Here is a 55807-nt window from a genome sequence, read left to right as displayed (position 1 = left end):
TTGTAGTGAATGGCGTTGTTCAACAAATTTTCCATGACACGGCGCAGCTTGGTCTCATCCGCTTCGATGTGCAGTTCATTGGAGATTCGCAGCTTCCATTGAAACGTGAGGCCTGCCTCTTTGATTCTTGGCAAATAGTCCTCAATGATTCCTCGCAAGAAGCTTTTGACATGAATGCGGTTGATACTGAGTCGAACTTCGGAGCTTTGCGTGGTGAAGTCCTGCAGCTCGTCCAGCAGCTTTTCTAAGTCCGTCGTTTTTAGCTCGATCTTGCCCATCTGTTTCTGTATTTTGGTCATATCTGTCACGCGACCAGAGCCGATATATGAGGCATACCCTTTGATCGTGGTGAGAGGTGTACGGAAGTCGTGGGCGATCGAAGCAATCATTTCAGCCTGTCTTTCTTCCGATAAGCGAAGCTCATCCACCATTTCCCCGAAATATCGAAAGAGTTGTCCAAATTCGTCATGCGATCGATACGTAAATGTGACCAGCCGCTTCCCTTCCTGGATTTCTTGGGTGACGCGCGATAGTTCGTTAACTGGCCGTAGTATCCAGCGAACGAACAAAGCGAGCAGTACCAATCCTACCAGACTAATGCTTCCGTAAATAAACCAAAGCATCATGGAAACCCCTGTCGTAGCCATCATGTCGTAATCATCCGTGTAGAAATAAACAACGATCTCACCTGTACGCGGTGGCTCCTGCTGAAAATGGTACTCAGCGACCACTTTGAGGTCATTTTGCTTAGCAGAATCGCCACGGCTTGATGAGGAGGGGGAAGGCATTTTTAAATTATAAGCGCTTGATGTTTTGCTGTAGATAGTGTTTCCGTTGGCATCCTTCACGAGCATGCGGTACATCACGTCGTCTGGCAACTGCTTTTCAAGCTCCATGCGTTCGATTGGGTCCTTGAAATTACTGACGAGAAGCAGTTGATTGAGCATGACCTTCTCAGCGGCTTCCTTCTCAGCCTGGTACTGATTATGCCGGTCATTTTTTAGTTGAGCGACAATAATGTCTTGAAAAACAAATTTAAACAACAAAATGTTGAGTGTGAGCAAGGCAATGAAGGAGAGAAAAATTTTATTGCGCAAGCTCATTTAAAGCTTCTCCCCGATAAATACGTAGCCTGTCCCCCATTGTGTTTTAATGAATTGACGTTCTGTTTCCAGCTTCTCACGGAGGTTTTTAATATGGACCGTCACTGTATTGAGCGAGCCATAACCATATCCCCAAACACGGTCATAAATTTGCTCTCTTGTAAAGACGATGCCCGCATTTTCTGCGAGGAAGGTGAGTAGTTGGAATTCCTTGGTAGAGAGCTCGATCTTTTGGTTACATACATATACGGAATACGTTTCTTTATGAATTTCCAAGTCCTTGAATTTCAAAACCGTAATTGGAGAAGAGGCCGTTTCCTTCTCAGGCTGCTCTTCGGTATGCCTACGAATGCGCTCATAGCGACGAAGGTGGGCACGAATGCGAGCGAGCAGCTCTTCTGTATCAAAAGGCTTCGTGATGTAATCGTCTGCACCGATTTCAAAGCCGACTACCTTATCTACCGCTTTTCCTTTTGCACTGAGAAACAGTATAGGCAAATCCCACTCACGGCGAATTTGAGAGCAGAGCTCGTAGCCACTCATGTTGGGCATCATAATATCCAAAAGGATCAGGTTGGGACGCTCACCTTGGCTGAGCAACGAGAGTGCATCTTCTCCGCTTTCAGCAGAGGAAACGCTGAAGCCCTCGTTCTCCAAAATGTCTTCTAGCAGTTCAATAATCTCCAGATTGTCATCGACAATTAAAATGTGATCTTTCACCGGAACAACCCCCAGTTACTTCTATTAATAAGGAATACCACTCAAAGAATGGGTCTTGTCTATCATAACATGCTTTGCCCCTATCAGGGGAAGAAACCCCGTAAGTTATTAAGTTGTTCTAATATGTGAGGGTACCTCTTTAGACCAGGTACTAAATTTCGTCAGAAAAAGCCAGAGACGTAGTGTCCCTGGCTTTTATTATTTTGCCGAATGACTATTTTTTAGCTGGTTTTTCCGGCAACGATGCAGCTTGCACCGCTTTTTCCTTATTCGGAGTTTCTGCTTTCGCTAGAACAGGAGCACTGAGACGCTTGGCGCCTACATAACGCTTGCTCCAGTAGTATGGATCGTTCAACTTGGTGTTGACGACTCCACGACCAGATTCCGAGTGCACGAATGTGCCGTCTCCGATGTAGATACCCACGTGAGAAATGCTGTGACCGTTCGTATTGAAGAATACGAGATCGCCTGGTTGCAAATCTTTTCTGTCTACCTCTGTACCTAATTCGTACTGGGAAGCAGAATTGTGAGGCAGGTCTACACCTAACGCATCAAATACGTAGCGCGTGAAACCGGAGCAGTCAAAGCCCTTTTTGGACGAGCCGGAAGATTTGTAAGGGGTACCGTACAAGTCGCTGACAACTTCATTGAGAGTATTCTCCTCAGCAGCCTGTGCAGCGCCTGCCCCCATAGCAAGCAATCCAGCCATAAATAAAGATAAAACCATCTTGCGCAAAAGAAACTGCTCCCTTCGTGAGCCTACGAGGTTAGCTGAAGGGTTCGGTCGAAAGGACGCCCTAGGCTGCTAGGAGTAGCAACCATTCACCCCAAAAACGTGGTTCCCCCGTTTCCGCTAAGCGGAATTCGGCTATTTTTCGATGTTTTTTTACACGCACTCTTACGAAGATTCTACGCCAGTCCTTTTTTTCCTTCTTTTTATCTGTTCATTCACAGATTCGTCACAAAGATACCGTCAAATGCTGTAACGTTTTCGTTCGACAGTGCAAGCCGCCCTTCGACGTGGGCTTATTCCTGCGTTGCGGGAGAGCTCGTCCGATTAAGGCAGGAAAATGTCTCCGTCCAAGGACGGAGGGAAAAACCAACCGCACGCCCGTTATGGGAAGCCTATACCGAGGGCTACAATAAGGGCATAACGTTCCACAAGCACCACATGCAAAACGAATGGAGGTAAGCGAGTAATGAGCGAACGGTCTGGCAAAGTACTACTCGGGCTGGTTCTGCTGCTAGTCGGTGGGTTGGTTCTTCTCGATCTGGTGGGTATCGATATCGGAGACTTGCTCGGGTTTATCATTCCCGGCGTGATCATGATATACGGTGCCAAAAAGATCATGGGACAAACCGGTTCACGTTTTTGGGGAATCCTGGTCTTCCTATTCGGGTTCCTGATGTTGATTGGCAAGCTTGACCTACTGTTTCACGCGCTTCTGGCCATTGGGGTGATTTATCTGGGATATCGCTTACTGCGTCCCAGCCAAGAACCTAAACAAGCGCCACCTGCTTGGGAGCGTGAATGGGCCCAAAAAGTATTAAAGGAAGATACGCTGGACACTTGGGAGAGAGATGTAAGAAGACGCCCACAGTAACGCCAATGTCGCAAGAGTCTTTTGGATGAACAATATGATGTGATATGATGAGGAGGAAAAAATAATGAGTATCTTTAAACGTTTGCGTGACCTGACAGTAGCTTCGGTAAATGATGCATTGGATTCGATGGAAGATCCAGTAGTGATGCTGAATCAATATATGCGTGACATGGAAGTAGAAATCGGACAAGTTGAAGTAGCGGTTGCCCGTCAGGTTGCACTGGAAAAGAAATTCCGTCAGCAATTGGACGAAGCCAATGCTCTGATCGAAAAACGTGATCGCCAAGTCAAGCTCGCCTTGACTGAAGGAGAAGACGAGTTGGCTCGTCGGGCACTCGCTGACAAGAAGCAGTACGAAGGCCGTGCAGCGGAGTATGAAACCCTCTACCTGTCAGCATCCGAGTCAGCTACGCAAATGCGCGAGAAGCTGGCTGAGCTGAAGGAAGAGTTCTATAAAATGCGTGCGAAAAAGTTCACACTGATGGCACGTGCACAAGTAGCTCGTACACAAAAGCAAGTCAATCAAGCAGTTGTCGGTATCGGCAATCAGTCCGCAGGCCGTGGCTTCGCTCGCATGGAAGAGAAAGTCATGCGCATGGAAGCAGAAGCGCAAATGAGCGGGCAATGGCGCCAAACGAATCGCGCTTGGGAGAACGCTTTGTCTGAACTGGAAAAGGACGATCTCGATGCAGAACTTGCCAGCATCAAAGCATCCATTAATGAAGTAAAAACACCGCTAGCCAAACCAGTACAATCCTAATTCAACAGGAACTGGGGGACAAGGTGTAGAATAGATTGTGTCAATTCGGCAGCCTGTGTACATCAGGCTGCTTTTCCCCTAGGAGGTACGATTCTTGCAGGACTTCTTGGTCTTTTTGCGGCGGTTTATCGCTGAGCCTGGACGCGTCGGTAGTATAATCCCCAGCTCTCGTTTTTTATGTGAGCAAATGTTGAAAAGCGTCGATTGGGCTTCAACCGATGTGATCCTGGAGCTGGGACCTGGTACAGGGGCATTTACCCAAACGATCTATCAGCGCTTGCATCCCGGCACACAGTACGTGCTCGTGGAACGAGATTCCCAATTTCGCTCTATGCTTCAATCACGTTTTCCCGATCTTCCTATCAGGGAGGAAGCGACTAAACTTAGGTCTTACTTGGAGGAGCAGGACCTTGCAGGTGCAGATGTCATTATCTCAGGTCTGCCATTCGCCAATTTTCCACAAGAGCTGCGGGCAGCAATTCTGGACGAAGTTCAATCTGTACTGAAGCCAGGGGGCCTATTTATTACATTCCAATATTCGCTACAACTCCAAGCTGAGTTGCAGGATCGTTTTTCCTGGGTCAAGATCGACTTTACCCTGTTGAACATTCCGCCTGCATTCATCTATACATGTCGTAATGGTCAAAGTGAAAACGATCAGCGTGGGGCGTGAGAGAGGAGACTTTTGTGAAACTGTCCCGTTTGCACAAAATGTTGGCTGGTGTCCTGATTATTTTTACGGGAATCGGTCTTTTGTTAGACAGTTTGGGTATCATATCGTTCGGTCTGTTTGATTTGTGGCCGATGGTGCTTATTTATTTTGGCCTTCGTTTGTGGGGGAATAAAAATCGGATTGGCGGAGGGATTCTATTCTCCCTGGGGACCATCATCGCGACGGACATGTGGTTTGGTGTCGGGATTGATGATTTGTTCCAGATTGCAGTACCAATCGTGTTTATTTATTTCGGCTTTCAGTTGATTCGGGGAAAGAACAGCAAACGAGATCAGCGTGTGAATCAACCATTGGGAGAGAGTGGGACCCCATCTGCTGCGGAGACGATTTTGACTAGTGATGCGAGTGTCCCGAATGAAGTGAACGTTTCAACAGCGGCACGCCCTTGGCAAGACAGCTGGAACAAATGGAAGCATGTTGGTAGCAATATTCCTCATCACGAAAAGATGTCTTCATCACCTGACGACATGTTGCCAAAAGATTCCCGCAGTTCTCTGATTGGAGATTACCACCTGACTTCCGGGCGTTTTGAACTGAATTACTTGCATGTCTGGCATGGAATCGGGGATGTTGTGATTGATCTTTCCCGGGCAGTGTTGATGCGGGATGAGGCGTTTCTTGTCGTAGAGGGCTGGGTAGGCGATGTGACGATTTATGTGCCTATCGATCTTCCTGTATCAGTAACGGCAGGCTTGAGTATTGGTGACCTGGAGGTGCTAAGCCACCGGCAGGGGGGGATCAATCGCAGTGTTAAGATTCGTTCTGATCAGTATGATGAAGCATTGCAAAAAGTAAACTTGCATATCTCGCTGCTTGTCGGCGATATAAAAGTCAAGTACATCTAGGAGGTACTGGCGGATGCGTCGACAGCGATTGGCAAGTATTCAGTGGCAATACGTGCGCTATGGCATGTTACTGGCCGTCAGTGCAATTACTGCCGCGTTTATTTGTTTCTTTTGGCTATACTTTTTATGGAAAGATCACCCCGGAATTCATCGGTGGTACAACGAAATAATTAACGACCGCAACCTCGTGAAGTGGCTGGCAGAATATATTGGCATCAATCTGCCTACCGATCCAGAGGGCTTGATTCAGCTTGCTGCTTTTGTTGTTTCTTTGCCGGCAGGTGTGTTAGTGGCATTGATCATTTCCTATATCATCGGCAATTTGTTGAAAAAGAGACTCAGTGTACTGTGGGAAGCTGCCATGAAGCTTGGGCGCGGGATGCTGTCGTATCGGGTTCCCGAATTGGGCGTCGATGAAGTCGGCGAATTAGGATGGCAGATCAATCGCTTGGCTTCGCAATGGGAAGAGCAAGTAGCATCTTTGCAGCGGCTGTCGAACCACAATGCGGCTCTCGCAGAGCAATTGAAGCATGCAGCAGTAACGGAGGAGCGACAGAGATTGGCGAGAGAACTGCATGACGCAGTCAGCCAGCAGCTTTTCGCCATCGCCATGACGACTGCGGCGATGAAGCGACTTGTAGAAAAAAATCCTCAGCGTGCAGCCCAACAGATTGAATTGGTCGAAGAGATGGCAGCAGCTGCACAAGCAGAGATGAGGGCATTGCTCTTGCACCTTCGCCCGGCTACGTTACAAAACAAGTCATTGAAGGAAGCTATTCTGGAACTTTTAGATGAGCTGACGCGTAAAAATACCATGCAGCTGACTTGGGAGATCGAAGACGTCGAAGGCTTGCCGAGTGGAATTGAGGATCATTTGTTCCGTATTTTGCAGGAGTCCTTGTCCAATACATTGCGGCATGCCAGAGCTACCCAGATTACAGTGAAGCTATTTACACTGCAAGAGCAGGTTCGCCTGCGAGTAACGGATGACGGTGTTGGTTTTGATCCGGATGGGGAGAAAATGACGTCCTACGGTTTGCGCAGCATGCAAGAGCGCGTAGCAGAGGTCGGGGGCTCCATGGAGATTTACTCGGCGATTGGGAAGGGGACGCAAATTGAGGTGCGAATTCCTCTAGTGTCACAGACGGAACGGGAAGGGTGAAGGCTCGGTGATTCGGGTACTACTGGTAGATGATCACGAAATGGTTCGGATGGGTCTGGCTGCTTATTTGTCTACAGAGGACGATATTGAAGTCGTAGCAGAGGCAGGCAGTGGGGAAGAAGGGGTGCGAATGACGCAAGAACTGCTCCCAGATGTCGTTCTGATGGATTTGGTCATGGAAGGCATCGGCGGTGTGGAAGCGACTCGGCGTATTCGTGAAAGCTGCCCTTCCAGTAAGGTTATTGTCTTGACTAGCTTTATTGATGACGAAAAGGTATACCCGGTCATTGAAGCGGGGGCATTTAGCTACTTGCTGAAGACTTCGCGTGCAGCCGAGATTGCAAAAGCAATTCGCTCAGCTGCGGCGGGTGAACCAGTTCTGGAATCGAGGGTAGCAGGAAAAATCATGGCCCGTTTTCGTCACGGTCAAGAGTCTCATCCCCATGAACAGCTGACACCGCGCGAGTTAGAGGTTTTGAAGCTGATCGGTCAGGGTAAGTCCAACCAAGAAATTGCTGATGAGCTGATTATCGGGATCAAAACAGTCAAGACTCATGTCAGCAACATTCTTGCCAAGCTGAACGTGGAGGATCGCACACAAGCGGCCATTTACGTGCATACTCATAGCTTAGGTTAATCACATAGCATCATATATAAGTAAACGCGCCAAATAGCTCCTCAGTAAACAGGGGCTTTTTCGCGCGTTTACTTGTTTAAACCGTTTTCTTGTATGCAAACCGTGAGTTTTTTTCGTAGATGTGGTAAAGATAGTAAGTAACGAATGAGAGATAACGGAAAGGAGGGACGGGCTATGAGGCACAAACCTCAAACACGCTCAAAGGTGCTTTCGGCTGACAATGGTGTGGATATCGTTGGGGATGTTCACGGCTGTTACGACGAATTTATAGAATTGCTCAAACGCTTGGGTTATGAACGAGCCCCAGACGGTACATATCGCCATCCCCACGGCCGAAAGCTCCTTTCCCTCGGTGATATCACGAGTCGTGGACCTTACTCAATCAAAATGCTGCAATTTTTTCACCAGCATGTCACGGCAGGCCTGGCTGAAATGGTAGATAGTAACCACGGGTGGAAAGTAGCCCGATGGTTGGATGGCAGACCAGTGACATTGGCTCATGGAGATGAAAAGGTAGAAGAGGAGATTCGGTTGTATCAGCAAGAATACGGACCGAAGAAGGCCTCCTTGCTGCGTGAGCAGAGCCGTAGATTGCTATTTTCTTCTCCTTCGCACATGATCATCAAACAAAATGAAAAAATAGTAGCGGTCGCCGTTCATGCGGGGATTCGCGATGATTACATAGGGATGGATTCGCCTGCGGTCTACACGTTTTGCCGATATGGCGATGTAGCAGGGACGGGGCCGGATGGGCGCCCGATCCGCAGAGAATGGGCAAAAGAACGAAAAGTGACTTCGCCCATCATCGTATGGGGACATGATCCGCATCCAGAACCAAAAAGAAAAAATGGCACCATCAACATCGACCAAGGATGTGTGTTCGGCGGAAAGTTAACCGCCTACCGCTACCCAGAGGACGAATTGGTGAGTGTGCCAGCAAAAAGAAACTATTCGGGTTTAACGGATACGCCGCTGACCCGTTTTAAGGCAGAAGATTAAACGGAGACGTGATGTTACGGTTTGAGCTTTTCGAATAAACGCTTCAGGATGACAGCATGTGCCCAGAGCGGCAGAGGTTGGTCAGGCTGCTGACGCCATTGTTCGTCTGTTAAAAAGCCTTGATCATACAGCCAATTGACGGCTTCCTGCTTCCAGTCAGCGCCGTTTCCCGGAGAAGTGGTGGGAGCAAGGGTAGGTGCTGAAGTAGGTTTTGGAGTTGAAGTAGGGGGCTGGTAGGGAAGTTTAGCGTACGTGCAAAATGCCCGGACTACCCCTTCCGCGAGATCTCGCCAATCCTGCTGTAGTTTATTTGCGTCCAACGCATTGTCGGCAAAGCCATACTCGACGATGACCGTCTCCACGCTACCAGTCTCCCGGTGCATGAAGTAGTAATCGAGCCGCGGATTATCTGGCAGTGTCCGCGTAAAAATGCGCCGATTCGGCATCCCCTCCGCTGTCAGGGCATCCTGGATCAATTGGGGAAAGGTTGGGGAGCCATAAATCGAGTAAATGACCTCGGAGCCCCGGCCGCCACCTGAGTTAATATGGTTGGATATGCAGTAGCGAGCACTGCTGTTTCGAACCAGAGCAGTCCGAGCCTCACTTGTTAAAGTCACATCGGTTGTCCGTGTGATTGCGACAGGAATATTTAGAGCCAAAAAGCGATTATATTGGTAAAGCGATATTTGCAAATTCATATCTTTCTCGGTAAATTGCGTGTTGTTACCTCCGCCTGGATCGCTGCCACCGTGTCCAGCGTCCAGAATCACAATTGGAGTCATGGTTGTTTCACCTCTTGCTATTAGAATATGCTTGAGACAAGGTTGTTGTTGAGGGCAGTGTTCTCATTTTCCAAGTTTTCTAATCACAATTTACAGAAGATAGCTCAACTATGGTACAATAAAAGAGTTCATAATTACGTATAGAGGATGGTAATGTATTGATGGCTTGGTACAACTGGGTAATTCCAATTGTTACATTGTTAATCGGTCTCGCTGGTGGATTTTATGGAGGGACTTATTTATTGAAAAAACAAATGTCCAACATGCAAATGGACGACAAGCAGCTTCAAGCCATGGCTCGCTCAATGGGGATGAATCTCAATCAAAAGCAGCTCAAACAAATGAGTCGTACGATGAAAAACATGAAAATGCCAAATAAATTCGGGAAGTAGCGTGAAAGGGAGTGTCGTTTGATGGGGGCGACCCGGCTGCGCTACACGATGATCGGTTTTATTGTCGGTGTGTTTATCGTGTACTTGAAAGACCTGCCGCTTGCTGAAGGAACTCGGTTTGCGGCCCCTTTTTACGGAGCGGGGATTGGACTGCTCATTGACGGCATTATTTTACGTATGAAAAAAAGAAAACAAGAGTAGGGGAAGAGCCTGGCGAAGGATGCCAGGCTTTTTTCTGTTGGAGAGGGGATTATTTTTCAAGAGAATCAGCAAAATACTGGACGATAAAATCACAGAACTGGCGTGCTGCCAGGGAGAGGTATCTTTTTTTGTGGCGAATCATTTGAAAATATCGCTGGCAGATCGGGTGTTTGATCGGAAGCATGACAAGGTGAGGGTCTTCCTCTCGACTGATACAGCCATAGAGAGCGATACCAAGACCTGCCCGGACCAGCTTTTGGATAGAGCCGGGATCATCTACCCGACAAGCAAATTTGGGGGCAATCCCCGCTTTTTGAAAGAACTGATCGTACAGCATTTGGATGGGAAAGTCCTCCCGGTAGCCGATAAAGGACTCTTCAGCCAGCTCGCTTAGTTGAATGCTGGTTTGCTTGGCTAAGTGATGCGTGCGTGGGACAGCTACATGAATATCTTCTTTCAATACGGGCGTTGTCAAAATATCCGGTAGCTTGATCGGCAAATGCGTGAAGCAAATATCTACTTCGCCAGACTCCAAGAGGAGTGTCATTTCTTCCATGGTGGCTTGCGTGATCTGGAAATGCACATCGGGATGGAGTGCGAGGAACTTGCCCAACGGTTCTGATAATAGATCCAAGGTCGACGTTGCCAAATGAATACGACCATGCTCCATTCCGGCTAGATCTGATACGACTTTTTGACCTTCCTCCAACAAGTTCAGAGCTTTGTCTACACGCTCCAAATACGCCTTCCCAAATGTATTCAGCCGAATACGTCCTCGCTCGCGATCAAATAACGGAACCCCGACATCCTCTTCCAACCGAGCAATGGTCTTGCTGAGAGCAGGCTGAGCAATCCGCAGCTCTTGGGCGGCTTTCGTCATATGCTGCCACTTGGCCACTGTTCGGAAATAGTGCAATTGCAACAATTCCATTCGATTCAACTCCATATACTCAGGTATATCAACTACATGTCAGAAGATATATTTTTGTTTATTTTAAAATCATTATAAACTACATCTAGCAAGGCCAACAATCACCTTCCCGGGAAGAAATCGGTGATAACGAGAGGTGTCTTTCCAATATGCAAACCGAACCACAACAACAATCTGCCGAAAAAGTTCTTCGCGTACTCGTATTTACGCTTATGATTACGGTGATGAGTGCTACGATGTTCAATATCGTGTTACCGCAAATCAGGACGGAATTTCATTTATCCTTTAGCCAAGTAAGCTGGGTGACGTCTGTCTTTTTGTTAATCTATGCGGTTGGAACCGTGATGTACGGAAAGCTAGCTGATTCCTACAAGCTCAAGCATTTGCTTACATTCGGATTGATTCTATTTGCCATCGGCTCCGTTATCGGTTTTTTCGCCGATAATTATGGCATGGTGCTTTTTGGGAGAATTGTGCAGGCAGCAGGAGCTGCTGTTGTTCCGGCGACGTCTTCCATTATTCCGGTGCGTTATTTTCCCCCAGAGAGTAGGGGGCGAGCTCTAGGGATCTCCATGACCGGGATGGCAATTGGTAGCGCATTAGGTCCTGTTCTTTCTTCTTTGCTGGTCAGTCTGCTCGATTGGAGATGGCTGTTCTGCATGCCGTTGTTCACGCTTTTTGCCGTGCCTTTTTTCCGCAAGTATTTGGAGGAGGAGGAGCAGGAAGCCGTCAAAATGGACTGGATCGGCGGTGGGCTTCTCGCCGTAACGATTGCATTGCTTCTGCTCGCTATTACGAATCAGAGCTTGTTGCTCGCACTGGGGTGCATCCTATCATTCCTTCTGTTCCTGGTAAGGATTCGGACGACCGCAGAACCATTTATTCGCCCTGGTTTATTCCGGAGTAAACGCTATTCGCTCGGGCTGGTCATTGCCTTTTTGATGATAGGGAGCGGCTATTCGCTCACTTTTCTTAGTCCACAGTTGTTGGCCGATGTGAATCATCTGGCACCGGGGCTCATTGGCTTTGTCATGGTACCAGGAGCAATTGTGACCGCGTTTTTGGGGAAAAGGGCTGGGATTCTTGCAGATAAGAAAGGGAATTCGTTTTTGTTTTACACAGCGTCACTGCTACTTTTGAGCAGCTTTGTCCTTTTTTCTTCCTTTGCGGGAGTTTCCCCGTTCTTCATTGCCGCTTTTCTGATTTTTGGCAATGTCGGACTATCGTTTATGATGATTTCGATGTCAAACGCAATCTCACAGACGTTACCAAAGGAACAGATCGGCGTCGGTATGGGACTGTTGGCAATGCTGAACTTTATTGCAGGTGCACTTGCAGCTACTTTGTACGGCAAGTCGATTGATGGAGGAGCTGCTGTGAGCTGGAATCTGCTCAATAGCTATCCAGGAGCGTCTGTCTATAGCAATATTTACTCCGCTTTAGTGCTCTTGATACTGGGTCTCGCTTGCCTTTATTACAGACAGTTCAGCCGCAGCTCGGTGAGAGGGCTCAATTAATTTGCTAATTAAAATTATTTTTATTGCTAGCCTCCATTGACAACCGGATATAAACCGAATAAAATTTCAAACAATAATAACAATAACGCGAAGAACGGGAACAGTAAGTGGTCTGATCTGTTTAGAGAGCTGCGGGACGGTGCAACGCAGTCAGAGAAGCCAGTGAAGCTCGCCCGGGAGCGGCAGGACTGAACAAGATGTAGCGCTGCATCGAGCAGTAAGTTCTGACGGTTAACCTCCGTGATCGGGTTGTGCTGATCGACTAGGATCAGTACATGAGGTGGACTTCTGGCGAGTAGCTGGGGTCAACGAGAGTGGTACCGCGATAGACAAGGTCTGTCGTCTCTTCGATAGAGACGGCAGGCCTTTTTTGATTTTCACAACGACATAAAACATACGCGAAGAACGGGAGCTAGTAAAGCAAATTTCTTGTCCAGAGAGCTGCGGGTAGGTGCGACGCAGTCAGGAAATGCTCGAATCTCACCCGGGAGCGGCAAGGTTGAAAACGTTCAGTAGACCTTGACGGATCGTCCCACGTCATCGGGACAGCGAGGTGGATTCTCTTCTGAAAAAGGAGGGGATCAACGAGAGTGGTACCGCGGCAGCGAAAAGCCTGTCGTCTCTTGTATATGGAGACGGTGGGCTTTTTTTATTACGAAAAAAACGACTAAAAATTGAGGAGGCATTACCATGACAAAACGAATCCATATTTTTGATACGACACTGCGTGACGGAGAGCAAGCGCCAGGAGCGTCTCTTTCGCCTGAGCAAAAAATCGTGATAGCAAAGCATTTGGCAGACCTCGGTGTGGATGTCATTGAACCGGGCTTTCCCATCTCCAGCCCTGGTGACTTCATGGCGGTGCAACGTATTTCGCAAGAGGTGCACGGGGTGGAAATCTGTGGCTTTGCTCGTGCGGTTAGAGAGGACATCGACGCTGCGGTTCGGGCTACACAAGCGGCAGAGCGTCGCAGACTCCACATGTTCCTGTCATCCTCCAGTATTCATCTGGACTTCCAACTCCGCAAGTCGAGAGAGCAGGTGATTAAGATCGCCCGCGAGATGATTGCGTATGGCAAACAGTTTGTAGACCGGATCGAATTTTCGCCGATGGATGCGACTCGTACAGGCGATGAGTTCCTGTTTGAGATGATTGAGGCAGCGATAGAAGAAGGAGCAACCATTATCAACATCCCCGATACGGTAGGATACGCGCTTCCGGAAGAGTACGGAGCGATGTTCACTCGTGTCATGAACAACGTTCGTGGCAGCGACAAGGTAGAGTTCAGCGCACACTGCCACAATGACCTGGGACTCGCGGTTGCAAACAGTTTGGCGGCGATTCGTGCTGGGGTCACGCAAGTCGAAGTAACGGTCAACGGAGTCGGTGAGCGAGCAGGGAACTGCTCCTTGGAAGAGCTGGTGATGGCCATTGAGACGCGCAAAGAAGCTCTGGATGCCGAAACTGGCATCAGACCGGAGCACATTTACACCACTTCACAAAAGGTGAGCCGTGCCATGAGCTTCCCGATTGCTTTCAACAAACCAATTGTCGGTCGCAATGCCTTTCAGCACGAAGCGGGAATTCATCAGGATGGTCTCTTAAAAGAGCGCAGCACCTACGAAATCATGGACCCGGAAAGCTTGGGCGTGCCTCGCAACATGATCATTCTCGGAAAACATTCCGGTCGCCATGCCATTAAGCACCGTGTAAACGAATTCGGGATACAGCTGACCGATGAACAGATGGAGGCACTGTACGTACAATTTAAAGAGCTGGCTGACAAGCAAAAAGTTGTTCAGGATCATCAATTGCTTGAACTGGTGGGACATACCGTGAACGCCGTACTGGAGCCATTCACACTCGTAAATGCGCAAGTGCTCACCGGCACATCTGGACATCGGATGGCTTCCTGCACGATTACGAACAATGTAACAGGAGAAGAACAAGCATACTCTGGCACGGGAGAAGGACCTGTTGAGGCATTGGTGGCAGGAATCAAGCAGGCACTGCCGTTCGACGTGGAGTTTACGGACATGGAGCTGTATTCATTGTCGTCGGGAGAGCATGCGACAGGCGAAGCGATCGTGACGGTCAGCGCCAACGGAAGTCATTTTAAAGGAGTTGCCGAGCATCGAGATGTACTGATGGCGGTCGCGCAGGCGTTTATGGCAGCGAGCAATCAGGCGGTGCGTGATCATCAGGCAAAAGCTGTAATAGCCGGGGCTAGCTAAGAGCCAGATATAAAAAGTCAGCCTGCAGATGTTTGCAGGCTGACTTATCACGTGCTTATGGTTGTAGTTGGGAGAAGAATATTTCCAGACTAGGCTCAGTGCTCCGTCCCGCTGAGGGTTGGGACTGCCCGCTCCGAAGGGATTCACGGGGAAACGCAAAAGTGGTAGCCGCTACGTCGCATGGGCACGGTTGCGTTTCTTTTGCCCGCGAATCCCTTCTCCGCTCGGTAGGACTCCACAAGTCGCTACGTCTGGAAATATTCTTCTCTATCGTAACTGATTGCATTCTTCATTTTTTTATGTCGTTTAAAACCCGTTTAAACACGGAAAGCTCGTAGAGGAAACAGGAGAAAACAGCGAAGATCTTAGGGACACCGACCGAGACGGAATGCAAAAAGCGAAACACGCTCTTAAGCGTCCACCTCTGAAATAACTTCGAGGAAGGGACCACTTTGGACGCGGTTTCGCTTTTTGCATGGAGTCGTGCAGTCAATCCCCCAGCAGGTGGCCCTAGAAGCTGAGCGTTTTCTCCTGTTTCCTCCCCACCACTACAGCAACGTACAAATGTTTTTTCCAAGCTGATCAAGCTGTAAAAATCAACTCATACACCATCTTCACAATCAAGGTAATGGATACAACCAAGAACAACGGACGGACATAACGTACCCCCGTTTTGATGGCCATTTTGGCACCAAGGTTCGCACCCAACAGCATCGCAATCCCCATGATGAGCCCAGTCATAAAGACGACCTTGCCCTCCAATGTGAAGACAAAAAGCGCAGAAATGTTACTGGCCAGATTCAAAATTCGGCCATTGCCAGCTGCAATCACAAAATCATAACCAAACAAAAGCACCATCAGAAAAACAAAGAACGAACCGGTTCCCGGCCCGAAAAATCCATCGTAAAATCCGATTAAAAAGGTAAAAGGAATCCCGATGCCGAGCGTAAATTTGGTCAGCCCTTTGTAGTTGGAATCTTGACCGAATCGTTTGTTAAAAAGGGTGTAAACAAAAATGAGTGCCATCATAATAACGACAAGGGTCTTCAAAAACTCCTGAGGAACGAACAGAACTGTTTTCGCTCCGAAATAGGCGCCAATCAGGGAGACGGGAAACAAGATCAGCATGAGTTTCTTATCAAATTTACCGTTCTTGATAAAGGTGTAGGAGCTGGTGGCAGATGAAATCGTGCCAGCCAACTTGTTCGTGCCAAGAGCAAGGTACGGTGGCATTCCTAGACCGAGCAGAGCGGGGAGAGAGATGAGTCCACCTCCACCAACAGTACTGTCGATGAATGCTGCAACGAATCCAAAGACGGCGAGAAGTACGATCGTTGATAAGTCCATTTCCACTAGTAATCACCTGATTCTCTTCGTTTGTAATAATCCAAGTCTAGCACTCTCCTTTTCGTTTGCAAGATAGAATTTCTTTGAAATAGTAAATAGATTAATATACTTTGCATACCGATTTGTTGAAAAACTGTTTGGCTTACAGTATAATGAATTCGTAAGCTTGACCTACATAATTTGAGGAGGAATGTTACAATGGCACATCAACTTCCTGCATTGCCTTATGCACACAACGCTTTGGAACCACATATCGACGCGCAAACCATGGAAATCCATCACGGACGCCACCATGCTACTTATGTTAACAACCTGAATGCAGCTCTGGAAGCACACGCTGACCTGCAAGGTAAAAGCGTTGAAGAGCTGATCAGCAATCTGGATGCTCTGCCTGAGTCCATCCGCACTGCTGTTCGCAACAACGGTGGAGGCCATGCTAACCACACATTGTTCTGGGAAATCATGAGCCCGAATGGCGGCGGCGCACCAACTGGTGAACTGGCTGACGCAATCAACGCGGCATTCGGAAGCTTTGACAACTTCAAAGCAGAATTCGCAAAAGCAGCTACTACTCGTTTCGGTTCCGGATGGGCTTGGCTGACTGCAGAAGGCGGAAAAGTAGCAATCAGCTCTACGCCTAACCAAGACAGCCCAATCATGGAAGGTAAAACACCTATCCTTGGTCTGGATGTTTGGGAGCATGCATACTACCTGAACTACCAAAACAAACGCCCTGACTACATCGGTGCGTTTTGGAACGTAGTAAACTGGGATGAAGTTAGCAAGCGTTTCGCAGCAGCGAAGTAATTGTAACTTTACCAGCTATAAGGCTTGTCGTTCTTTAGGAACGGCAAGCTTTTTTTGTTCAGAAGAAAGAAACGGCATCCATTTTGGATACACTTGTAACCGTGATGATTATGCGATATAATACTTACAAAAAGTAACTAAGTTTAAAAAGTATAGAGGAGAGTGTACGCATATGATGCCGTCTTTTTTCATTGCACATGGTGCCCCGTTACTTGCTATAGAAAACAATGCCTATACAGAAGCACTGAACCAATTGCCTGGCCTGCTCCCGCGCAAGCCACGTGCTATTGTCATTTTTTCCGCTCACTGGGAAGCCTATGATCAAATGGTGGGAACCATGGACACCTTCCCGACCATTCACGATTTTGGCGGTTTTCCGCAAGCGTTATACGAAATCGAGTACCCGGCAAAAGGAGAGCGTGAAGTAGCGGATGAAACCATCCGACTTCTTCAGGAAGCCGGCATTCCTGTCGCTTTGAACACGACAAGAGGCTTGGACCATGGACACTGGGTAGTTTTGCGCCATATTTATCCAGATGCAGATATTCCTGTTGTTGCCTTATCAGTTAATCCAAATCTGACTGTGAAGGAGCAATATCAGATCGGCAAAGCACTCAGTCCGCTCCGCGCAAAAGACGTTCTGATCCTCGGCAGTGGCGGAACTGTCCATAATTTTTCCTATATGGACCTGAGAGAGTCTGGTAGTAATACCTTTGAGTGGGCGGAGCAATTCGAAGACTGGCTGCAAACAACATTGACTGACTGGAATGTCGAGGATCTAGCCAACTATCGCGAGCTTGCTCCACATGCCGAAAAAGCTGTTCCCGCGTATGGAACAGAGCATTTTGTCCCACTCGTGTACGTCATGGGTGCTGCCGACGATGAACGTACAGCGAAGCGCCTGCATATGAGCATCCGCTATGGAAGTCTCAGTCACACCCTTTGGCAGTTTGGTGATCCAAAATAATGATCGTGCACATGGAGGATGTTTATCGGGAGTATAAATCATTACTGTTTTCCCTTGCGTACCGGATGACTGGCTCGGTAACGGAAGCGGAGGACATTGTTCAGGATACTTTTCTTGCATTGGCAGGTACCGACATCCAAGACATCCACCATGTAAAAAGCTATCTGTGCAAAGCTGTGACGAATCGCTGTCTGGACGTATTAAAATCAGCCCGTTGGAAGCGGGTGCAGTATGTAGGGGAATGGCTGCCGGAACCGATGCTGGATGCATCGGAAACCAATGATCCCTTGCAAACGGTGATTGCCGAAGAAACCGTCTCGTATGGTTTACTTGTTCTCTTGGAGAAACTACCGTCGACGCTACGGGCCGTTTTTGTGCTCCGAACAGCACTCGACTACGAATACAGCGAAATTGCTGCGATGCTCGGAATGACCGAAGTAAATTGCCGTAAAAAGTTTAGCCTTGCGAAAAAAAAGCTGGCTGAAGCAGGTTATCAGGCGATCGTCCCTCAGTCGAGTCGGACTTCGAGCTTGGTAGAACAGCTGATGCAGGCCATCTCCAAGTCAGATGCGAAGTCGTTGATCGGCCTTTTGGCAAAAGAAGCCGTGTTTGTCAGCGATGGTGGCGGGAAAGTCCGTGCGGCTATTCATCCCATTTTCTCAGACGAGCGGATTACTGCCTTCTGGATGGGGGTATGGCCAAGGTGGGCTTCTCATGCTACCATGCAAGTTCGCTCGATCAATGGCCAGGATGGAATCGCTGTCTACTCCGAGGGTCAGCTGAAAATGATCATCCAGATCACTATAAATGAAGAAGATCGCATTGCACGCTTGTACATGATGGTCAATCCAGATAAGCTTGCCCATTTGCAAAAAGAAAATGAATGATTCGTCACAAGAAAGACGCTTCACTCGTCTTTGAGGTTGAAAGCAAATTCGAGTGGAGAGGACAGATGAATGATGCAAGCTAGACTCAATCATCGTGCAGCAAATCCCGAGGCGTATCAAACCATGCTCAAGCTAGAAGGTTTCGTGAATGGGAGCGGCTTGGACAAAAAACTAATTGAGCTGATCAAAATTCGTGCTTCCCAAATCAACGGCTGCGCTTTTTGCATGGATTTGCATACACAAGATGCACGCAAGCTCGGTGAGACAGAGCAACGCATTTACTTGCTCAGTGTATGGAGAGAATCCGCGGTTTACACAGAGGCAGAGCGCGCTGTCCTTGCTCTGACAGAAGCTGTCACAGTCATTACAGCTAACGGTGTTTCTGAAGAGCTATATCAGCAGGTTCGCGAGCATTTTGACGAGAACCAGTACGTTGCCTTGATTATGGCGATCAATACGATCAACTGCTTGAACCGAATCGCGATTTCGACAGGAATGAGTGCTCCGTTTAATAAGTAAAGATCAGTCAAGCAAAAGACACGCCTCTTATAATGGAGCGTGTCTTTTTTCGTTGCTATACATCCATCTCGACTTTTCTGCCGGGATAGAACTGTTTCTCTTCGGAAAGTGGGTTACCTTTGGCGGTCAGCGCGGTAGGCGTAATCCGGAAGATGGCGGTTGTACTGCCCATCGAAGAACGATACTTGATGACATGCTGCAAAGGCAACGGATCTGAATAGTAGCCGGGTACGTACTTATCGATCATGGATTGCATCGCATCGCGCATCTCCTCAGCTTCAGAAACACGCTCAATTGTTCCGGCGATAAACACACTCATGTAAGCCGTATCGATATGGGCAGGCACAGGTGAGGCGATTGTGCCGTACTCCTCGCACACACTGAAACATACGCGGTTGTTGCCATTGATCATTTCGATTTTTCTGCCAGAATCCGCACCGTGAAAATAAATACAGCCATTCCACCAAGCAAAATTCAAAGGCAGGATGTACGGTTCGATTTCATTGGACAAGCCGAGATGGCCGACCTTTGCCACTTGCAAAAATTGGTCAATTTGCTCCTGATCAGTAATGGTACGCTTGGAATAACGAATTGGTATCATGTCGAGTCCCCCAGTCTGTCGTTGTTATTTTGATCGTAATGGGTATTTGACTAGGAGAACAGGTGCAATTTTGGTAAAAATGAACGGGTCAGATGACCAAAAAATAACCGCCCTCTTCTAGCAGGGGCGGGAGTCTCGTCTTATTACGAGCGTTTGGAATCCAATTTTTTAGTGAGCTGTTCTTCTCCGCGGTGGATCCAGCCGACGAAGGAATCGCGGATGGTCAGATCAAAATCAAGGTAGACCACGGCGACGAACATGTAGTGACTTTTCCCTTGAAAACGCGAGCGGTAGCGCAGATCAATCCATTTGACCTCATAGCCAAAGGAACGCTCCTTTGTTTCTACATGCACATGATGAGTAAAAGCGAGGAAGGACTGGACTTTGTAATTTTTCTTGGCTGCCGCAATCCGCTCATTTTCCGGTTTGATGGAGAAGGTGTCCAAGACGACAACGTCCCCCGAAATGACTTCACCTACATACCAATGCTGCTCTGTCTTCGCGACGAAGGTCCAATACGTCCAGGAAAGAGTAGGGATGATGGTGAAGGTACCAGCTTTGCCGATTCGTTGGCGAACCAGCTCCGTCGTACGTCTTTGCACCTGACAACGCCAGTAGTAGTACCCGGCAATGATCACGTATATCCATAAAAAGACGTGTCCAGGATGCGCGCCTGCCGCCCATAGCATAAAGCCGACGAGATGAGCAGCGAAAATGAACGGATCGAAAATGAAAATGGCGTTGAGCGCCACCCATTTGTCGCGAAACGGGTACAGGCCCTTTGTGCCATAGGAATTAAACAAGTCAACGAATACGTGTAAACAGACGGCCAGGAATATCCAGCCGAGCAAATGCAGCCAATTGGGCTGTGGCATCATGGCCTGGATGAGAACGAAAATGGCTCCAGTCCAGAGAAATAAAGCGGGAACCGAGTGAGAAACGCCTCGGTGGTTGCGAATGTAGGCAGCGGTACCACGAAGGCGGACTAAGCCATCTAAATCAGGTGCCTGCGAGCCAATGACCGTACCAATCATGACGGCCATTGCAAGTGACGGAGTAGAAGCTACGACAGGATCAAGATAGGCGAGCCCGGCCAATCCAAAGCCCATGGCAAAATGTGTGGCTGTATCCATGGAATCGTTGTCTTCCTCCCTTCCTTCCACTGTTATTGTTTATTATAGCGTTTGCCTAAGGTTAATTCCCGCCCGTTCTGAAAATATTTGTATGCTTGTTCGTACGGAGTGGGAAGGGTATGATGAAAGCGTTGAATCGGCAAAGGAGGAACACGTCGCATGCTAACGGTTTTCATTGAATACAAGCTGGATACTGAAAAACGAAGTCACGCTCTGCGGTTGCTCACCTCGATGGCTGAGCGAATGGAAGCGATGGGTGCACATCAGTATCGCTTAATGGAGGGCCTGGATCAGCCCGGTCTGTTTGTCGAAACATTTGAGGTCGAGACTGTTCATATATACGAAGAAATCAAGGCAAGTCGATTGGCAGATCAAGACTTTTGCGACTGTATTTCCGGCGGAGCTGCAAAACTGCATGTGTGGGCGTTTCGTCCCGCTTAAACTGGGTTGAAAAGGAGTAGAGTAAACGGAAATGGCAAGAAAAAAAGAAAGCTTGAAATATACACTTCCTGAACAATTTCATGTGTTTGGCTTTGCTCAGGATTTGCTGGCCTGGTACGACTCACAAAAGCGGGATTTGCCTTGGCGGATCAACAAAGACCCATATCGCATCTGGGTATCGGAGATTATGCTTCAGCAAACACGCGTAGAGACCGTTAAACCTTATTATGCGAATTTCATGGAGAAATTTCCGACGGTGAGTGAGTTAGCGAAAGCACCCGAGGAAGATGTCTTAAAAGCGTGGGAAGGACTCGGTTATTACTCCCGCGCACGCAATCTTCAAGCTGCAGCCCGCGAGGTAACGGTTCGCTATGGAGGCGTTGTGCCGGATACACCAGAAGAGATTGCTACACTAAAAGGTGTCGGGCCGTATACAGCAGGTGCCATTCTTAGCATTGCCTATGAAAAGGCGGAGCCGGCTGTGGATGGAAATGTTATGCGTGTTTTTTCACGCCTGCTGTATTTAACTGATGACATTGCCAAGCCTGCCACAAGAATCAAAATCGAACATCTCGTACGCCAAGTCATTCCAGAGGGAAGAGCGGGAGATTTCAATCAGGCTCTAATGGAGCTGGGAGCGATGGTCTGTGTTCCACGCACTCCGCAATGCTTGACCTGTCCGGTTTTTGACTACTGTATGGCGCGGCAAGAAGGAGTGGCAGAAGAGCTGCCAGTCAAAGGCAAAGCCAAACCTCCACGTCCTGTTGATCTGCAAGTAGGTATTATCATTCGCGACGGCAAAGTATTGATGAACAAGCGTCCCGATCAGGGGCTACTCGCCGGCATGTGGGAATTTCCTACTGTTGAAACCGAACAGGAAAGTGATGCTGCCAAGCAGGAGGCACTCGCAGTTGGTTTGCGTGAACGATTCGGAATCGATGTAGAAGTCATGCAGCTGTTAGGTACGGTTCAGCACGTCTTCTCCCATTTGCAGTGGAACATGCAAGTATGGTCCTGTGACTGGATCGAAGGGGAAGAGCTCCCCGCTCATGCAAGATACGCAGCTTGGGAGGAATTAGATGCTTACACCATTCCGATGGCGCATCAAAAAATTCGCGAGCTGTTGGGACAAAAATAACAGGTAGGCAAAGCTGTCGAGCATTTCTCGGCGGCTTTTATTTATTTCATCAGACCGATGTGACGCAAGCCGTGAGATATCCCACCATCATCTACGTGGCGCGTGACGTAATTGGCATGCGGTAACAAAGCTTCATGCGCATTACCCATGGCGATTCCCATCCCGACATAAGAGAGCATCTCTTTGTCATTCAGACCGTCTCCAAAAGCAACTGCCTTGCTTGGCATAAGTCCGATATGGGAGAGAAGGGCTTCAATGCCAAGCGCTTTTGAACCGCCTTTCGCAAAAACATCCATACAATACTCATGCCAGCGTATAAACGAGAGAGCGGGAATCTCTTCTCTGTACTGCTGCTCATGCGCATCTGGTGTAAACAACAGTGCTTGATAAATGTTTTCAGAATGGGCGAAATCCGCATTGTAATCAGGGGAATCAAGCTTCAGTTGCTGAAAGGTCCAATCCAAATACGGATGCTGCTTATGGGTAGAAAAGCCCGCCGTACTGCCTTGAAACAGGATGGGATGGTCGTGCTGGGCCGCGATCCGTTGCAATTGATCGAGTGTTTTGGTCGGGATGGGGCGATCATAAATGGTTGTGCCTTGATAGACGACATATGCGCCATTGCAACTGACATACGAGTCGATGCCGCACTGCTTGGCAAGCTCGTCAAAATAATAATGAGCTCTGCCTGTTGCCAAGACGACCTCGATCTTATTTCTTTGCAGCTCTTGAATGGCTTCGAGTGTATCCGGTGGTATGATTTTCTCTTCGTTGATGAGTGTTCCATCAATGTCTAAAAAGACGATTTGATACTCCATGATTTCACTCCCCACTTAAAAAGATCATGCCCCCGCAGACATGATCTTTGTGAAACTGTTACTTTTTATCGAATCAAAAACTCTGGAAATTGTGTCACGATCTGATGCTTTTGTTCTTCGATGCGTTTCAGCGCTTGCTGTTGCATGTATTTTGCTTCAAGTTGCTTCGGTGTCAATTTCCGTTTCTCAATAATGATTGTGAAGAAAATCATTGGAATGTACATGAGTGTATCCCTCCCATCCCGTTAGTTTGGTGCAGTCAGCTACCGTCTATCGCTTTGACTCCTGTAAACCTCATCATCTGACGCCGTTGTTTGTTTTTCATACCAAAATCCCTCCTATGGTCAAGTAGTGGTGTCCATTAAATGCGGCTCACAAATTGTGCAGCTTCAAAAGCGTGTTCTTCGGCGCGTTCTTCGAGATAGCGACAGCGTGCAGCTTCTGCGAAAAGCTTCTCTGCTTGTTCCTTATTGCGTTCAATCTTGACAGTGAAAAGCAAAAAGTTCAGTACCATTACCAGTCACCCCCTTTCAAGGTGGAAAATGTTAATTCATGAGAAAGAAAAAGACCACGGGCGAAAGCCTGCGGTCTTCTGGCAACAAAAACGGACATGCCGTTTTGAAGGGCATAGAAAGACCACAAGCAACAACGCCTGTGGTCGGTAATAGACGAAAAGGAAATGTTGAAGAGTACGAATACTACTGGAATTCGTCGACCCAGGAGGCGCTGCTATATTCAGTTGTAACATCCACAAGACGATCCATAAGAGCTGGTTTTAGATTCATTGCTATCATCATCATGGTGCTGCCTCCTTTCTTTCCGAAGTAGTAGTGTGAGTGGAACGTACTCTTAGAATATGGCATTTTTTTCTTGTTGTAAAGCGATTTTTTACCTATTTCTAGAAGAAAGTATATTCTGAATATAATAAAAGATAATAAAAAATAAACAAATGTGTAGTCTGGTGGGCAATGGAAAGTTTACAATGAGACATATAACGGGTAACCATATAGGACAATCATGACACGCAGAAAGGTGTTGCTAGCGAATGAAAACACCCAGACTCACTGTAAAATCCAAGCTTATCGCTACATTTTCCACAATATTAGTGATCCCCATGCTTTTGCTCGGGTTGCTCTCTTATCAAAGTGCCAAGGCAGAGCTGTCAAATGAATTGCTGACAACTGCCTCTGAAAACGTTCGGTTGATAGATGCGCTTTTGAATCACACACTGCTGGAGCAATCGAGGAATGTGGAATGGATTGCTTCTGATATTGTACGCGATGACATCTTAGAAGAGACCAAAATGGAAACGAAAAAGAAATTGAAGCGTTTTCTCGCGATGAACCCAGAAGTGAGTGAGGCGTATATTGGAGACGAGAATGGTGGCATGTTGACCGCGACTGGTTCGAAGCTTCCAGAGGGGTTCGACCCGCGTAAGAGGGATTGGTACATAGCAGCTATGAAGCAACCAGGTAAGAGCATCATTGTGGACCCATACGTTGATGCCATAACCGGAAAAATCGTGTTGGGAATGGCGATGGCCTTGCCAGATAAATCCGGTGTTCTGGGAATTGATATTCAACTGACAGCGCTGGACGCGACGGTCAAGCAAGCGAAAATCGGGACCCAAGGATATATGGCGATTTTGGATAAAAACCGAAAAATGCTAGTCAATCCAAATGGAGAGTCTGGCGTGGAGGTTGCAGAGTCTTGGGCGGATACTGTATATGCAGAACAGTCAGGTCGATTACAATTTCAGCAAGAAGGAAATCCCGTCCAAGCCGTGTTTACTACGAATGAAAATACGGGGTGGAAGCTGGTTGGCGTGATGTATGAAAGCGAAGCAGCAGAAGCAGCAAATCCGATTTTTTACACGATGCTCGTGATTATAATAGCTGCGCTGGTGCTAGCTGGCGGAGTCATTTACCTGATATTGCGCTCCTTACTCGGTCCTTTGCGCATGTTGACAGAAGCAGCGGAAAAAATGAGCCAAGGCGATGTAACACAACAAGTAGATATACGAAGTGACGATGAGTTAGGTACGTTGGGAAAAGCCTTCAATCATATGGCGGGATCTCTTCGTTCCTTGCTCCATTCTGTGAATGATTCCGTTCAACAGCTGGCTTCTTCGGCAGAGCAGCTCTCTGCAAGTGCGGACCAGACAAGCAAAGCGACAGAACAGATCGCAGAGACCATGCAAGAAATGGCGGAAGGAACCGAGCAGCAAGTCTCCCATACGCAGGAGGGTAACGCAGCTGTCGAACAAATGTCGGCAAGAATCGGTCAAATCGCAGAGCATACACAAAACGTATTCATCGCAGCTCGGGAATCGTCAGACTTGGCAGTGACCGGAAACAAAGCCATTCAATCGGCTGTGCTGCAAATGAATGCATCCAGCGAATCGATTCACGGTCTGGCGAAAGTCGTGGATAATTTGGGAACGCGTTCTCAGGAAATCGGAAACATCGTGGATGTGATCACTGCCATCGCAAACCAAACCAATCTGCTCGCACTAAATGCGGCAATCGAAGCGGCTAGAGCAGGGGAGTATGGACGAGGCTTTGCTGTGGTGGCTGATGAGGTACGCAAGCTGGCAGAGCAATCCGCAAGCTCGGCACAACAAATCAATCAGCTGATCACCGCGATTCAAGCGGAGACAAACCATGCTGTGCTTGTCATGGATCAGAGTAAGCGTGAGGTCACGGAAGGCATTGATAAAGTGAACGAAGCTGGTCAGTCCTTCGAACAAATTCAAGCAGCCGTCAATGAAGTGGCAGAGAAAATCGGTCAGGTATCTGAAGCGACACGTGATTTCTCCACAAGGGCACAGCAAGTGGTTGAGATCATTGGTCAAATTTCCGAAGTGACACTGCAAGCGTCTGATGGAACACAAAGTGTATCCGCAGCTGCCCAGGAGCAGCTAGCCTCTATGGAAGAGATCGCTTCCTCAGCCGTTTCTCTCGAACACCTCGCGGAGGAATTGCAAAACCAGATCGGTCAATTCCGTATCTAAAAATAAGCCCGGTGCCGTGTCTACATACACATACACGAGCAGCCGGGCTTTTTTCTTAATCGTAAATAGGTGACGAGGAATGATCCCATCCCCCGCTGTCTCCATTCACAGGTCCTCGGGATTCAAGCTCATGGATGACTTTGACGTGAAGAGAGGCTCCTTCTGCACTGAGGTAAGCTGCCAATTGTGAAAAATTGTGATGGTAATAAAGCAGCTCATTCATTTCCCAATCAGCTAATGGCACCATGGTTAATTCGGATAGTTCCCGACCTATGTACACCCTGCCATTCCTCCTTATGTGGTAGTGGTTGCCTGATACCGCGAGCTTAGTATGGCTATAGTTGAGAGGATCAAGTCATGCCGGGATTTTTTCCGTAGGTAGAAAAAGCGCAGGTGGAGTTGTATAATGAAAAGGTGATTTTTACATATTAGTACCTGCTATTAATAGTTGGTCAGGTTGGGAGGTAATCTTTTTATGAATACAACGAAAAAAGTAGCACTGGTTACTGGCGGGACCCGAGGGATCGGAAAAGCGATTGCTCTTCAATTGGCGGAACAGGGTTATGACCTGGTGCTGAACTATTTGCGTAACCGCACTGCGGCAAGAGAAGCAGCAGCAGAGCTGGAAGCAAAGGGCGCTCGTGTCCATCTGATCAAAGCCAATGTAGGGGATGTAGCAAAAATCAAAGAATTGTTCGCAGAAATTGACCAGGAATTCGGTCGCTTGGATGTCTTTGTGAACAATGCGGCATCGGGTGTACTGCGTCCGCTGATGGAGCTGGAAGAAAGCCATTGGGACTGGACCATGGAAATTAACAGCAAGGCGCTGTTGTTCTGTGCGCAAGAAGCGGCAAAACTAATGATCAAGGGTGGCAACGGCGGAAAAATCGTGAGCTTGTCCAGCCTTGGGTCCATTCGCGTACTCGACAACTATACAGCGGTCGGCGTATCGAAGGCAGCTGTAGAAGCGATTACTCGTTATTTGGCAGTCGAGCTCGCGCCACATAATATTGTAGTAAACGCTGTGTCTGGCGGAGCGGTGGATACGGATGCACTCAAACATTTCCCGAATCGTGAAGAATTGCTCGGTAGCTCAGCAGAGCGTACGCCAGCAGGACGCATTGTGGAGCCGGAAGATTTGGCTAATGCTGTAATGTTCTTGCTCTCCGACAAAGCGTGGATGGTTCGCGGACAGACATTGATTGTAGACGGCGGTATTTCTCTTTTGACATAATGATTTATTGTAGATGGAGTATGGAGTTGGAGACTTTGTGGTGTTGCGACACAAGACAAAGTTGTCCAGGTGTTGTACAATAGAGGAAGAAGGTTACGAAGGAGGCAACACATGCTGATTCGTCCGTTTCGACTCGGTGACTATTCGGCTATCACACGTATTTGGCAGGAGACGGGGTTGGACCAATCGGACAAAGAGTCATTGAACGATTTGGCCCAGCATTTGGCTTGGGACAGCGATCTGGTAATGGTTGCGGAAATTGAAGGCAGAGTGGTAGGGGTCGTGGTTGGCACGATCGACGGAGCACGTGCCTATTTCTACCGATTGGCTGTACTTCCAGAGATGCAAGGCTCAGGTATTGGTCGCGAACTCGTTGAAGCAATTGAAAAGCGTTTCAAGCAACGAGGTGTCAATAACGTCTTGATCATGGTTAATCAATCAAATCCGGAAGTCCTTCCGTTTTACCTTTCACTTGGCTATGAAGTACAAAAATATGTTACACTTTCCAAAAAGCTCTCTTCTTAAAGGAGGCTTGTCCCCATTCAAATAGAGAAGAGAAGAAAGGGGAGAGTCATGTCACCAACTCCGGGCTCCAATATCCGCATAGAAAGTTATAAACATGACCATTCGTTGCACCGCATATGGGACAAATCTACGTTGATTCATACCAGTGATGCGGTGGTGATTGGGGGAAATGATCGGGTCAAGGTGACAGAAGCAGACGGGCGGGAATGGCGTACGCGCGAACCGGCCATTTGTACATTTGGTAGAGGCCAGTGGTTCAATACCATTGCCATGATTCGTGATGACGGTATTTACTATTATTGCAACATTGGTTCGCCCTTCAGCATGAAGGGACAATTGCTAAGCTACATAGACTATGATCTCGACGTAAAAGTGTTTCCCGATATGACGTACTCGATTCTCGACGAAGAGGAGTTTCTTTTACATAGCAAACAGATGAACTATCCTCCATTTGTTGTGGAAAGAGTGCAGACAGCATTGCGAGAGGTGCTGGATTGGGTAAGCGCACGACGCGGCCCTTTTCAAAACGGCTTCGTCCAACGCTGGTACGAGCGTTATCTTTTAGTACGAGATGATGAGGAATAATCCCTTTCCCGAATGACCGGGGGAGGGATTTCCTTGTTTGCAAAGGAGGTATGATGCTTGAGCATACGCCGCTATTTGGCTTATGTCCTGCCCTATTGGAAACAAATATTGGGCACTATATTTATTGGTATTATTAAGTTCGCGATCCCACTTGCTCTGCCGCTTCTTATCAAATACGTCATTGATGACCTGCTGCCAAGTCCGCTTCCTCAAGAGGAGAAGCTGAAACAGTTATTTTGGCTGATGCTCGGGGCCTTTTTGTTATTTACCGTCGTTCGCGCCCCTGTTGAGTACATCCGGCAATACTATGCACAGTGGGTATCCAGTCGTATCTTGTTCGATATTCGCAATCAATTGTTTTCTCATTTACAACGACTGTCGATGCGCTACTACAACAATACAAAAACGGGTGAGGTCATCTCTCGGGTCATTAACGACGTGGAATCAACCAAAAGCTTCGTGGAATCGGGATTGATGAATCTTTGGCTGGACCTGATTACGATTACATTGACGATGGGGATCATGCTCTATATGGACGTGGAGCTGACGGTTGTCGCCATTATCGTTTTCCCTTTGTACAGTATCTCAGTTAAGTTTTTCTACAAGCGCTTGCGTCAATTGACTAAGGATCGTTCAGCTGCACTGGCGCATCTGCAAGGGTATTTGTACGAACGTGTAAACGGCATGTCGCTCATCCGCAGCTTTGCATTGGAAAAGCAGGAGAGCAAGGAATTTGCCAAGGAGAACAATCAGTTTCTGGATAAGGCACTGGCGCATACGCGGTGGAATGCCCGAACCTTCGCTGTGGTCAATACGGTGACGGATATCGCACCGCTTCTGGTCATTGCCTATGCTGGCTACCAAGTCATCGGCGGGAGCATGAGCGTAGGGACACTCGTTGCGTTTTATGCTTATTTGGAGCGCTTGTACACGCCACTGCGACGTCTGGTCAATTCCAGTACGGTACTGACTCAGGCAATTGCTTCGATGGACCGGATGTTCGAGTTTATCGATGAATCGTACGATATCGTAGACAAGCCAAACGCAGGGGAGTTGTCTGTAGACCCTGCAACCAAACGCATTCGCGGCGAAATTCGCTTTGAGAACGTGTCCTTCCGCTATCGGGAGGAAGGCCCTCTTGTCTTGAACAACGTGAATTTGAACATCTCTTCTGGTGAAACAGTTGCAATTGTCGGGATGTCAGGCGGCGGAAAATCTTCGTTGATTAGCTTGCTACCGCGTTTTTGGGACGTGACAGAAGGGAAAATTACGATTGATGGCCTCGATATCCGCGATGTGAAACAGCAAAATTTGCGTCACCACATCGGGATGGTGCAGCAAGATAATATTTTGTTTAGTGAATCAGCAAAAGTGAATATTTTAATGGGCAATCCTGATGCAGATGACAATGCTGTGCAAGAAGCTGCGAAGGCGGCCAATGCCCATGACTTTATTAGCGAATTACCGAATGGCTACCATACGGAGCTGGGCGAGCGAGGCGTAAAGCTCTCTGGCGGGCAAAAGCAGCGAATTGCGATTGCGCGAGTTTTCCTGCGTGACCCGGGTATTCTGATTCTGGATGAGGCGACTTCTGCACTCGATTTGGAATCAGAGCATACAATTCAGGAGTCTTTGTCCAGATTGGCAAAAGGAAGAACCACGCTCATCGTGGCCCATCGACTTTCGACGATTACGCATGCGGACAAAATCATTGTCATGAAAGAGGGACAAATCGTTGAGGAAGGTACCCACGAGCAATTGCTGGAGAGAAAGGGAGTATACTATGGTCTGTGGAGTGTGCAAGATTTAGGAAGTGCATCCGACCTGCAACTGGGATAAGCAGATGGGATTGGAGGAAATCCGATGGAGATATGGCGCCGTAATTTATATGTGCTCTGTGGATCGTTGTTTTTCGTCATGGTGGCGATGAGCATGATCATGCCTTTTTTACCGCTTTACATTCAGCAGGATTTCGGAATTGAAGATCCTCATCAAGTCACGGCTTGGGCGGGGATTATTTTTGGGGCCAACTTTTTGACGGCGGGCCTCGTCTCGCCTATTTGGGGAAATTTGGCCGATAAGCACGGGCGCAAGATTATGATTTTGCGTTCGGGATTTTTCATGTCTATTACCATGGCAATGACCGGTTTTGCGGGAAGTCTGTGGCAGCTTTTGGCTCTTCGTTTGCTTAATGGACTCGTAGGTGGAATCATCCCTGCCAGTACCGCATTAGTAGCATCCTCTGTACCGAAAGAACGAATTGGCTATGCAACAGGGTTGCTTCAGTCTTTTATTACGGCCGGAACTATTATGGGACCGCTGTTTGGCGGTGTTCTTGCAGAGAAGATCGGCTTTCGGATGATTTTTGTAATTACTGGTTGCGTATTATTACTGGCGACCTTGGTCATTACGTTTACGGTGAAAGAGAATTTTGTTCCACCTGAAAAAAAGGAACAGTCGAGTCTACGTGAAGATTTTCAGATGATCTTTTCTTCCAAAGAACTCCCGGCGCTCTTTTTTGTAACCGTAATGATCCAGTTTGCGTTGTTTAGCATTATCCCTGTGCTGCCGATTTACATCTCGCAGTTGCTCGGTTCAGAAGGGGCAAAGGTAGCGTTGTGGGCCGGAATTGTCCAGGCATGCATGGGGGTAGCAAATGTCTTTGCCTCCCCACAGCTAGGGCGTTTAGGAGATCGGTTTGGCTCGCAAAAGGTGCTCTTGTTCTCACTTTTGGCTGCCGCAATCATCTTCATTCCACAAGGTCTCGTACATACGGTATGGCAATTGGTTGCGCTCCGATTTTTGTTAGGCTTGTCGCTGGGAGGATTACTCCCATCCGTCAATGCTTTGCTGCGGCGAGCAACACCTGTACATATGGTGAGTCGCGTCTACGGATATAACAATAGCTTCGTCAGTATCGGCAGCATGCTTGGACCGATGATTGGCGGCTTTTTGGCAGGTTATGTGAGCATTAGCGGAGTTTTTTACATGACGAGTGCTTTCCTGTTTATTAACGCAGGCTGGGTGTACTACAGCTTTTTCCGAAACAAATCTGTACAGCATCCTGATTCTGGAATAGAATAAAAGGTAATTTTCGCGAAAAGAGGTGCACCTCCATTGTGATGGCAAGTCGGTGTGAATAAATTCATATTCCATCAGGACGTATAGGCTGGTCCTGAACCGACAGGAGGGTGTGCTTTATGTGGCATCGACGCTTTATTTGCCTCTGGGCGGGTCAGACATTGGCCAACCTTGGGGATGTATTTTATATTGTCGCGTTTATTTCGGTCATGTATGCTGCAACAGGCTCTGTCATGTACACGGCGTTCATACCGGTTGTCATCGTAACTTCGCAGTCTGTGAGCAGCTTGTTGGCTCCGCTAGTGTTTCAGCGTTTGTCGTTGACGGGCATGCTCGTGCTGTCGCAAGGCTTGAAGACGATACTTTTGGCTGTAGCCTCATTAGCTGTCAGTAGCGGTGTGGGAGAGCAGGGAGAGTGGATCTGGCTGTTGTTCGGATTGGGGTCAACCATCGCCTTTATGGATGGATGGGCAGACCCTGCACGAAACGCCATGGTGCCGCAGTTGGTAGGACGAGAAGATCTGATGCGAGCGAATGGTTTGCTTGCCACCTCAGATCAAACGGTTCATTTTGCTGGCTGGGCCGCAGGAGGATTACTCGTTTCCTGGCTGGGAGCGGGTGTTGTTCTGTGGGGAACGGTTGGTGCCTATGTAGTGGCAACGATCGCGATGACAGGCATAGCACCGGCAAGCGAAAAGCTGCGAGAAGAACAGGCAGCTGGGGCGACAACCAACTGGCTCACTGGATGGAAAGTCATTCGCGATGTACCTGTCCTGCGACTGCTGGTCGCGATGGATGTCGTGATCGGCTTGTCCGGGGGTGTGTGGATCGCCGCGATTATGCTGCCATTTGTCCTCGATGTGCTTGGACAAGGGGAAGAATGGTGGGGCTATATTAATGCCGGTTACATGCTCGGAGCCATTGCGGGTGGGACGCTGCTATTGATGTATGCGGACCGGATACGGCGTCATTTATTTCGTTGGATCATTTGTGGTACGATTAGCGTCGGATTTTTTACCTTTTGTTTTGGCAGTAGTACGAACGCTCTGGTGGCACTGTTGTTTTCGTTTGCGTTGGGACCGTTTTTGGAAATGGTGCATGTAAGCAAGCAGACACTTTTGCAGCAAGAGACGGAGGAATCAGTACTACCCTATGTCCTGTCAGCAAAGGGGACGATTGATTTACTCGTTTTTGGCACTTCTGCCCTAGTGATGGGTGCTATCGCTGAATGGCAGGGAGTCCGGGCTGTTTATTATGTATCTGCTGGATTGTTACTCATCGCTTTTCTTTTGGCGTTGCGCTTGCAAAAAAAGCAGAAGGATCATACAAGTGGGGTTTCCGTAAATTAAACATGAAACAGGCTGTCTTATCCGTAGATTTTTCTACTGGGAAGGCAGCCTTTTTTGAAGATTGCTGTGCTGTGGGTAACGGTGCCGCTCATCAGCGTAAAATAAGGGACATTTGTTGTTTAAGGTTTGAGTAAGCTAGATTTTCTCCCTACAATAAAGAGGAGTGAACATTAGGAGTAAGGATGGGTGAGCACATGAACATTCTCGTATTACATGGTAGTTCAAGAGACGCAGGGAATACGGAGCAATTGACAAATGTAGCATTGGAAGGCGTGCAGTACACCAGTATCCGTCTGCGAGAGAAAAACATTCGCCCGATTCACGACCAGAGGCATGACGAAGGAGGCTTCGATTCAGTCGCGGATGATTACGATGAAGTGACGGAAGCGGTGCTCGCCCATGATTTTCTCATTTTCGCTACGCCGATCTATTGGTACGGCATGTCGGGGCATATGAAAAACTATGTGGATCGCTGGTCGCAGAGCTTGCGAGACAAGCGTTATTTCTTCAAAGAATCTCTCGGGCAAAAGCAAGCATATGTCATTACGACTGGCGGAGACCAGCCCAGATTGAAGGGGTTGCCACTTATTCAGCAGTTTCAATATGTTTTTTCTTTTGTCGGAATGCCATTTGCGGGCTATATCATCGGGGAAGGTAACAAACCCGGTGATGTATTGTCAGATCAACGGGCAGTAGAGGAAGCAAAGATTTTAAATGCGTGGCTGAAGGCCAAACAATAGCATATCGTACGACAAAAGATCGGAAGCAATTCCGGTCTTTCGCTTTGTCATCTTTCACGAATTATGAGGTGAAGCTATCAAAGTTCGGTTATGGTACCAGAATGGAACAGACTTCTTCGAACACCATGTGCATCATAGGTATAATGGGTATAGACCAGCATTCGATTAAAATCAGCAACTTGGCTGACTGTGTAGACTTCTTCCAGCCAATACATAAAGTAAACGCAAGGAGCTATTTCTACGTAATTGAATGTATAGTAACCATTGAAGCCTTTATGCGGTCCGGCAATCCCTTCATCATGTCGATGAGTAGCGTCAAAGAAATGAATGATAAATACATTGCCATCATCATAATCATAGCGAAAGGTCTTACCAGCGTATGAAGGGAGTCGATGACTGTATTGTACATATTGAAAATTTGGATGATGCATAGCATACTCCTCCTTTTGTATGCAATATATGTCAAATGTAGGTGTATGCTCTGCGTGGAATGCAAAAAACAGCGGCCAGTCTAAGACGTTATTTTCAGGTCTTAGGTAGCCGCTGTTATTTTATGTAGGGTCAGTCTAACCACGAAAACTATTTTCCACCGAGATGACGCAGGATCGCCATCAAATCGAGCTCACCCAGCCCTGATTCCAGTGCATGACGATAGGTGGCATTGACGGATTCCGCCAATGGGGTAGAAACGCCTGCTTCATGCGCCAGCCGAAGGTCTTTGGCCATATGCTTCAGGGCAAAGGCAGCCGGATAGTCGTCAGCGAGGATGGAGGCAGCCTTTCCGCGGACTAACGGGGTTCCCACGGCGCTCTCGGAAATGATGTCCAGCATCTGCTCTGTGCCAATACCCAGAGAGCGAGCGAACAGAAGTGTCTCAGAGACACCTTGTACGGTAATGCCAAGCAACAGATTAATCGCCAGCTTGGCAGACGTGCCAGCACCGTTTGGTCCCAAATAAAAGGCTGCTTTGCCTAGCTTGTCCAGCATCGGTTTAGCTATCTCATAATCTGCGCGCTCGCCGCCTACCATGATGACGAGCTTCCCTTCTTTTGCAGGTCCTACACTGCCAGATACAGGTGCATCGAGAAAGCGTAGCCCAGCTTGTTTGGTCTGCTCGGCAAGAAAACGGGAAGTATCCGGTGAAATAGTGCTCATGTCCACTGCCAGCTTTCCTTGCACAGGAAGACTCAAGAGTCCATCTGATCCTGTATAGATTGCTTTTACGGCCTCATCGTCGCTTACCATGGTGAACAGTACATCGCTTTGTGCTACCAGCTCGGACAAAGTCGCAGTCTCTTTCGCACCCAATGCCACCAAAGGTGCAGCTTTTCCCGGTGTACGGTTCCAGACACGTACGTCGTAGCCTGCTGCCAGCAGATTGCTAGCCATTGGTATGCCCATGTTTCCCAAACCAATCCAACCGATGATCATCGTCTTGTTCTCCTATCCGCGATTTATGCTTTTATTTGTTGTTGGACAAGTATCTTCAAAGCAGCGTGCTTGGATTCTGTCATCGCAAACAACTCGTCAAACCCAGAAGGAAGCGTCTTGTCCAGAACACGCAAGCCTTCCTCTGTAATGCCACCTTTGGTAGCAACACGTTCGATCAGCTGGTCAAAGCCTAGCTGTTCGTTTTTGAGCAAAAGAGCGGTTCCTAGCATCGTTTCCACCAGCATGCTTCTCGCAGTATCCAAGTCAAGCTCTGGTGTTTTGCGAACGGCAGCCTGCGCGAACGAATCAAGAATCCCTGCGATCAGTCCTGGGGCGCTGCTGGTGAGGATCGTCGCTGTTTCGATCTCGACCTCGGATACTTCCTGTGATTGACTAATGGAAGACAGGAGGGTGAGAAGCTCATTGCGATCCTCTGTACTAGTTCGAGTGCTGCATGTAAATAGAGATACACCATGCAGCTCTTGCGAAGTGACGGTAGGAATGACCTTGCTCACAGCACCTGCATGGACGGTTTCCAAATCATTGATGCTAACACCTGCTGCTACAGAAACGATATGTACATTTTCAGGGATAGACAATTCACGCAGTACAGGCAGGATATCCAGTGGCTTTGTGCAGAGGAAGATCAGCTTTGCCCACTCGCACACCTCTTGCGCACTTTCGGCTATGAGAATGCCATGTGATGCTTGCAGATTTTCAGCCTTTTCTCTTGTCCGATTGAAGACGGTGATATGCTCGGGCTGGATCACACCGCTTTTACAGAGTGATTTCACCAGCATTTGACCCATACTGCCTAGTCCAATGATTCCAATTCGCATGTGCAAAACCCCCCGGTCTTATTGTAACGTAGGCTCATGAAAAAAGGTACAGCCTCCCATGTGAGAGAGCTGTACCTTTGCTGTTTCAATTAAAAGATTAGTCGTCAGAGCTTCGGAAAATCATGATGTACTTCGCCAACTCCAGAACAGAGATCAGAGCGGCAGCTACGTACGTCAGAGCGGCTGCCCCCAGTACTTTGCTTGCGCCGCGTTCTTCTTCATTGCGGATGAAGCCCATTCTGATCATCAGTTCTTTTGCACGGCTACTTGCGTTAAACTCGACAGGCAGTGTGACGAGCTGGAAGGCAACTGCTCCGGAGAAGAAGATAATCCCGATCAGCAAGAGGCCAGCCATTTTAAAGAAGAAACCAGCCAATAGCAGCAATGGCGCCACACCGGACACCAGGTTGACTACTGGGAAAATGCGATGGCGAGCTACCAGCATCGGGTACGAGACCTTGTGCTGAATCGCATGGCCGACCTCGTGACAAGCAACGGACAGAGAGGCAATCGAGTTGCCGAAGTATACAGGATCAGACAGGCGTACGACTCGGTCAGTCGGGTCGTAGTGGTCGGTCAATGTACCTGGGATGTGTTGAACAGGAACGTTCGTCAAGCCGTTCGCATCGAGCATGCGGCGGGCGGCCTCTGCACCGGTTAGACCGGAGGAGGTAGGAACTTCGGAGAATTTGTTAAAAGTTCCTTTCACACGGAACTGTGCCCAGAGCGACAGTCCGAATGCAATCAGAATCAGGAAATCCATAGGATGGAAAAACATTCCACACTCACTCCTTGTTGTAATCTATGAAAACGAATGTTGCTAAGCCATACATGTAACCTTACTACTACATTCTGTCCCATATTCATGTATACGAATAAGTCCTATGGCAGTTTCACTAATTTATTGTACATTCTCTGACCATTATTGACAATGTAGCTGCATGCCAAAAAAACAGACACATTCCTCGTCAGTTATGATTGGGAATGTGTCTGTTTTGATACTTATCTGTCGTGATTTTGGGTTTTATGATGCTCGGTTTTTCGCGGGGTTTGAAAGCCCTTCACTTCGAGCATTTTACTGCTCATTTTAGAATCCAACGTCTTTTCAGGAGCCTGTGGATATGATTTTTCACCTTTGGACACCGAAATATCCTCCTCGAAAACATAATCGCGAACAGGCTTATTATTTCCACGGATGGATGCGAAAGGACGTGGGAATGGTTTACAGCTGAGAAAAAGCGCGGTCTACAGCTGCGATGGTGAATTGAATGTCTTCTTCTGTATGAGCTGTCGTCACGAACCAAGCTTCATATTTGGATGGTGCCAGGCATACACCTTCATTCAGCATCAGCTGGAAGAAGCGAGCAAATACTTCCCCATTCGCTTTCTGAGCTGCATCGTAATCATGAACAGGCTCGTCCGTAAAGTAAACAGCCAATGCCCCTTTTACACGATTGAGCTGGATGGTTACGCCGTGTTTGTTTGCCGCTTCGATGATTCCGTTCGAAAGCATGGCGCCCAGTCTTTCGAATTCATCGTACACGCCCGGCTGCTTCAATACTTCCAGGCAGGCAATTCCCGCACGGATGGAAGCAGGGTTACCAGCCATTGTTCCTGCTTGATACGCAGGTCCGAGTGGCGCGACCTGCTCCATGATTTCCCGACGACCGCCATAAGCGCCGATTGGCAGACCGCCACCGATAATTTTACCCAATGCAGTCAGATCAGGCTCAACTCCAAGGAGGTTTTGTGCTCCGCCATAGCAGAAGCGGAAGGCCGTGATCACTTCATCGTAGACGACAAGTGCGCCCGCTTCGTGCGTAATGCGGTTAACCTCTTCCAGGAAGCCAGGCTCAGGTTCTACGATACCGAAGTTGCCGACAATCGGCTCAACGAGGACGCAAGCCGTTTCGCTTCCCCATTTACTCATAGCTTCAGCGAAAGCCTCGATATTATTAAAAGGTACCGTAATGACTTCGCTGGCAATACTTTGTGGTATACCTGCACTGTCCGGAATCCCCAAGGTAGATGGCCCGGAGCCGGCAGCAACGAGGACCAAGTCAGAGTGGCCGTGGTAGCAGCCTGCGAATTTGATGATCTTGACACGCCCCGTATAGGCACGTGCGACACGAATGCAGGTCATGACTGCTTCTGTACCGGAGTTGTTGAAGCGAATGCGCTCCATCGAAGGAATTGCTTCGCGGATCATGTTTGCAAAGGTAATTTCCCATGGAGTAGGTGTACCGTAAAGGGTTCCGTTGGTGGCCGCTTCGCAAATCGCGTTGGTCACATGTGGATGTGCATGGCCAGTAATGATGGGGCCATATGCTGCTAAATAGTCAATATATCGATTGCCGTCCACGTCCCAGAAATACGCGCCCTGGGCACGTTCCATTGTTACGGGTGCTCCCCCACCTACAGCCTTGAAAGAGCGGGAAGGGCTGTTTACTCCGCCTAGAATGACGTCGAGTGCTTGCTCGTGCAGTTGCGCGGATCGTTCACGTTTCATGCATGTTCCCTCTTTTCTTTTGGAAAAAGTCCTTCATTATCTTACCACAGCAGTTCAACAACTGGATATGAACGGAGAGCTATAGATGAAGGAAAGGAAAAATGATACAATTTTCAAGCAAATCACTCCATGGGTAAAGGCGGGGTCATCATGAAACTTGAGTGCATCTCCATGAAAGGAAGCGGCAAAAGCAATGAGGACGCCTATGTGATTCAGCAGGTCAAGCATGTGTATGCGGTCATCGATGGCATTACGTCGCTGATCCCTTATGAGAACGCAGCAGGACAGACAGGCGGAGCTATCGCGGCTGAGCTTGTAAAAAAGCAGCTGGAAGCAATCCCTGAGGATGCAGTTTTGCACGATTATATGGAGATGATAAACGAAGCTCTCCGGGAGCAGATGAGGCAAAGCGGCATCGATCTTGAGAAAAAGGAAGCATTGTGGGGAGCGGCCTGTGCAGTCGTCCGTGTAAAAGATGCCCAAATCGAGTACGCGCAGTTGGGAGATTGCATGATATTTGCCGTTTATGATGATGACATGGTAAGACCCCTGACGCATACGCAAGTCAGCCATTTGGAACAGGTGGCCTTGGCGAAGTGGGAAGAAGGAATTAACAAGGGATTGTGTACCCGAACAGAGCTGTACGAACGATGTATGGACATCCTGATCCATAACCGCTATCAGGCGAATGGACCAGGGGGCTACGGTGTGTTGAATGGCGATGCTGCCTGTCGGGGTTTTATCGAGTATGGACGCATGAATCGAGTTGGCGTCAAGGCATTGGTGCTGGTAACGGACGGTCTGTTCATGCCGAAAGCTTTAGGTGGAGCACAGCCAGAGTGGGGAGAGACGGTACTGCCGATCGTACATAAAGGGCTGCAGCGTTATACAGACGAGCTCATTTCTCTAGAAAACAACGATCCCGAATGCATCCACTATATTCGCTTCAAAAAGTCTGACGACAAAACGGGCATGATCCTTTATCTTCATTAACAGTTTGGTGCAGTTTGCCTTTTGCACAATTCGATTAGCTCATATACACTACAAATGGTATTTAAGCGAAGAAAAAAGGACGGTTTTCCATGATTCAAGTAAATCATTTACAAAAGGATTTCCGCATCCATCAGTCCAGACCAGGCCTTGGTGGTGCTTTTCGTGATTTGTTCAGTCGGGAGTACAAGACGGTAAAAGCGGTGGATGACCTTTCCTTTACAGTAGAGGAAGGGGAAATGTTCGCGCTGATTGGGGAAAATGGTGCTGGGAAATCGACCACGATCAAGATGCTGACTGGTATCTTAACTCCGAGCGATGGCGAAATCGTCATTAACGGCTTTGTGCCTTTCAAGCAGCGGGAAGAGTATGTTCGTTCCATCGGCGTTGTTTTCGGGCAACGCTCCCAGCTTTGGTGGGACCTATCTCCGTTAGAGTCCTTCCGCCTATTGAAAAGTGTTTATAAGGTTGACGAGGTAGAAGGAGAAAAGTGGCTGGAGCGTTTGATTGAGGAGCTGGAAATTTCTCCGTTCGTCAGTCAGCCAGTGCGTAAGCTGAGTCTTGGACAGCGGATGCGGTGTGAAGTGGCTGCTTCGTTGATTCATAAGCCACGTCTGCTGTTTCTCGATGAACCGACAGTTGGACTCGATGTGCTCGTTAAGCAAAAAATCCGTGAGTTTCTCCGCAATCTGAACGAGACGGAAAACATGACGATCTTGTTGACGACTCACGATGTGTCAGACATCGAAGCACTCTGTAAACGTGTGCTTGTCATGGACAAAGGGAAGCTGATCTTCGATGGCTTGCTGAATGACCTCAAGGAAAAATGGGGCAATGGCACTGAGGTGTCCTTCCAAATGAAAAAGCGCACTTCCGCAGCCGCACTTCGTCAGGCATTGGGAGAGATGCCTTGTGAGATCGAGCAAATCAATGATTTTACCCTCAGTGTAAAAGTAGCGCGAAGTCAGGAAATGCTGCCATTTGTTTTGTCGACGGTCATGTCATCGTTTGAAGTCAGTGACGTGAAAATCGAGGAGACGAGCACAGAGGATATCGTGCGCAACATTTATTCCTCAGACCAAGAGGTAGCCAGCCATGCGTAAGCTTTATATGGAACTTATCCGCATGAGGTTTTTGACGATGCTTGCCTATCGTGTGAACTATTACAGCGGGATTATCATCTACGCGATCAACATCGGTGCGTACTACTTTTTATGGGGAGCGATCTACGGGGGCCAGCAGCAGCTGGGCGGGCTTACGGTGGAACAGATGACTTCCTACGTCGCGATTGCTTGGATGTCGCGGGCATTTTATTTTAACAACATCGATACAGAAATAGCCCAGGACGTCCGAGAAGGCAAGGTCGCGATCGAAATGATACGCCCCTATAATTACTTGTCCGTGAAAACGGCGCAGGCGTTTGGGGAAGGGATCTTTCGCTTTCTCTTTTTCGCGGGTCCAGGGATCTTTCTTATCAGCCTGATCATTCCGTTCAGCTTCCCGGCTACAGCGACCGGATGGGGGCTTTATTTGCTGAGCTTGATGTGTGCGTTTTTGATCAATACACAAATCAATTTGGTGACAGGTTTGTTGACTTTCTTCCTGTTCCGAAACGATGGCATGATGCGAGCCAAGCGGGTCGTGGTAGATCTGTTGTCTGGTCTTGTGCTGCCGATCAGCTTTTTCCCCGGTTGGGCGCAAACGGTAATGGGCTATCTTCCATTCCAGGCGGTCAACTACTATCCGAGCCTGATCTTCACAGGTGCGATTTCAACGGAACGCTCTTGGGAATTGATCGGTTTTCAGTTCATCTGGATGTTTGTCATACTGGTCCCCATCTTGGTGATGTGGCGTCTTGCCCGCAACAAGCTGGTTGTGCAAGGAGGGTAGAGCATGCAAAACATGAGACATATTTTTAGTATTTTTGCCGACTACCTAAGCCAGTATTTCAAGACGAGACTTGCCTATCGAACGGATTTTCTCGGGGATTTTGTATCTAATCTGGTTTCTGAGTTGATCAATCTCGTCTTTATTGTTGTTGTGTTCACCCATGTTCCGCTGATGGGGGATTGGACGCGTGACGAGATTATCTTTATCTACGGTTTCTTTTTGGTTCCATACGCATTGTTCTCGATGTTCTTCGGTTTTTGGGACTTCAATGAACGGTATATCATCCGTGGCGAGATGGATCGCATCCTGACGAGACCAATTCACAATCTGGCGCAGGTATGCCTCGAGTCGATTGCGCCTGACCGCATTTTTGGCGTCATAACCGGAATCATCATCATGGGGTATGCTGCCATTCAACTTGATTTGTCGTTTTACTGGTACGACGTGTTCATCTTTATCGGGCTCTCGATCAGTGGGGCACTGATTTACGGTGGCGTGTATACCGCCATTGCTGCGGTTAGCTTCTTTTCCGACTCGCGGACAGGGATTGCTCCGATGATTTACAACATCCAGCAATATGGGCGCTATCCGGTAGATGTGTACAACAAGGCTATTCGCTTTGTGCTCACTTACGTGCTGCCGTTTGCCTTCGTGGGTGTTTATCCAGCGGCTTACTTTTTACGCAAGGAAATCTGGTATGCGTATGCGGCAATGACGCCGGTAGTTGCTGTTATTTTCTTCGGGATTGGGCTTCTCGTTTGGAACTGGGGTGTCACCAAATATCGGGGAGCAGGTTCTTGATGATTTATAATCCGAAATCGTTGTAGTAATATTAGATGTAACGAGATCGAAAAGCATAAGGTAAAAAAAGACCGTCCCGGCTGCAACCGGAACGGTCGGTACAATAGGAGCTTCCCGCAAAGGGGTGCGGCTCAATACTTTGGTGAGAAATAGACCGCTGAGGTGCGAACTCAAGGGCGGTCTATTTCTTTTTGGTCAAGGTAACAACCAAGCCGATTAAAGCGACCAGGAACAACCCAAACTGGAAAAGCAGTCTGACTTTTTTTATTCGTTATTCATATTAAACTCATCGGAGTAATTAACAAGAAGTGTCGAGCTGGCAGTTTCCTCTATTGTCAAATCAAAAAACAGCAGTATAATATGCTGTATACAACTACACATTCCTTCGGGGCAGGGTGAAATTCCCGACCGGCGGTGATCATGCTTTACGCATGTTAAGCCCGCGAGCCTCCCGAGCTGATAGGTAGCAACGGAGTGCAGGATCTGGTGTGATTCCAGAGCCGACAGTACAGTCTGGATGGGAGAAGGATGACGACAGTACGTTTATCACACGTGCTTGTTTGCCTGTGCAAACGGGATGAGAGCGTAGAGGCTAGCCCTCTTGTTTCTTGTACCTTTTATTTGCGCATGGTTTGTCATACGCTTGCAAATGCCCTGTGGAACTTTTAGCCACAGGGTTTATTCTGTTTGTGTAACAAGACGTGTGAGCTTACAACGACTGTTGCCATTCCTCAAGAAGGAGTAGAACAATGAGGAGATGGTAAACATGAAAGAAACAGCGCTGCATTCTTCGCGCACACGTGCAACCCAAAAGCTGGTGACGATTCCCATGCTGGCGGCGGTTGCATTTATTCTGCAGTATCTCGAGGTTCCTGTTCCGCTGATGCCAAGCTTTTTGAAGCTCGACTTCAGTACACTCCCGGCATTGATCGGGGGACTCATGTACGGACCTGTAGCCGGCGTTATTATCGAGGTACTCAAAAATACACTGCACATGCTCTTCAAAAATACAGATGGTCTGTTGATCGGTGAGCTCGCAAACGTTGTAGCAGGATCAAGCTTTATTTTTGCGGCTGTCTACATGCAGCGTCTCGGCCAAGGCAAAAAAGGCTTCCTGACTGGTCTCGCTCTGGGAACGATTTTGATGACGATTGTTATGGCTGTAGCAAATGCTTATGTGCTGTTGCCTGCGTATGCCGTGCTTTATCAAATGCCGATTGAACAGCTCTTGTCCATGTTCAATGCGACAAGCATCTGGTCATTGGTTCTGTACGGAATCGTACCATTCAATCTTTTCAAAGGTGTTATGATTTCAGTCGTCGCATATCCGATCTATGTGAAGCTCGGCTCCAGAATCGCTGCGCGAACCAACAATTGACAACCACGATGTGACTCGCTAATATGTGTAGTTAATAGATAGTCATAAAAGGCTATGAAAGGACCCGCAGCTATACCCACGTGACAGAGAGTCGGCCCTAGTCTGGAAGGCTGATACGTAAAGGATAACTGCACCCCATCCTGAAGCCGCTGGTGAAGAACTGAGCCGGATGCCCACCGTTATCGGGTTATCGAGAGGACTATGGCGTATGCTGTAGTCAATCAGGGTGGTACCGCGGAAGTTAATCCTCCGTCCCTTTTTGGGATGGGGGATTTTTTGCATTTTACGTAAGAACAAAAAGGAGCGTAGACGGATGAAAGAGGACAAAGCGTTTGTAAAAGAAATTACACCGCAATCGGAGGATTTTTCGCGTTGGTACATTGATGCCATCAAAAAGGCGGATTTGATGGACTACACACCGGTACGCGGCTGCATCGTGTTCAAGCCGGATGGCTTTGAGCTTTGGGAGCGAATTCAAGAGGCGATGAATAAGCGCTTTAAGGAGACAGGGCATCGCAATGCCTATTTCCCGATGCTGATCCCCGAGTCCTTCTTTCAAAAAGAAAAAGAGCATATCGAGGGCTTCAATCCCGAGTTGCCTTGGGTAACAGAGGCTGGGGGCGAGCCGCTAGAGGAAAAGCTCGCGCTACGTCCAACCTCCGAGACGATCATCGGACATATGTACAGCCAATGGATTCAGAGCTATCGCGACCTGCCTGTATTAATCAACCAGTGGGCAAACGTGTTTCGCTGGGAGAAGCGGACGATGCCGTTCTTGCGGACATCAGAATTTCTTTGGCAGGAAGGTCACACGGCACATGCGACAGAAGGGGAAGCTCGTCAGGAAACGATGCAAATGCTAGAGATTTACCGAGAGGTCGTCGAGCAGGAGCTAGCCATTCCGGTTTGGAAGGGACAAAAAACTCCAAGTGAACGCTTTGCTGGTGCTGTCGACACGTATTCCATTGAAGCGATGATGAAGGATGGCAAAGCAGTGCAAGCGGGCACCTCGCACTATTTGGGTGATAAATTCGCACGCGGCTTTGAAATTAAGTTTTTGGATCGTGACAATCAGTTCAAGTACGTTCACACGACATCATGGGGAACCTCTACGCGACTGATTGGTTCGATGATCATGGTGCATGGCGATGACCGCGGTCTCGTGTTGCCACCTCGCATGGCTCCGACACAAGTGATTATGATCCCAGTCGGTCCGATGAAGCTGCGGGAGAAAGTCATGGAGGCGTTTGATCCACTCTTTGACGAGATCAAGGCCGCAGGTGTGCGTGTCCGTGCTGATCTTCGCGAAGAAACGCCAGGCTGGAAGTTCAATGAGTGGGAAATGCGCGGGGTTCCTCTGCGTCTGGAGCTAGGCCCGCGTGACGTGGAAAATGGTCAAGTAATTCTGGCTCGACGTGATACAGGGGAGAAGGTGACGGTTTCACTTGAAGGTATCGCGCAAACAGTTGTTCAACTGTTGGAAGAGATTCAGCAAAATATGTTCCAAAAAGCACTAGCCTTCCGGGATGAGAACTCCCATTTGGGGATCGATACACTGGAGCAGCTATCCCTTCATATTGCCAAAAACGAGAGCGAAAACAAAACGAGTGGATGGGTGTTAGCTGGCTGGTGTGGGGATGATGCTTGTGAATCGAAGATCAAGGAAGAAACGAAGTTCACCTCCCGCAACATCCCGTTTGAGCCTCCTGTACAAAAGAAAGCCTGCATTTGCTGCGGCAAAGAGTCACAGCATAGTGTCTGGTTCGGAAGGGCGTATTAATTAAACAAGGTGTGTCCACGCTTTGGCGGCAGGGCACACCCTTTTTTCATCTAGCGTCCGAGTACCCAATCAGTAAAAGCTCGAACATCCGTAAAGTGGTAGTCAGGCTCGGGAGCGAATTTTCCCGACTTTTGTGTAACCAAAAGCCAATCCACACCGACTGTTTGCAAACCAGCGGCACGACCAGCCAACACATCTGCATCACTGTCACCTACAAAAATGGTGTCCTCCGGTGTAGCGCCTAGTTGTTTCATAGCGGTAAAAATCCCCTCCGGATGCGGCTTCGGATCAGTGACCTCATCCCCTGTGATTACAACGGAAAAATACTTGTCTAATCCCCATTCTCGGAGGGAGATATCAGCGCTTTTGCGGCCTTTTCCTGTTACGATCCCCATTTGGATACCGGCTGTATGTAATTCATCGAGCATGTTTCGGATATTTTCCGGGTTTTGTATACGGGAGTGTTCATCTGTGTATACGCGATAAAAATGAGCGAGGGCACTGTCATGCACATGGGAGGGCAGCTTGTTTTGCAAAATGCCTGTCTCTGTGGGGCCAAAGAGAGCTACAATCTGCTCGTCGGTATAATGCTCTTGTAAAAACTGCTGAAAGGTAGAGCGAAAAGCGGTGAAAATCAAGGGGAGAGTATCGGCAACTGTGCCGTCGAAATCAAACAAGATTGTCTGCATGGGAGTCCTCCTTTGATTAGAAAATAAAAGAAAACCATCGTATCTGATGGTTTTCCTGGTGACTTACTCATCCGAATCATCAAAAGGATCATCTGAATCATCTGTTGGGTCAGCTGGAGTCAGTGGGAACAGGGTGTCGAAAAACTTGAATTTTCGACGGCCAGATTCCTTTTTGAACCCTTTGTACTTTTGCAACAGATCAGAGATGTCTTCCACAAATTGATTACGTTCATCTTGACTCAAATAAAATTCAGTCAAATTATAAGCGAACGTATTTTTATACTCTTTCCTAACATCTTGGTCGCTTGCGACGAAGCGATTGAGAGTTCGCATGAGGTCCTTTTCCGTAGTACGAAACGGAGTAAACATGACATCACTTAATTGTTGAGCGTTTTCTTCAATCATCAATTGGAGCTTGACCTGAATGACCTTGGCAACAGGCTCATAATATTTCTCCACAATAGAGCCTTTTACCCGGGTATCCACTTGCTCGAGCAGCCCAACACGCACGAGCTCCTTTACATGGTAATGTAGCCGTGCAGCATTTTCGCCTAGTTCTGTAGCGATTTGTTTGGCCGTTCTGGGCTCCAAATCTTCAAAGAGTTCCAAAATTTTAACCCGTTCCGCTATAGCAAGCGATTTTAGCGCTTCTGGATCTGTTACTTCAAAAAACTCTTTCATGCGAATTCACCATCCAACTGACTAGGCCAAATTTTATTTTTTTTTATTCTATCCTTTTCTGGATCAAAGCGCAACTTGTATGCGGATGAAGTCACTACTAGATTGTGGTAAAATGGGACCAGCAAAAACAGGATATTATCGAGAGGAGGGAAAAGTTTGACGGCAGTAGGACAAGCTGCACCTGCATTTACTTTGCAGGCGAGCGACAATCAGACCCTCTCACTTTCCCAATTTCATGGTCAAAATGTAGTACTCTATTTTTATCCGAAGGACCAAACGCCGACGTGTACCACAGAAGCATGTGATTTCCGTGACTTCCATTCGGGGTTTGCAGAGCTGAATACAGTTGTTCTCGGAATCAGTCCGGATTCTGTGAAGTCGCATGATAAATTTATCGCGAAGCACGAATTACCTTTCCCACTTTTGGCCGATCCGGATCACCAAGTAGCTGAGGCTTATGGTGTGTGGGTGTTGAAGAAAATGTACGGACGAGAGTACATGGGTATAGAACGTACCACGTTCGTCATCGACAAAGAAGGCAACATCGCAAAGGTATGGCCAAAAGTAAAGGTCAAAGGACATGTGCAGGAAGTGCTTCAATTTATTAAGGAAGAGCTTCAATCCTAATGTTTATTTCGCAATGAGCGAATGGAGGAATACAGATGAGTGTATCCACAGAATATGTTGTACAAAGCTTTTGCCAATTGGCGAATATCCCAAGTCCATCCGGCAATACGGAAAAAGTAATGGCTTGGGTTGCACAAGAATTGGAAAAGCTTGGCGTTTCTTATAAACGGACAAACAAAGGGGCAATCGTTGCAACAGTAGCGGGGGCCAATAACGAGAAGGCAAGACTCTTGACCGCTCACGTCGATACGCTGGGCGCGATGGTAAAGGAAATAAAGAGCAACGGGCGCTTGAAGCTGACCTTGATCGGCGGCTTTGCATTCAATGCGATTGAAGGAGAGCACTGCGTTGTAGAGACTAGCAGCGGCCGTCTTGTAACCGGTACCATTTTGTCCACCAAAGCTTCCGTGCATGTTTACAGCTCAGAAGCGGGGAAAGCAGAGCGTAATGAGGCGAACATGGAAGTTCGACTGGATGAAAAGGTTACAAACAAAGAGCAAGTCCTTGCACTTGGGATTTCCGTCGGAGATTTCGTCTCCTTTGATCCGCGAGTGACGGTAACGGATAGCGGATTTATCAAGTCCCGCCATATTGACGACAAAGCAAGCGTAGCTGTGCTGCTGGGGGTTCTGAAAGAACTGAGTGAATCCGGCTTGAAGCTGCCTTACACCACGTACTTTTTTATCAGCAATAATGAAGAGATCGGATACGGCGGCAACTCTAGCATCCCTGAAAACGTGGTGGAGTACCTCGCTGTTGACATGGGAGCGATTGGGGACGGTCAGACGACAGATGAGTATTGCGTGTCCATTTGTGCGAAGGATTCCACTGGACCTTACCACTACGGATTGCGCAGCCATCTGACCAAGCTCGCACAAGCGAACGGTCTGAACCACCAAGTGGACATTTATCCTTACTATGGTTCTGACGCAAGTGCTGCGCTAAGAGCCGGATATGACGTTGTCCATGGCTTGATTGGACCGGGAGTAGATGCTTCCCACTCCCATGAACGTACACATAAAGAAGCGCTCGACAACACGGCAAAGCTCGTGATGGCCTACCTTCAATCGAAAGAAATGCAAGCATAGGAGGACCAGATGAGCAATATGTATCAATGGGCTGACTACTATGATCTCACGCAACGTGGTGTTGCGGGTGATGTTGAGTTCTATCTGGAACAAGCCAAGCTGGCAGGCGGAAAAGTGCTGGATCTGGCTTGCGGCACCGGAAGAATCAGCATTCCGATGGCCAAGGCTGGCATCGACGTTACTGGAATTGACTTATCCCAGGATATGCTGGCAAGGGCTCAGGTAAAAGCAGAGGAAGAAGGTGTGACATCTGGCTTGAAGCTATTGCAAGGGGATATGCGCGCCTTTGATCTGCAGGAGTCATTTTCACTGATTATGATTCCTTTTCGGTCATTTTTGCACCTTTTGCATGTTCAAGAGCAAATGAAGGCATTGACGTGCATTCGCAAGCATCTGGCTCCAGGCGGGAAATTCATCATGAACGTGTTTGTACCCAAGATCCATCATTTTTACGAGGAAAATGAAAAAATGTCCTTGCGTGGCACCTATCCACTCGCGTCAGGAGAAGAGGTTGCGATGTGGGATTACACCCGCTATGACCATTTTCAGCAACTGTCCGAAGTGACACGCATTTACGAGCGTACGGATGCACAGGGAGTTGTGACGGAACGGGTGAGAGGCCGATTTACCCTCCGCTACATTTTCCCCGCGGAGCTTCATCATCTGCTTCGTTTAAACGGCTTGAAGGTCACACAACGATACGGCTCCTTTGCAAAGACGCCTTTTGATGCAAATAGCTCAGAATTGATTCTGGTCGCAGAAGCTTTGTAAACGGAATCTGTGGAGGGGATATGGAATGAAGATTTATACAAAGTCAGGGGATAAAGGTGAGACGTCACTGGTTGCAGGTGTCCGCGTGCCTAAGTTTGCGGACCGTGTAGAGGCATACGGTACTTGCGATGAAGCCAACTCGCAGATTGGATTGGCACTGGCTCTGTTGCCTGCGACAGAAGAATGGAATGAATTGCAGGATGTGTTCCATGTCATTCAGACAAAGCTGTTTCATGTAGGAGCTGAGCTGGCGACGCCAGAAGGCAAGAAGGTCGGTTGGCCGATTGCAGAAGAGGACGTTACTTTTCTGGAAGAGCAAATTGACATGCTAGATGCTAAGTTGCCGCCGCTCACCAATTTTATTTTGCCTGGCGGACATCCAGCTGCGGCTGCTTTCCATGTTTCCCGTACGGTCGTCCGACGTGCAGAGCGCAAAGCTGTTCATGTGGCACAGCAGGAGCAGGTAAACCCGTCCGTGGTCAAATACCTCAACCGACTGTCCGATTATTTGTTCGTTGTAGCTCGTCATATTAATAAAGAGACAAGTGCAGTAGAAAAAACACTGCACGAATAGGCAAAAGCCCCCTGAGATCAAGCAGGGGGCTTTCACTTATTTGGTGCGCAGGTAAGTGGTGATTCCCGGAAGAAAATCGATTTTCTCTGTATGAAAAGTCTCGTAGAGAAGCTTTCCATCCTTACATGCGTTTCCTTCTAGCAGCATAGTGAGCTGCGTGTTGGTAATCGGGAAAAATGGGAATCTCTCCATCATATTTACCACAGGCTTCATGAGAGCGAGGGGAATGTGGATTTTATTGACCTTTCGCTTTCCAATGGCCTCGCCAATCGTATCGAGAATTTGTCTGTAGGAGAGCCGTTCGGGTCCACCTGTTTCGTAGGTTTTATTGGTTGATTCGGGTCTGCTCAAGGCTTGGACGAATACATCCGCCACCGTCTTACGAGCGACAGGCTGCAAAGGGTAGGAGCCATCACCAATAACCGGTGTGACAGGTAAGCGGACTAGATCGGCGAGCATGTTCACGAATTCATCCCCAGGACCAAAAATAACAGATGGACGGAAAATGACATACGGAATACCGCTTGTTTGCACAAGTTGCTCTGCTTCGTATTTGGTTCGGTGATAGGCGCTCGTGGCGTTTTCGCGTGCACCAAGAGCACTCATATGGACAATGCGCTTGATTCCAGCTTGCTTGGCGGCCTCCAGTACATTTTTTGTACCTTCTACATGGATACGAGAAAAGCTAATGCCTTTCCCCGGTTGTTCGCGAATAATTCCAACGAGGTGGATGACAGCGTCGCAGCCATGCATCGCTCTCATCAATGATTCTTTATCGAATAGATCGCCAGTTGCTTCCGTAACATGTGGATTGGCGTTTTCGGTGAAGGGAAGCTTACCTGTTGAACCAGCTCTAGTGAGGCAAACTGTCTCATATCCTTCTGCCTGCAAGCGCTCGAGTATACCCCGTCCAACAAAACCTGTGGCACCAGTAAGGAATACTTTCATGGAAAACCTCCTCCCGTTAAATACTTCCAGATTCATTGTACAACAGTTGCAGTCTGCGTTGCTATCGATCGCTGTGTTGACCAAGGCGGTATAATGTAGGGAAAAGGGGGATATATTTATGGCACAACGCAAAGTACCTGTGGCCGACATTTTGGATAATTTGCAGCAGCTTTATCCGGATGCTCACTGTGAATTGAATTATACAACCCCGTTTGAACTTCTCATTGCGACCATTCTTTCGGCCCAATGTACAGATAAACGGGTGAATGAGATTACCGCACCCATGTTCCAGCAACTAAACCAGCCGGAGCATTACCTTCATTTGACACAGGAAGAAATGGAAGAGCATATAAAAGGGCTCGGGTTGTATAAGAATAAGAGTAAAAACATTTTAGAGACCTGTAGAATCTTGTACGAAAAATACAATAGCGTAGTACCACAAACGCATGCCGAGCTCGAAGCATTGCCGGGGGTAGGGAGAAAGACTGCAAATGTCGTTTTGTCTAATGCATTCGGGATTCCTGCGATTGCGGTGGATACGCATGTATTCCGCGTAGGAAACCGGTTAGGCCTTGCGAATAGCGACAATGTGGACGAAGTGGAGCGTCAGCTCATGAAGCGCATTCCGAAAGAGAAGTGGACGGATGCGCATCATTGGTTAATCTGGCACGGCAGACGTGTATGTTCGTCGCGTAATCCACAGTGCGGTAGCTGTACACTTCAATCCATGTGTAAGTTTGCACAGGCTGAAGCCAAAAAAGCCAAAAAGCCTGCAACCAAAAAGCCTGCAAAAGCAAAGTAAAAAACTTGATTTTCCACTTCTTTCTGTTCAAATCGAATGAATGGATATTGACAGTTTTCGCCGACTAGACGTACACTTATTTATAGTAATTCTAATCAATGACATTAGAGAAGCTTGTTCTTTTGTCTTGCGAAAGACTGTGGGGTGTAACAAGATGGTACAACGTGTGGAGAAAGCTGTTGAAATCCTGAAGAATACCGGGGTTCGCATGACACCACAGCGCCATGCAATTTTGACCTATTTGCTGGAAACGATGACTCACCCGACGGCTGACGAAATATATAAAGCCCTTGAAGGCAAATTCCCGAATATGAGCGTTGCAACGATTTACAACAATCTACGAGTCTTTAAAGATGCTGGATTGGTTACAGAGCTCACTTACGGGGATGCGTCCAGCCGATTCGATGCCAATGTGGAAGAAGATCATTATCACGCGATCTGTACCACCTGTGGGGCAATCAGTGACTTCCACTTTCCGTATTTGCGGGATGCAGAAGTAGCTGCTTCCAAGGACATCGGCTTCAAAGTAACCGGACATCGTATGGAAGTTTATGGCGTTTGTGATTCCTGTCAAAAGAATCCCCACTAAGAATGTATGTGATGGATGAGCACCTCCTGCTTGAATCGGATAATCCCGGTGATGCAGGGGGTGTTTGTTTTTGGAGGACATAACCCTTTCTGTCGATATCTGTAACCTTTTGGCTTCTCGTACGTCTTCTTTTTGGTAGAAGCTTGTCCGTGAATTACCAGAATACAAAAGGTTGTGAATGTATTGAACCAACGCTATGATCGAAATAATGAGTCAAATCATATAGCCCAAGTCAGAAGACAGGCTTATGTACCGGGAAGCAGGTGGAGATTATGAGCAGGGAGTCTGGTAGAACTCTGCGACCAAGACGAAGAAGAAGAAGGGCTTTTGGCAGGCTGTTTTTATTAAGCTTTTTCTTGTTGGCTATCTTTGGCAGCATTTACTGGTTTTTTGTACTCCGTGCCTCAACTGAGCATGTGCAGCCGTATGATGGTAATAAAAATGTGATTGTATACGAAGGCTCGCGGAAAGAGTCTATGTATTTATTGGAATCAGAGCAAATATTGTTGCCCTTTGATTTCATTAAAGAAAACATTGATCCAGCGATTTTTTGGGATGAACCTACACGTTCCGTTATCGTCACGACGAAGGATAAGGTGCTTCGGATGGAGAGCGGAGAAGTTGTCGCTTATCTGAACAAAAAACCTGTGGATTTACTCGTTCCGGTGAAAGAGGTCGACGGCACACGCTATGTCCCTTTAGATCCTTTGGAAAAGCTGTATCCGTATTCCTTTGAGCGAAAAGCAGATACGGGTGTCCTGGTCGTCGAAAAAGAGGGCTATGAAATTCAACAAGCGAAAGTAATCGCAGCGGAGGAAAAACAAGCAGTCCGTACCGGTGCTTCTCACCGAACTCCGATTGTAGCAGAGGTGTCTGCGGGTGAGGTTGTCGACGTTCTTGGTAAACAGGAAAACTGGTATCACGTTTTGACGGCCTCGGGAGTAGGGGGATTCATTTCAGAGAAAAGTATTGGAATGACGGATGTGCGCAAAGTCCAGCTGGAGCACACGACTGCTACCGGACAACAACACGCTGCCTGGAAGCCTGAGGGAAAGATCAACCTCGTATGGGAGCATGTCGTCAGTAAAAATCCGGATGTTTCAAAAATTGGTGCATTACCAGGGGTAAATGTAGTTTCACCTACTTGGTTTGAAATGAAGGATGCAGAAGGAAAACTATTGAACAGGGCCGATCCTGCATACGTCAAATGGGCCCATAAGCGAGGCTACAAGGTTTGGGGGCTTGTTACAAACGGGTTTAATCCAGATTGGACCAAGTCCGTTCTCAGTAGCTATGACAAGCGAGATCAATTAATTGCCCAGCTTCTGTACTACGCTCATTTATACGATCTCGATGGCATCAACATCGATTTTGAAAACGTGTATTTAGAAGAGAAAGAAGAGCTCGTACAGTTTGTTCGGGAGCTGACGCCGTATCTCCATCAGCAAGGACTGACCCTTACCATAGATGTGACGATCAAATCAAACGCGAAGCAATGGTCCATGTTCCTGGATCGGAAAGCGTTGGCCGAAGTCGTCGATTATGTTGCGGTGATGACGTATGATGAGCATTGGGCAGCGAGTCCAAAAGCTGGTTCCGTCGCATCATTGCCATGGGTGGAGCGGGGCTTGCAAGGAGTGCTGGAAGAAGTCCCTAACGAAAAACTGTTGCTGGGTGTGCCGTTTTACACACGCTTATGGACGGAAGCGAAGCAGGCCGATGGAACCGTGAAGGTGAGTTCCAAAGCTTATTCCATGACGAAAGCGCAGGAATGGATCAACGAACGCAAGCTGACGCCAGTTATGGATGAAGCTTCAGGTCAACATTACGTGGAGTATAAAGACCCGAAGGATGGAAACGTCTATAAAATGTGGATAGAAGATGTGACGTCAATGAAGAAGCGTATGGAGATCGTTAATAAGTATGACTTGGCGGGTGTGGCTTCTTGGCGCAGAGGTTTTGAGGTGCCGGAGATCTGGCAAGCAATTGACGAGACTCTGAAATAAAAGACAGACAGCTTTCACGAAAGAAAGCCACCTGCACCCCGAATGCTCGGGAATTGGCAGGTGGCTTTTTACGTATAGTTGAAAGGAATCATATTATGTCTGGTTTTGCTGAGGATGTCCGTCTTCTAGGCGTAAAGGTTGTCCACAAAACATACAGGCGTCTTCTTTTCCCAACATCTTCGTGACTTTTTGGCATGAAGGGCATTGCACCTGTGGAGCTGAAGTGGAGACCATCCCGGAAATCATAAACAAGACTGTACTGCCCATTGTCAGAATGAACCCGATGATCAAAAGCAGCGTCATAAAAATGTAAGAGCCTTTTAAGAGGTTTCCAAGTAAAGGAATAAAGTCCAAATAACCTGCAAAAAATGCGTACCCTGTATACATCAGCAAAATGCCGATTACCATGCTCCAGTTGCCCCATGTGCGCATGCGTTTGATCTTGCTCAGGCGTTCTGTATTTTTCATGATCATTCCTCCTACCCTATAGTATAGCATACAAAGGATTTGTCTGTTGACAAGCAGGAAACCGCCAAGACTTGTAGAATCCATAAGTTCAACCCAGGGGGAAGGGAGGAACAAGGCATGACTTTAAGGCAGACGTATCTGAAAAATCTCCAGCAGCGTTTGGATGTGCAAGCGGTGCTTGTTTTAAATGATTCGGATATGCTAGTCCCATTTCGCGAGGGAATCTTTTATTTCGTCGTAGTAAATGAGCCCCAAGCTGATGGCAAAATCCGGCGCATGCTATTTCAGGAACAAGTGATCATCGAGCAGCAAATCAGCACGTGGCAACTGGAGAAGGGAGCCATTTGCGGTTTGGATGAACGACTTGCCGAGATGCTTCGAAGGGCAGAAATTGTTTGGGACAAAGAGCATTATATGAAACAAATGAAGCTGCGTCTGGCTAGTTTGTCATCTTCTCTTCAGAAAAAACATATCTGTAAGGAGTATTCCCAAATCCTTCGTTTTTTTCACGAGACAAAAGAGTTTTTGCAGCAAGGTATGATGTTGGATGCACATCACTCTGCCATTCAAACGATTCACTATTTGGCTCGTCTCATTGTATATGAAGCGGGAGATCATCCTCAGCCAGCTCTATGGACGCAAGTCAAACAGATAGATCCTTCTATATATAAGTTGTATGAGGAGCTGTCTTTTAATGCGGAGGCATTGGAGAAGCGAATTGAACTACTTGTGCTGGCAATTGAATTTTGGATCGCATCCAGAACGAAGGAATCTGTTCGATACCTGGTTGAGCTCATGGAGACGAAATCAGGGCCTTGGCGTTTGGAAGAGCTGATGAATCATCCGATGATTCAAGAAGCAGAAATCGAGATTCCTCTTGTAATAGATAAGATGCTTCAGCGCTTGTTGATTCAAGAGATTGTATGCAAGGATGGGGAAAAGGGCGACAAAGAAACAGGCTTTATTTTAATGGGATAAAAACTTTTCAATTAGTGTTGACTTTCGTTTGCGATCCATGCTATATTAACAAACGTCGCTGCTGCGCTAACGCAGAACGGCTGAAAAAAAGTTTTAAAAAACACTTGATTTTATAAGTGGTTATGTGATAAATTAAGAAAGTCGCCTCTGGGCGATGGAACA

63 protein-coding genes, 2 riboswitches and 2 other annotated features (1 of these 67 cut by a window edge) are annotated in these 55807 nt (G+C 47.9%); of the genes, 40 read left to right on the top strand and 23 right to left on the bottom strand.

The window, feature by feature from the left end:
• The 3 genes from HPY31_RS22450 to HPY31_RS22440 form a co-directional block, all read right to left on the bottom strand.
• Positions 1 to 1103: the 5' portion of a sensor histidine kinase gene (locus tag HPY31_RS22450; protein WP_172142523.1), read on the bottom strand. 283 nt of this gene lie to the left of the window's left edge; only the first 1103 of its 1386 coding nucleotides appear in the window; it begins with the start codon at positions 1101 to 1103; the stop codon falls past the left edge of the window.
• Positions 1104 to 1823 carry a response regulator transcription factor gene (locus HPY31_RS22445; RefSeq protein ID WP_016742809.1) on the bottom strand — a complete coding sequence of 240 codons (720 nt, stop codon included), beginning with the start codon at positions 1821 to 1823 and terminating at the stop codon, positions 1104 to 1106.
• Positions 1824 to 2037: 214 nt separating this feature from the next.
• Entirely contained in the window at positions 2038 to 2559 is a 522-nt protein-coding gene (locus tag HPY31_RS22440; protein ID WP_016742808.1) for a C40 family peptidase, read from the bottom strand.
• A gap of 4 nt (positions 2560 to 2563) precedes the next feature.
• Positions 2564 to 2703, bottom strand: a riboswitch (cyclic di-AMP (ydaO/yuaA leader).
• A gap of 319 nt (positions 2704 to 3022) precedes the next feature.
• On the opposite strand from HPY31_RS22440, the gene HPY31_RS22435 reads away from it, so the two are divergent.
• From HPY31_RS22435 to prpE, 7 genes are all read left to right on the top strand, one after another.
• Positions 3023 to 3427, top strand: coding sequence for a LiaF transmembrane domain-containing protein (locus HPY31_RS22435; RefSeq protein WP_012684734.1), 405 nt, complete (start codon positions 3023 to 3025; stop codon positions 3425 to 3427).
• Between the two features lie 64 nt (positions 3428 to 3491).
• Complete coding sequence (locus HPY31_RS22430) at positions 3492 to 4187, top strand: PspA/IM30 family protein (RefSeq protein ID WP_172142522.1); 696 nt, start codon at positions 3492 to 3494, stop codon at positions 4185 to 4187.
• A 94-nt stretch (positions 4188 to 4281) separates the two neighbouring features.
• A complete protein-coding gene (locus HPY31_RS22425) occupies positions 4282 to 4860 on the top strand; it encodes a class I SAM-dependent methyltransferase (RefSeq protein ID WP_172142521.1) in 579 nt (192 codons plus the stop codon).
• Between the two features lie 14 nt (positions 4861 to 4874).
• A complete protein-coding gene (gene liaF / locus HPY31_RS22420; RefSeq protein WP_172142520.1) occupies positions 4875 to 5765 on the top strand; it encodes a cell wall-active antibiotics response protein LiaF in 891 nt (296 codons plus the stop codon).
• 13 nt (positions 5766 to 5778) lie between these two features.
• Positions 5779 to 6927, top strand: coding sequence for a sensor histidine kinase (locus HPY31_RS22415; RefSeq protein ID WP_016742804.1), 1149 nt, complete (start codon positions 5779 to 5781; stop codon positions 6925 to 6927).
• A gap of 7 nt (positions 6928 to 6934) precedes the next feature.
• Positions 6935 to 7564: a response regulator gene (locus HPY31_RS22410; protein ID WP_016742803.1), complete on the top strand. Its 630-nt coding sequence runs from the start codon at positions 6935 to 6937 to the stop codon at positions 7562 to 7564.
• A 174-nt stretch (positions 7565 to 7738) separates the two neighbouring features.
• The gene (gene prpE / locus HPY31_RS22405) at positions 7739 to 8563 is read left to right on the top strand and encodes a bis(5'-nucleosyl)-tetraphosphatase PrpE (RefSeq protein WP_172142519.1); all 825 of its coding nucleotides are present in this window, start codon (positions 7739 to 7741) and stop codon (positions 8561 to 8563) included.
• A 14-nt stretch (positions 8564 to 8577) separates the two neighbouring features.
• On the opposite strand, the gene HPY31_RS22400 is transcribed toward prpE, so the two are convergent.
• Positions 8578 to 9345, bottom strand: coding sequence for an N-acetylmuramoyl-L-alanine amidase family protein (locus tag HPY31_RS22400; protein WP_172142518.1), 768 nt, complete (start codon positions 9343 to 9345; stop codon positions 8578 to 8580).
• Between the two features lie 161 nt (positions 9346 to 9506).
• Here HPY31_RS22400 and HPY31_RS22395 point away from each other — a divergent pair, with 161 nt between their 5' ends.
• Together HPY31_RS22395 and HPY31_RS22390 are read left to right on the top strand one after the other, a co-directional pair.
• Positions 9507 to 9737, top strand: coding sequence for a YneF family protein (locus HPY31_RS22395; RefSeq protein ID WP_012684742.1), 231 nt, complete (start codon positions 9507 to 9509; stop codon positions 9735 to 9737).
• A 21-nt stretch (positions 9738 to 9758) separates the two neighbouring features.
• Complete coding sequence (locus HPY31_RS22390) at positions 9759 to 9938, top strand: hypothetical protein (RefSeq protein WP_012684743.1); 180 nt, start codon at positions 9759 to 9761, stop codon at positions 9936 to 9938.
• Between the two features lie 49 nt (positions 9939 to 9987).
• On the opposite strand, the gene HPY31_RS22385 is transcribed toward HPY31_RS22390, so the two are convergent.
• A complete protein-coding gene (locus HPY31_RS22385) occupies positions 9988 to 10869 on the bottom strand; it encodes a LysR family transcriptional regulator (RefSeq protein ID WP_172142517.1) in 882 nt (293 codons plus the stop codon).
• Positions 10870 to 11018: 149 nt separating this feature from the next.
• Here HPY31_RS22385 and HPY31_RS22380 point away from each other — a divergent pair, with 149 nt between their 5' ends.
• Both HPY31_RS22380 and HPY31_RS22375 read left to right on the top strand, forming a co-directional pair.
• Positions 11019 to 12386, top strand: coding sequence for an MFS transporter (locus HPY31_RS22380; RefSeq protein WP_172142516.1), 1368 nt, complete (start codon positions 11019 to 11021; stop codon positions 12384 to 12386).
• A gap of 81 nt (positions 12387 to 12467) precedes the next feature.
• Positions 12468 to 12736 (top strand) — a binding site (T-box leader).
• A gap of 42 nt (positions 12737 to 12778) precedes the next feature.
• Positions 12779 to 13013, top strand: a binding site (T-box leader).
• 63 nt (positions 13014 to 13076) lie between these two features.
• A complete protein-coding gene (locus tag HPY31_RS22375; RefSeq protein ID WP_172142515.1) occupies positions 13077 to 14621 on the top strand; it encodes a 2-isopropylmalate synthase in 1545 nt (514 codons plus the stop codon).
• Between the two features lie 582 nt (positions 14622 to 15203).
• Here HPY31_RS22375 and HPY31_RS22370 read toward each other — a convergent pair.
• On the bottom strand, positions 15204 to 15974 hold the full coding sequence (locus tag HPY31_RS22370) for a sulfite exporter TauE/SafE family protein (protein WP_172142514.1): 771 nt from the start codon (positions 15972 to 15974) through the stop codon (positions 15204 to 15206).
• A gap of 192 nt (positions 15975 to 16166) precedes the next feature.
• Here HPY31_RS22370 and HPY31_RS22365 point away from each other — a divergent pair, with 192 nt between their 5' ends.
• From HPY31_RS22365 to HPY31_RS22350, 4 genes are all read left to right on the top strand, one after another.
• The gene (locus HPY31_RS22365; RefSeq protein ID WP_016742791.1) at positions 16167 to 16775 is read left to right on the top strand and encodes a superoxide dismutase; all 609 of its coding nucleotides are present in this window, start codon (positions 16167 to 16169) and stop codon (positions 16773 to 16775) included.
• Positions 16776 to 16947: 172 nt separating this feature from the next.
• Complete coding sequence (locus HPY31_RS22360) at positions 16948 to 17742, top strand: dioxygenase family protein (RefSeq protein ID WP_172142513.1); 795 nt, start codon at positions 16948 to 16950, stop codon at positions 17740 to 17742.
• Positions 17742 to 18629 carry an RNA polymerase sigma factor SigJ gene (sigJ, locus tag HPY31_RS22355; RefSeq protein ID WP_172142512.1) on the top strand — a complete coding sequence of 296 codons (888 nt, stop codon included), beginning with the start codon at positions 17742 to 17744 and terminating at the stop codon, positions 18627 to 18629. The genes HPY31_RS22360 and sigJ overlap by 1 nt, the downstream gene beginning before the upstream one ends.
• 72 nt (positions 18630 to 18701) lie before the next feature.
• Positions 18702 to 19148, top strand: a complete 447-nt coding sequence (locus tag HPY31_RS22350; RefSeq protein WP_172142652.1) for a carboxymuconolactone decarboxylase family protein — start codon at positions 18702 to 18704, stop codon at positions 19146 to 19148.
• A gap of 55 nt (positions 19149 to 19203) precedes the next feature.
• Here the strand turns inward: HPY31_RS22350 and HPY31_RS22345 are convergent, their stop codons facing one another.
• Positions 19204 to 19749, bottom strand: coding sequence for a pyridoxamine 5'-phosphate oxidase family protein (locus HPY31_RS22345; protein WP_172142511.1), 546 nt, complete (start codon positions 19747 to 19749; stop codon positions 19204 to 19206).
• Between the two features lie 143 nt (positions 19750 to 19892).
• Positions 19893 to 20882 carry a metal-dependent hydrolase gene (locus tag HPY31_RS22340; protein WP_172142510.1) on the bottom strand — a complete coding sequence of 330 codons (990 nt, stop codon included), beginning with the start codon at positions 20880 to 20882 and terminating at the stop codon, positions 19893 to 19895.
• 159 nt (positions 20883 to 21041) lie between these two features.
• Between HPY31_RS22340 and HPY31_RS22335 the strand changes: the two genes are divergently transcribed.
• Entirely contained in the window at positions 21042 to 21323 is a 282-nt protein-coding gene (locus HPY31_RS22335) for an MFS transporter (RefSeq protein ID WP_172142509.1), read from the top strand.
• A gap of 31 nt (positions 21324 to 21354) precedes the next feature.
• Positions 21355 to 22461, top strand: a complete 1107-nt coding sequence (mutY, locus tag HPY31_RS22330) for an A/G-specific adenine glycosylase (protein WP_172142508.1) — start codon at positions 21355 to 21357, stop codon at positions 22459 to 22461.
• A 41-nt stretch (positions 22462 to 22502) separates the two neighbouring features.
• Here mutY and HPY31_RS22325 read toward each other — a convergent pair whose 3' ends face one another.
• From HPY31_RS22325 to HPY31_RS22315, 3 genes are all read right to left on the bottom strand, one after another.
• Entirely contained in the window at positions 22503 to 23279 is a 777-nt protein-coding gene (locus HPY31_RS22325) for a Cof-type HAD-IIB family hydrolase (RefSeq protein ID WP_172142507.1), read from the bottom strand.
• Between the two features lie 65 nt (positions 23280 to 23344).
• On the bottom strand, positions 23345 to 23491 hold the full coding sequence (locus HPY31_RS22320; protein ID WP_253901908.1) for a YrzI family protein: 147 nt from the start codon (positions 23489 to 23491) through the stop codon (positions 23345 to 23347).
• Positions 23492 to 23640: 149 nt separating this feature from the next.
• On the bottom strand, positions 23641 to 23793 hold the full coding sequence (locus HPY31_RS22315; RefSeq protein ID WP_172142506.1) for a hypothetical protein: 153 nt from the start codon (positions 23791 to 23793) through the stop codon (positions 23641 to 23643).
• A 38-nt stretch (positions 23794 to 23831) separates the two neighbouring features.
• Here HPY31_RS22315 and HPY31_RS22310 point away from each other — a divergent pair, with 38 nt between their 5' ends.
• Both HPY31_RS22310 and HPY31_RS22305 read left to right on the top strand, forming a co-directional pair.
• Positions 23832 to 24107, top strand: coding sequence for a hypothetical protein (locus tag HPY31_RS22310; protein ID WP_172142505.1), 276 nt, complete (start codon positions 23832 to 23834; stop codon positions 24105 to 24107).
• 217 nt (positions 24108 to 24324) lie between these two features.
• Positions 24325 to 26292, top strand: coding sequence for a methyl-accepting chemotaxis protein (locus HPY31_RS22305; protein ID WP_172142504.1), 1968 nt, complete (start codon positions 24325 to 24327; stop codon positions 26290 to 26292).
• A 55-nt stretch (positions 26293 to 26347) separates the two neighbouring features.
• Here HPY31_RS22305 and HPY31_RS22300 read toward each other — a convergent pair whose 3' ends face one another.
• On the bottom strand, positions 26348 to 26572 hold the full coding sequence (locus HPY31_RS22300; RefSeq protein ID WP_012684762.1) for a hypothetical protein: 225 nt from the start codon (positions 26570 to 26572) through the stop codon (positions 26348 to 26350).
• A gap of 195 nt (positions 26573 to 26767) precedes the next feature.
• Between HPY31_RS22300 and fabL the strand changes: the two genes are divergently transcribed.
• The 7 genes from fabL (at position 26768) to HPY31_RS22265 (ending at position 33806) form a co-directional block, all read left to right on the top strand.
• Positions 26768 to 27526: an enoyl-[acyl-carrier-protein] reductase FabL gene (gene fabL, locus HPY31_RS22295; RefSeq protein ID WP_012684763.1), complete on the top strand. Its 759-nt coding sequence runs from the start codon at positions 26768 to 26770 to the stop codon at positions 27524 to 27526.
• A gap of 111 nt (positions 27527 to 27637) precedes the next feature.
• Complete coding sequence (locus tag HPY31_RS22290) at positions 27638 to 28051, top strand: GNAT family N-acetyltransferase (RefSeq protein WP_016742780.1); 414 nt, start codon at positions 27638 to 27640, stop codon at positions 28049 to 28051.
• 48 nt (positions 28052 to 28099) lie between these two features.
• A complete protein-coding gene (locus HPY31_RS22285) occupies positions 28100 to 28636 on the top strand; it encodes a DUF402 domain-containing protein (RefSeq protein ID WP_007729805.1) in 537 nt (178 codons plus the stop codon).
• Positions 28637 to 28693: 57 nt separating this feature from the next.
• The gene (locus HPY31_RS22280; RefSeq protein WP_172142503.1) at positions 28694 to 30475 is read left to right on the top strand and encodes an ABC transporter ATP-binding protein; all 1782 of its coding nucleotides are present in this window, start codon (positions 28694 to 28696) and stop codon (positions 30473 to 30475) included.
• Between the two features lie 24 nt (positions 30476 to 30499).
• Complete coding sequence (locus tag HPY31_RS22275) at positions 30500 to 31720, top strand: MFS transporter (protein WP_012684766.1); 1221 nt, start codon at positions 30500 to 30502, stop codon at positions 31718 to 31720.
• 116 nt (positions 31721 to 31836) lie between these two features.
• Positions 31837 to 33066, top strand: a complete 1230-nt coding sequence (locus HPY31_RS22270; protein WP_172142502.1) for an MFS transporter — start codon at positions 31837 to 31839, stop codon at positions 33064 to 33066.
• Between the two features lie 194 nt (positions 33067 to 33260).
• Complete coding sequence (locus HPY31_RS22265) at positions 33261 to 33806, top strand: flavodoxin family protein (protein ID WP_172142501.1); 546 nt, start codon at positions 33261 to 33263, stop codon at positions 33804 to 33806.
• Between the two features lie 77 nt (positions 33807 to 33883).
• Here HPY31_RS22265 and HPY31_RS22260 read toward each other — a convergent pair whose 3' ends face one another.
• The 6 genes from HPY31_RS22260 to HPY31_RS22235 all read right to left on the bottom strand — a co-directional run bounded on the left by HPY31_RS22260 (position 33884) and on the right by HPY31_RS22235 (position 38585).
• The gene (locus tag HPY31_RS22260) at positions 33884 to 34237 is read right to left on the bottom strand and encodes a MoaF-related domain-containing protein (RefSeq protein WP_172142500.1); all 354 of its coding nucleotides are present in this window, start codon (positions 34235 to 34237) and stop codon (positions 33884 to 33886) included.
• Positions 34238 to 34385: 148 nt separating this feature from the next.
• On the bottom strand, positions 34386 to 35237 hold the full coding sequence (locus tag HPY31_RS22255; protein WP_172142499.1) for an NAD(P)-dependent oxidoreductase: 852 nt from the start codon (positions 35235 to 35237) through the stop codon (positions 34386 to 34388).
• A 23-nt stretch (positions 35238 to 35260) separates the two neighbouring features.
• A complete protein-coding gene (locus tag HPY31_RS22250) occupies positions 35261 to 36076 on the bottom strand; it encodes a pyrroline-5-carboxylate reductase family protein (RefSeq protein ID WP_172142498.1) in 816 nt (271 codons plus the stop codon).
• Between the two features lie 97 nt (positions 36077 to 36173).
• Entirely contained in the window at positions 36174 to 36854 is a 681-nt protein-coding gene (locus HPY31_RS22245; RefSeq protein ID WP_172142497.1) for a zinc metallopeptidase, read from the bottom strand.
• A 224-nt stretch (positions 36855 to 37078) separates the two neighbouring features.
• Entirely contained in the window at positions 37079 to 37219 is a 141-nt protein-coding gene (locus tag HPY31_RS22240) for a hypothetical protein (protein WP_012684780.1), read from the bottom strand.
• 79 nt (positions 37220 to 37298) lie between these two features.
• The gene (locus HPY31_RS22235; protein ID WP_172142496.1) at positions 37299 to 38585 is read right to left on the bottom strand and encodes a glutamate-1-semialdehyde 2,1-aminomutase; all 1287 of its coding nucleotides are present in this window, start codon (positions 38583 to 38585) and stop codon (positions 37299 to 37301) included.
• 129 nt (positions 38586 to 38714) lie between these two features.
• Between HPY31_RS22235 and HPY31_RS22230 the strand changes: the two genes are divergently transcribed.
• The 4 genes from HPY31_RS22230 to HPY31_RS22215 all read left to right on the top strand — a co-directional run bounded on the left by HPY31_RS22230 (position 38715) and on the right by HPY31_RS22215 (position 42266).
• Positions 38715 to 39578 carry a protein phosphatase 2C domain-containing protein gene (locus HPY31_RS22230; protein ID WP_172142495.1) on the top strand — a complete coding sequence of 288 codons (864 nt, stop codon included), beginning with the start codon at positions 38715 to 38717 and terminating at the stop codon, positions 39576 to 39578.
• Between the two features lie 89 nt (positions 39579 to 39667).
• On the top strand, positions 39668 to 40678 hold the full coding sequence (locus HPY31_RS22225) for an ABC transporter ATP-binding protein (protein WP_172142494.1): 1011 nt from the start codon (positions 39668 to 39670) through the stop codon (positions 40676 to 40678).
• Entirely contained in the window at positions 40671 to 41465 is a 795-nt protein-coding gene (locus tag HPY31_RS22220; RefSeq protein ID WP_172142493.1) for an ABC transporter permease, read from the top strand. The genes HPY31_RS22225 and HPY31_RS22220 overlap by 8 nt, the downstream gene beginning before the upstream one ends.
• A gap of 3 nt (positions 41466 to 41468) precedes the next feature.
• A complete protein-coding gene (locus HPY31_RS22215; RefSeq protein ID WP_371811759.1) occupies positions 41469 to 42266 on the top strand; it encodes an ABC transporter permease in 798 nt (265 codons plus the stop codon).
• Between the two features lie 181 nt (positions 42267 to 42447).
• Here HPY31_RS22215 and HPY31_RS29240 read toward each other — a convergent pair whose 3' ends face one another.
• Positions 42448 to 42519, bottom strand: coding sequence for a putative holin-like toxin (locus tag HPY31_RS29240; protein ID WP_242466657.1), 72 nt, complete (start codon positions 42517 to 42519; stop codon positions 42448 to 42450).
• Between the two features lie 124 nt (positions 42520 to 42643).
• A riboswitch (FMN riboswitch) is annotated at positions 42644 to 42799 on the top strand.
• 233 nt (positions 42800 to 43032) lie between these two features.
• Here HPY31_RS29240 and HPY31_RS22210 point away from each other — a divergent pair.
• Entirely contained in the window at positions 43033 to 43644 is a 612-nt protein-coding gene (locus tag HPY31_RS22210) for an ECF transporter S component (protein ID WP_012684787.1), read from the top strand.
• A gap of 313 nt (positions 43645 to 43957) precedes the next feature.
• Positions 43958 to 45424 carry a proline--tRNA ligase gene (gene proS / locus HPY31_RS22205; RefSeq protein WP_172142492.1) on the top strand — a complete coding sequence of 489 codons (1467 nt, stop codon included), beginning with the start codon at positions 43958 to 43960 and terminating at the stop codon, positions 45422 to 45424.
• Between the two features lie 50 nt (positions 45425 to 45474).
• On the opposite strand, the gene HPY31_RS22200 is transcribed toward proS, so the two are convergent.
• Positions 45475 to 46113: an HAD family hydrolase gene (locus HPY31_RS22200; protein WP_172142491.1), complete on the bottom strand. Its 639-nt coding sequence runs from the start codon at positions 46111 to 46113 to the stop codon at positions 45475 to 45477.
• A 63-nt stretch (positions 46114 to 46176) separates the two neighbouring features.
• Entirely contained in the window at positions 46177 to 46794 is a 618-nt protein-coding gene (locus tag HPY31_RS22195; protein WP_172142490.1) for a winged helix-turn-helix domain-containing protein, read from the bottom strand.
• Between the two features lie 156 nt (positions 46795 to 46950).
• Between HPY31_RS22195 and bcp the strand changes: the two genes are divergently transcribed.
• The 4 genes from bcp to HPY31_RS22175 are packed head-to-tail and all read left to right on the top strand — an operon-like array spanning position 46951 to position 49854.
• Positions 46951 to 47421 carry a thioredoxin-dependent thiol peroxidase gene (gene bcp / locus HPY31_RS22190; protein WP_048031450.1) on the top strand — a complete coding sequence of 157 codons (471 nt, stop codon included), beginning with the start codon at positions 46951 to 46953 and terminating at the stop codon, positions 47419 to 47421.
• Positions 47422 to 47456: 35 nt separating this feature from the next.
• Positions 47457 to 48509 (top strand): M42 family metallopeptidase, encoded by a 1053-nt coding sequence (locus tag HPY31_RS22185; protein ID WP_172142489.1) that lies wholly within the window; start codon positions 47457 to 47459, stop codon positions 48507 to 48509.
• Between the two features lie 9 nt (positions 48510 to 48518).
• Positions 48519 to 49280, top strand: coding sequence for a class I SAM-dependent methyltransferase (locus HPY31_RS22180; protein WP_172142488.1), 762 nt, complete (start codon positions 48519 to 48521; stop codon positions 49278 to 49280).
• A gap of 25 nt (positions 49281 to 49305) precedes the next feature.
• Positions 49306 to 49854 (top strand): cob(I)yrinic acid a,c-diamide adenosyltransferase, encoded by a 549-nt coding sequence (locus HPY31_RS22175; RefSeq protein WP_172142487.1) that lies wholly within the window; start codon positions 49306 to 49308, stop codon positions 49852 to 49854.
• Between the two features lie 36 nt (positions 49855 to 49890).
• Here the strand turns inward: HPY31_RS22175 and HPY31_RS22170 are convergent, their stop codons facing one another.
• Positions 49891 to 50802, bottom strand: coding sequence for a complex I NDUFA9 subunit family protein (locus HPY31_RS22170; protein WP_172142486.1), 912 nt, complete (start codon positions 50800 to 50802; stop codon positions 49891 to 49893).
• 118 nt (positions 50803 to 50920) lie between these two features.
• Here HPY31_RS22170 and nth point away from each other — a divergent pair, with 118 nt between their 5' ends.
• The 3 genes from nth to HPY31_RS22155 all read left to right on the top strand — a co-directional run bounded on the left by nth (position 50921) and on the right by HPY31_RS22155 (position 54199).
• Positions 50921 to 51604 (top strand): endonuclease III, encoded by a 684-nt coding sequence (nth, locus tag HPY31_RS22165; RefSeq protein WP_172142485.1) that lies wholly within the window; start codon positions 50921 to 50923, stop codon positions 51602 to 51604.
• Positions 51605 to 51758: 154 nt separating this feature from the next.
• Positions 51759 to 52193 carry a peroxide-responsive transcriptional repressor PerR gene (perR, locus tag HPY31_RS22160; protein ID WP_012684796.1) on the top strand — a complete coding sequence of 145 codons (435 nt, stop codon included), beginning with the start codon at positions 51759 to 51761 and terminating at the stop codon, positions 52191 to 52193.
• Positions 52194 to 52465: 272 nt separating this feature from the next.
• Positions 52466 to 54199 carry a glycosyl hydrolase family 18 protein gene (locus tag HPY31_RS22155; protein WP_172142484.1) on the top strand — a complete coding sequence of 578 codons (1734 nt, stop codon included), beginning with the start codon at positions 52466 to 52468 and terminating at the stop codon, positions 54197 to 54199.
• A gap of 93 nt (positions 54200 to 54292) precedes the next feature.
• Here HPY31_RS22155 and HPY31_RS22150 read toward each other — a convergent pair whose 3' ends face one another.
• Positions 54293 to 54667, bottom strand: a complete 375-nt coding sequence (locus HPY31_RS22150) for a YgzB family protein (protein ID WP_012684798.1) — start codon at positions 54665 to 54667, stop codon at positions 54293 to 54295.
• Positions 54668 to 54784: 117 nt separating this feature from the next.
• Here HPY31_RS22150 and HPY31_RS22145 point away from each other — a divergent pair, with 117 nt between their 5' ends.
• Positions 54785 to 55645 carry a hypothetical protein gene (locus tag HPY31_RS22145; protein ID WP_172142483.1) on the top strand — a complete coding sequence of 287 codons (861 nt, stop codon included), beginning with the start codon at positions 54785 to 54787 and terminating at the stop codon, positions 55643 to 55645.
• Positions 55646 to 55807 lie beyond the last annotated feature (162 nt).

It is taken from the genome of Brevibacillus sp. HB1.3, assembly GCF_013186635.1.
In the GTDB taxonomy this organism is placed as follows: Bacteria; Bacillota; Bacilli; order Brevibacillales; family Brevibacillaceae; genus Brevibacillus; species Brevibacillus brevis_D.
The sequence above is the reverse complement of the archived record's forward strand: the minus strand, read 5'-3'. Positions and strand labels throughout refer to the sequence as shown.

Excerpts from the sequence above, each read along its gene's own strand:
- HPY31_RS22435 (WP_012684734.1), top strand. The coding sequence starts at position 3,023 with ATGAGCGAACGGTCTGGCAAAGTACTACTCGGGCTGGTTCTGCTGCTA.
- HPY31_RS22430 (WP_172142522.1), top strand. The coding sequence starts at position 3,492 with ATGAGTATCTTTAAACGTTTGCGTGACCTGACAGTAGCTTCGGTAAAT.
- HPY31_RS22415 (WP_016742804.1), top strand. The coding sequence starts at position 5,779 with ATGCGTCGACAGCGATTGGCAAGTATTCAGTGGCAATACGTGCGCTAT.
- prpE (WP_172142519.1), top strand. The coding sequence starts at position 7,739 with ATGAGGCACAAACCTCAAACACGCTCAAAGGTGCTTTCGGCTGACAAT.
- HPY31_RS22400 (WP_172142518.1), bottom strand. The coding sequence starts at position 9,345 with ATGACTCCAATTGTGATTCTGGACGCTGGACACGGTGGCAGCGATCCA.
- HPY31_RS22395 (WP_012684742.1), top strand. The coding sequence starts at position 9,507 with ATGGCTTGGTACAACTGGGTAATTCCAATTGTTACATTGTTAATCGGT.
- HPY31_RS22390 (WP_012684743.1), top strand. The coding sequence starts at position 9,759 with ATGGGGGCGACCCGGCTGCGCTACACGATGATCGGTTTTATTGTCGGT.
- HPY31_RS22385 (WP_172142517.1), bottom strand. The coding sequence starts at position 10,869 with ATGGAATTGTTGCAATTGCACTATTTCCGAACAGTGGCCAAGTGGCAG.
- HPY31_RS22380 (WP_172142516.1), top strand. The coding sequence starts at position 11,019 with ATGCAAACCGAACCACAACAACAATCTGCCGAAAAAGTTCTTCGCGTA.
- HPY31_RS22375 (WP_172142515.1), top strand. The coding sequence starts at position 13,077 with ATGACAAAACGAATCCATATTTTTGATACGACACTGCGTGACGGAGAG.
- HPY31_RS22365 (WP_016742791.1), top strand. The coding sequence starts at position 16,167 with ATGGCACATCAACTTCCTGCATTGCCTTATGCACACAACGCTTTGGAA.
- HPY31_RS22360 (WP_172142513.1), top strand. The coding sequence starts at position 16,948 with ATGATGCCGTCTTTTTTCATTGCACATGGTGCCCCGTTACTTGCTATA.
- sigJ (WP_172142512.1), top strand. The coding sequence starts at position 17,742 with ATGATCGTGCACATGGAGGATGTTTATCGGGAGTATAAATCATTACTG.
- HPY31_RS22350 (WP_172142652.1), top strand. The coding sequence starts at position 18,702 with ATGCAAGCTAGACTCAATCATCGTGCAGCAAATCCCGAGGCGTATCAA.
- HPY31_RS22345 (WP_172142511.1), bottom strand. The coding sequence starts at position 19,749 with ATGATACCAATTCGTTATTCCAAGCGTACCATTACTGATCAGGAGCAA.
- HPY31_RS22340 (WP_172142510.1), bottom strand. The coding sequence starts at position 20,882 with ATGGATACAGCCACACATTTTGCCATGGGCTTTGGATTGGCCGGGCTC.
- HPY31_RS22335 (WP_172142509.1), top strand. The coding sequence starts at position 21,042 with ATGCTAACGGTTTTCATTGAATACAAGCTGGATACTGAAAAACGAAGT.
- mutY (WP_172142508.1), top strand. The coding sequence starts at position 21,355 with ATGGCAAGAAAAAAAGAAAGCTTGAAATATACACTTCCTGAACAATTT.
- HPY31_RS22325 (WP_172142507.1), bottom strand. The coding sequence starts at position 23,279 with ATGGAGTATCAAATCGTCTTTTTAGACATTGATGGAACACTCATCAAC.
- HPY31_RS22320 (WP_253901908.1), bottom strand. The coding sequence starts at position 23,491 with ATGATTTTCTTCACAATCATTATTGAGAAACGGAAATTGACACCGAAG.
- HPY31_RS22315 (WP_172142506.1), bottom strand. The coding sequence starts at position 23,793 with ATGGTACTGAACTTTTTGCTTTTCACTGTCAAGATTGAACGCAATAAG.
- HPY31_RS22310 (WP_172142505.1), top strand. The coding sequence starts at position 23,832 with ATGAGAAAGAAAAAGACCACGGGCGAAAGCCTGCGGTCTTCTGGCAAC.
- HPY31_RS22305 (WP_172142504.1), top strand. The coding sequence starts at position 24,325 with ATGAAAACACCCAGACTCACTGTAAAATCCAAGCTTATCGCTACATTT.
- fabL (WP_012684763.1), top strand. The coding sequence starts at position 26,768 with ATGAATACAACGAAAAAAGTAGCACTGGTTACTGGCGGGACCCGAGGG.
- HPY31_RS22290 (WP_016742780.1), top strand. The coding sequence starts at position 27,638 with ATGCTGATTCGTCCGTTTCGACTCGGTGACTATTCGGCTATCACACGT.
- HPY31_RS22285 (WP_007729805.1), top strand. The coding sequence starts at position 28,100 with ATGTCACCAACTCCGGGCTCCAATATCCGCATAGAAAGTTATAAACAT.
- HPY31_RS22275 (WP_012684766.1), top strand. The coding sequence starts at position 30,500 with ATGGAGATATGGCGCCGTAATTTATATGTGCTCTGTGGATCGTTGTTT.
- HPY31_RS22270 (WP_172142502.1), top strand. The coding sequence starts at position 31,837 with ATGTGGCATCGACGCTTTATTTGCCTCTGGGCGGGTCAGACATTGGCC.
- HPY31_RS22265 (WP_172142501.1), top strand. The coding sequence starts at position 33,261 with ATGAACATTCTCGTATTACATGGTAGTTCAAGAGACGCAGGGAATACG.
- HPY31_RS22260 (WP_172142500.1), bottom strand. The coding sequence starts at position 34,237 with ATGCATCATCCAAATTTTCAATATGTACAATACAGTCATCGACTCCCT.
- HPY31_RS22255 (WP_172142499.1), bottom strand. The coding sequence starts at position 35,237 with ATGATCATCGGTTGGATTGGTTTGGGAAACATGGGCATACCAATGGCT.
- HPY31_RS22250 (WP_172142498.1), bottom strand. The coding sequence starts at position 36,076 with ATGCGAATTGGAATCATTGGACTAGGCAGTATGGGTCAAATGCTGGTG.
- HPY31_RS22245 (WP_172142497.1), bottom strand. The coding sequence starts at position 36,854 with ATGTTTTTCCATCCTATGGATTTCCTGATTCTGATTGCATTCGGACTG.
- HPY31_RS22235 (WP_172142496.1), bottom strand. The coding sequence starts at position 38,585 with ATGAAACGTGAACGATCCGCGCAACTGCACGAGCAAGCACTCGACGTC.
- HPY31_RS22230 (WP_172142495.1), top strand. The coding sequence starts at position 38,715 with ATGGGTAAAGGCGGGGTCATCATGAAACTTGAGTGCATCTCCATGAAA.
- HPY31_RS22225 (WP_172142494.1), top strand. The coding sequence starts at position 39,668 with ATGATTCAAGTAAATCATTTACAAAAGGATTTCCGCATCCATCAGTCC.
- HPY31_RS22220 (WP_172142493.1), top strand. The coding sequence starts at position 40,671 with ATGCGTAAGCTTTATATGGAACTTATCCGCATGAGGTTTTTGACGATG.
- HPY31_RS22215 (WP_371811759.1), top strand. The coding sequence starts at position 41,469 with ATGCAAAACATGAGACATATTTTTAGTATTTTTGCCGACTACCTAAGC.
- HPY31_RS22210 (WP_012684787.1), top strand. The coding sequence starts at position 43,033 with ATGAAAGAAACAGCGCTGCATTCTTCGCGCACACGTGCAACCCAAAAG.
- proS (WP_172142492.1), top strand. The coding sequence starts at position 43,958 with ATGAAAGAGGACAAAGCGTTTGTAAAAGAAATTACACCGCAATCGGAG.
- HPY31_RS22200 (WP_172142491.1), bottom strand. The coding sequence starts at position 46,113 with ATGCAGACAATCTTGTTTGATTTCGACGGCACAGTTGCCGATACTCTC.
- HPY31_RS22195 (WP_172142490.1), bottom strand. The coding sequence starts at position 46,794 with ATGAAAGAGTTTTTTGAAGTAACAGATCCAGAAGCGCTAAAATCGCTT.
- HPY31_RS22185 (WP_172142489.1), top strand. The coding sequence starts at position 47,457 with ATGAGTGTATCCACAGAATATGTTGTACAAAGCTTTTGCCAATTGGCG.
- HPY31_RS22180 (WP_172142488.1), top strand. The coding sequence starts at position 48,519 with ATGAGCAATATGTATCAATGGGCTGACTACTATGATCTCACGCAACGT.
- HPY31_RS22175 (WP_172142487.1), top strand. The coding sequence starts at position 49,306 with ATGAAGATTTATACAAAGTCAGGGGATAAAGGTGAGACGTCACTGGTT.
- HPY31_RS22170 (WP_172142486.1), bottom strand. The coding sequence starts at position 50,802 with ATGAAAGTATTCCTTACTGGTGCCACAGGTTTTGTTGGACGGGGTATA.
- nth (WP_172142485.1), top strand. The coding sequence starts at position 50,921 with ATGGCACAACGCAAAGTACCTGTGGCCGACATTTTGGATAATTTGCAG.
- perR (WP_012684796.1), top strand. The coding sequence starts at position 51,759 with ATGGTACAACGTGTGGAGAAAGCTGTTGAAATCCTGAAGAATACCGGG.
- HPY31_RS22155 (WP_172142484.1), top strand. The coding sequence starts at position 52,466 with ATGAGCAGGGAGTCTGGTAGAACTCTGCGACCAAGACGAAGAAGAAGA.
- HPY31_RS22150 (WP_012684798.1), bottom strand. The coding sequence starts at position 54,667 with ATGAAAAATACAGAACGCCTGAGCAAGATCAAACGCATGCGCACATGG.
- HPY31_RS22145 (WP_172142483.1), top strand. The coding sequence starts at position 54,785 with ATGACTTTAAGGCAGACGTATCTGAAAAATCTCCAGCAGCGTTTGGAT.